45 protein-coding genes (2 of these 45 only partly in view) are annotated in these 57,671 nt (G+C 71.5%); 20 read left to right on the plus strand and 25 right to left on the minus strand.

Annotation, left to right across the window (positions count from 1 at the left end):
• The 8 genes from ACZ7LV_RS02120 to ACZ7LV_RS02155 all read left to right on the plus strand — a co-directional run.
• A protein-coding gene (locus ACZ7LV_RS02120) for an extracellular solute-binding protein (RefSeq protein WP_471934869.1) crosses the window boundary here: on the plus strand, positions 1-1,038 show its 3' portion. Its footprint begins 378 nt before the window's first position; the window shows 1,038 of its 1,416 coding nt (coding positions 379-1,416); its start codon lies beyond the left edge, outside the window; it ends in the stop codon at positions 1,036-1,038.
• Between the two features lie 89 nt (positions 1,039-1,127).
• Positions 1,128-2,087, plus strand: coding sequence for a carbohydrate ABC transporter permease (locus tag ACZ7LV_RS02125; RefSeq protein ID WP_471934870.1), 960 nt, complete (start codon positions 1,128-1,130; stop codon positions 2,085-2,087).
• Positions 2,088-2,114: 27 nt separating this feature from the next.
• Positions 2,115-2,990 (plus strand): carbohydrate ABC transporter permease, encoded by an 876-nt coding sequence (locus ACZ7LV_RS02130; RefSeq protein WP_471934871.1) that lies wholly within the window; start codon positions 2,115-2,117, stop codon positions 2,988-2,990.
• Positions 2,991-3,101: 111 nt separating this feature from the next.
• Complete coding sequence (locus ACZ7LV_RS02135) at positions 3,102-4,706, plus strand: glycoside hydrolase family 13 protein (RefSeq protein WP_471934872.1); 1,605 nt, start codon at positions 3,102-3,104, stop codon at positions 4,704-4,706.
• A gap of 161 nt (positions 4,707-4,867) precedes the next feature.
• Positions 4,868-5,878, plus strand: a complete 1,011-nt coding sequence (locus ACZ7LV_RS02140; RefSeq protein ID WP_385388874.1) for a LacI family DNA-binding transcriptional regulator — start codon at positions 4,868-4,870, stop codon at positions 5,876-5,878.
• Positions 5,879-6,223: 345 nt separating this feature from the next.
• Positions 6,224-9,595 (plus strand): CARDB domain-containing protein, encoded by a 3,372-nt coding sequence (locus tag ACZ7LV_RS02145; RefSeq protein ID WP_471934873.1) that lies wholly within the window; start codon positions 6,224-6,226, stop codon positions 9,593-9,595.
• 113 nt (positions 9,596-9,708) lie between these two features.
• Positions 9,709-14,001 carry a discoidin domain-containing protein gene (locus ACZ7LV_RS02150; protein WP_471934874.1) on the plus strand — a complete coding sequence of 1,431 codons (4,293 nt, stop codon included), beginning with the start codon at positions 9,709-9,711 and terminating at the stop codon, positions 13,999-14,001.
• Positions 14,002-14,146: 145 nt separating this feature from the next.
• Positions 14,147-14,767 (plus strand): TetR/AcrR family transcriptional regulator, encoded by a 621-nt coding sequence (locus tag ACZ7LV_RS02155; protein WP_471934875.1) that lies wholly within the window; start codon positions 14,147-14,149, stop codon positions 14,765-14,767.
• 9 nt (positions 14,768-14,776) lie between these two features.
• Here the strand turns inward: ACZ7LV_RS02155 and ACZ7LV_RS02160 are convergent, their stop codons facing one another.
• Positions 14,777-15,499, minus strand: coding sequence for a hypothetical protein (locus ACZ7LV_RS02160; RefSeq protein ID WP_471934876.1), 723 nt, complete (start codon positions 15,497-15,499; stop codon positions 14,777-14,779).
• Between the two features lie 161 nt (positions 15,500-15,660).
• Here ACZ7LV_RS02160 and ACZ7LV_RS02165 point away from each other — a divergent pair, with 161 nt between their 5' ends.
• Positions 15,661-16,233 carry a TetR/AcrR family transcriptional regulator gene (locus ACZ7LV_RS02165; RefSeq protein ID WP_471934877.1) on the plus strand — a complete coding sequence of 191 codons (573 nt, stop codon included), beginning with the start codon at positions 15,661-15,663 and terminating at the stop codon, positions 16,231-16,233.
• A gap of 50 nt (positions 16,234-16,283) precedes the next feature.
• Here the strand turns inward: ACZ7LV_RS02165 and ACZ7LV_RS02170 are convergent, their stop codons facing one another.
• Positions 16,284-16,913 carry a glyoxalase gene (locus ACZ7LV_RS02170; protein ID WP_471934878.1) on the minus strand — a complete coding sequence of 210 codons (630 nt, stop codon included), beginning with the start codon at positions 16,911-16,913 and terminating at the stop codon, positions 16,284-16,286.
• Positions 16,914-17,120: 207 nt separating this feature from the next.
• On the opposite strand from ACZ7LV_RS02170, the gene ACZ7LV_RS02175 reads away from it, so the two are divergent.
• The 3 genes from ACZ7LV_RS02175 to ACZ7LV_RS02185 all read left to right on the plus strand — a co-directional run bounded on the left by ACZ7LV_RS02175 (position 17,121) and on the right by ACZ7LV_RS02185 (position 20,646).
• Positions 17,121-19,193, plus strand: coding sequence for a DUF1996 domain-containing protein (locus tag ACZ7LV_RS02175; protein WP_471934879.1), 2,073 nt, complete (start codon positions 17,121-17,123; stop codon positions 19,191-19,193).
• A gap of 153 nt (positions 19,194-19,346) precedes the next feature.
• Positions 19,347-19,883: a DUF2269 domain-containing protein gene (locus ACZ7LV_RS02180; protein WP_471934880.1), complete on the plus strand. Its 537-nt coding sequence runs from the start codon at positions 19,347-19,349 to the stop codon at positions 19,881-19,883.
• A 547-nt stretch (positions 19,884-20,430) separates the two neighbouring features.
• Positions 20,431-20,646 (plus strand): hypothetical protein, encoded by a 216-nt coding sequence (locus ACZ7LV_RS02185; protein WP_471934881.1) that lies wholly within the window; start codon positions 20,431-20,433, stop codon positions 20,644-20,646.
• Positions 20,647-20,682: 36 nt separating this feature from the next.
• On the opposite strand, the gene ACZ7LV_RS02190 is transcribed toward ACZ7LV_RS02185, so the two are convergent.
• From ACZ7LV_RS02190 to ACZ7LV_RS02210, 5 genes are all read right to left on the minus strand, one after another.
• Entirely contained in the window at positions 20,683-22,338 is a 1,656-nt protein-coding gene (locus ACZ7LV_RS02190) for an HAD-IA family hydrolase (RefSeq protein ID WP_471934882.1), read from the minus strand.
• Positions 22,339-22,413: 75 nt separating this feature from the next.
• Positions 22,414-23,499: an ABC transporter ATP-binding protein gene (locus ACZ7LV_RS02195; protein ID WP_471934883.1), complete on the minus strand. Its 1,086-nt coding sequence runs from the start codon at positions 23,497-23,499 to the stop codon at positions 22,414-22,416.
• 3 nt (positions 23,500-23,502) lie between these two features.
• Complete coding sequence (locus ACZ7LV_RS02200) at positions 23,503-24,315, minus strand: ABC transporter permease (protein ID WP_471934884.1); 813 nt, start codon at positions 24,313-24,315, stop codon at positions 23,503-23,505.
• On the minus strand, positions 24,303-25,199 hold the full coding sequence (locus tag ACZ7LV_RS02205; protein WP_471934885.1) for an ABC transporter permease: 897 nt from the start codon (positions 25,197-25,199) through the stop codon (positions 24,303-24,305). The genes ACZ7LV_RS02200 and ACZ7LV_RS02205 overlap by 13 nt, the downstream gene beginning before the upstream one ends.
• Positions 25,196-26,353 (minus strand): ABC transporter substrate-binding protein, encoded by a 1,158-nt coding sequence (locus ACZ7LV_RS02210; protein WP_471934886.1) that lies wholly within the window; start codon positions 26,351-26,353, stop codon positions 25,196-25,198. The genes ACZ7LV_RS02205 and ACZ7LV_RS02210 overlap by 4 nt, the downstream gene beginning before the upstream one ends.
• A 247-nt stretch (positions 26,354-26,600) precedes the next feature.
• Between ACZ7LV_RS02210 and ACZ7LV_RS02215 the strand changes: the two genes are divergently transcribed.
• Together ACZ7LV_RS02215 and ACZ7LV_RS02220 are read left to right on the plus strand one after the other, a co-directional pair.
• Positions 26,601-27,341, plus strand: a complete 741-nt coding sequence (locus ACZ7LV_RS02215) for a GntR family transcriptional regulator (RefSeq protein WP_471934887.1) — start codon at positions 26,601-26,603, stop codon at positions 27,339-27,341.
• 128 nt (positions 27,342-27,469) lie between these two features.
• Positions 27,470-28,843 (plus strand): APC family permease, encoded by a 1,374-nt coding sequence (locus tag ACZ7LV_RS02220; protein WP_471934888.1) that lies wholly within the window; start codon positions 27,470-27,472, stop codon positions 28,841-28,843.
• On the opposite strand, the gene ACZ7LV_RS02225 is transcribed toward ACZ7LV_RS02220, so the two are convergent.
• Positions 28,844-30,253 carry an MFS transporter gene (locus tag ACZ7LV_RS02225; protein WP_471934889.1) on the minus strand — a complete coding sequence of 470 codons (1,410 nt, stop codon included), beginning with the start codon at positions 30,251-30,253 and terminating at the stop codon, positions 28,844-28,846.
• Positions 30,254-30,485: 232 nt separating this feature from the next.
• Here ACZ7LV_RS02225 and ACZ7LV_RS02230 point away from each other — a divergent pair, with 232 nt between their 5' ends.
• Positions 30,486-30,830: an ArsR/SmtB family transcription factor gene (locus ACZ7LV_RS02230; protein WP_471934890.1), complete on the plus strand. Its 345-nt coding sequence runs from the start codon at positions 30,486-30,488 to the stop codon at positions 30,828-30,830.
• A 122-nt stretch (positions 30,831-30,952) separates the two neighbouring features.
• Positions 30,953-31,960, plus strand: a complete 1,008-nt coding sequence (locus tag ACZ7LV_RS02235; protein ID WP_471934891.1) for a zinc-dependent alcohol dehydrogenase family protein — start codon at positions 30,953-30,955, stop codon at positions 31,958-31,960.
• 18 nt (positions 31,961-31,978) lie between these two features.
• On the opposite strand, the gene ACZ7LV_RS02240 is transcribed toward ACZ7LV_RS02235, so the two are convergent.
• Positions 31,979-32,473: a PaaI family thioesterase gene (locus ACZ7LV_RS02240; RefSeq protein ID WP_471934892.1), complete on the minus strand. Its 495-nt coding sequence runs from the start codon at positions 32,471-32,473 to the stop codon at positions 31,979-31,981.
• 93 nt (positions 32,474-32,566) lie between these two features.
• On the opposite strand from ACZ7LV_RS02240, the gene ACZ7LV_RS02245 reads away from it, so the two are divergent.
• Positions 32,567-33,034 (plus strand): winged helix-turn-helix transcriptional regulator, encoded by a 468-nt coding sequence (locus ACZ7LV_RS02245; protein WP_471934893.1) that lies wholly within the window; start codon positions 32,567-32,569, stop codon positions 33,032-33,034.
• Between the two features lie 63 nt (positions 33,035-33,097).
• Here ACZ7LV_RS02245 and ACZ7LV_RS02250 read toward each other — a convergent pair whose 3' ends face one another.
• From ACZ7LV_RS02250 to ACZ7LV_RS02260, 3 genes are all read right to left on the minus strand, one after another.
• Positions 33,098-33,640: a snapalysin family zinc-dependent metalloprotease gene (locus ACZ7LV_RS02250; protein WP_471934894.1), complete on the minus strand. Its 543-nt coding sequence runs from the start codon at positions 33,638-33,640 to the stop codon at positions 33,098-33,100.
• Between the two features lie 123 nt (positions 33,641-33,763).
• A complete protein-coding gene (locus ACZ7LV_RS02255) occupies positions 33,764-34,432 on the minus strand; it encodes a class F sortase (RefSeq protein WP_471934895.1) in 669 nt (222 codons plus the stop codon).
• 114 nt (positions 34,433-34,546) lie between these two features.
• Positions 34,547-35,095 carry a hypothetical protein gene (locus ACZ7LV_RS02260; RefSeq protein WP_471934896.1) on the minus strand — a complete coding sequence of 183 codons (549 nt, stop codon included), beginning with the start codon at positions 35,093-35,095 and terminating at the stop codon, positions 34,547-34,549.
• 498 nt (positions 35,096-35,593) lie between these two features.
• Here ACZ7LV_RS02260 and ACZ7LV_RS02265 point away from each other — a divergent pair, with 498 nt between their 5' ends.
• Positions 35,594-36,781 carry a phospholipase D-like domain-containing protein gene (locus ACZ7LV_RS02265; RefSeq protein WP_471934897.1) on the plus strand — a complete coding sequence of 396 codons (1,188 nt, stop codon included), beginning with the start codon at positions 35,594-35,596 and terminating at the stop codon, positions 36,779-36,781.
• 36 nt (positions 36,782-36,817) lie between these two features.
• On the opposite strand, the gene ACZ7LV_RS02270 is transcribed toward ACZ7LV_RS02265, so the two are convergent.
• Both ACZ7LV_RS02270 and ACZ7LV_RS02275 read right to left on the minus strand, forming a co-directional pair.
• Positions 36,818-37,678 carry an RNA polymerase sigma factor SigF gene (locus ACZ7LV_RS02270; RefSeq protein ID WP_401668883.1) on the minus strand — a complete coding sequence of 287 codons (861 nt, stop codon included), beginning with the start codon at positions 37,676-37,678 and terminating at the stop codon, positions 36,818-36,820.
• A 112-nt stretch (positions 37,679-37,790) separates the two neighbouring features.
• A complete protein-coding gene (locus ACZ7LV_RS02275) occupies positions 37,791-39,089 on the minus strand; it encodes an amidohydrolase (RefSeq protein WP_471934898.1) in 1,299 nt (432 codons plus the stop codon).
• Between the two features lie 167 nt (positions 39,090-39,256).
• Between ACZ7LV_RS02275 and ACZ7LV_RS02280 the strand changes: the two genes are divergently transcribed.
• The gene (locus ACZ7LV_RS02280; RefSeq protein WP_053760578.1) at positions 39,257-39,433 is read left to right on the plus strand and encodes a thiazolylpeptide-type bacteriocin; all 177 of its coding nucleotides are present in this window, start codon (positions 39,257-39,259) and stop codon (positions 39,431-39,433) included.
• Between the two features lie 118 nt (positions 39,434-39,551).
• Here ACZ7LV_RS02280 and ACZ7LV_RS02285 read toward each other — a convergent pair whose 3' ends face one another.
• The 11 genes from ACZ7LV_RS02285 to ACZ7LV_RS02335 form a co-directional block, all read right to left on the minus strand.
• Entirely contained in the window at positions 39,552-41,483 is a 1,932-nt protein-coding gene (locus ACZ7LV_RS02285) for a TOMM precursor leader peptide-binding protein (RefSeq protein ID WP_471934899.1), read from the minus strand.
• A complete protein-coding gene (locus ACZ7LV_RS02290; protein ID WP_471934900.1) occupies positions 41,480-42,235 on the minus strand; it encodes an ABC transporter permease in 756 nt (251 codons plus the stop codon). The genes ACZ7LV_RS02285 and ACZ7LV_RS02290 overlap by 4 nt, the downstream gene beginning before the upstream one ends.
• Positions 42,232-43,233 carry an ABC transporter ATP-binding protein gene (locus tag ACZ7LV_RS02295; protein ID WP_471934901.1) on the minus strand — a complete coding sequence of 334 codons (1,002 nt, stop codon included), beginning with the start codon at positions 43,231-43,233 and terminating at the stop codon, positions 42,232-42,234. Before ACZ7LV_RS02295 ends, ACZ7LV_RS02290 begins: the two co-directional genes overlap by 4 nt.
• Before the next feature lie 24 nt (positions 43,234-43,257).
• Entirely contained in the window at positions 43,258-44,379 is a 1,122-nt protein-coding gene (locus ACZ7LV_RS02300) for a peptidase M50 (RefSeq protein WP_471934902.1), read from the minus strand.
• Positions 44,376-45,392: a lantibiotic dehydratase C-terminal domain-containing protein gene (locus ACZ7LV_RS02305; protein ID WP_471936066.1), complete on the minus strand. Its 1,017-nt coding sequence runs from the start codon at positions 45,390-45,392 to the stop codon at positions 44,376-44,378. The genes ACZ7LV_RS02300 and ACZ7LV_RS02305 overlap by 4 nt, the downstream gene beginning before the upstream one ends.
• A gap of 26 nt (positions 45,393-45,418) precedes the next feature.
• A complete protein-coding gene (locus tag ACZ7LV_RS02310; protein ID WP_471934903.1) occupies positions 45,419-48,139 on the minus strand; it encodes a lantibiotic dehydratase in 2,721 nt (906 codons plus the stop codon).
• 12 nt (positions 48,140-48,151) lie between these two features.
• Complete coding sequence (locus ACZ7LV_RS02315; protein WP_471934904.1) at positions 48,152-49,738, minus strand: nitroreductase family protein; 1,587 nt, start codon at positions 49,736-49,738, stop codon at positions 48,152-48,154.
• A 53-nt stretch (positions 49,739-49,791) separates the two neighbouring features.
• A complete protein-coding gene (locus tag ACZ7LV_RS02320) occupies positions 49,792-51,729 on the minus strand; it encodes a TOMM precursor leader peptide-binding protein (protein WP_471934905.1) in 1,938 nt (645 codons plus the stop codon).
• Positions 51,719-53,944, minus strand: a complete 2,226-nt coding sequence (locus ACZ7LV_RS02325; protein WP_471934906.1) for a TOMM precursor leader peptide-binding protein — start codon at positions 53,942-53,944, stop codon at positions 51,719-51,721. The genes ACZ7LV_RS02320 and ACZ7LV_RS02325 overlap by 11 nt, the downstream gene beginning before the upstream one ends.
• Before the next feature lie 78 nt (positions 53,945-54,022).
• A complete protein-coding gene (locus ACZ7LV_RS02330) occupies positions 54,023-55,933 on the minus strand; it encodes an AfsR/SARP family transcriptional regulator (protein WP_471934907.1) in 1,911 nt (636 codons plus the stop codon).
• Between the two features lie 656 nt (positions 55,934-56,589).
• Positions 56,590-57,489, minus strand: coding sequence for a LysR substrate-binding domain-containing protein (locus tag ACZ7LV_RS02335; protein WP_471934908.1), 900 nt, complete (start codon positions 57,487-57,489; stop codon positions 56,590-56,592).
• Positions 57,490-57,633: 144 nt separating this feature from the next.
• Here ACZ7LV_RS02335 and ACZ7LV_RS02340 point away from each other — a divergent pair, with 144 nt between their 5' ends.
• Positions 57,634-57,671, plus strand: partial view of an aldo/keto reductase gene (locus ACZ7LV_RS02340; protein ID WP_471934909.1) — the 5' end (the start) only. The gene runs 967 nt beyond the window's last position; only the first 38 of its 1,005 coding nucleotides appear in the window; its start codon is at positions 57,634-57,636; the stop codon falls past the right edge of the window.

A 57,671-nucleotide genomic window follows, 5' to 3' on the forward strand; every position in this document is an offset into this window, starting at 1 on the left:
ACCGACCTGGCGCAGGTGCTCGACAACGACGGCGCCGCCGACATCACCGCGTACGTCAACGACAAGTCCGTGCCGGCGCTGAAGGACATCGACCCCGACGTCCTCGGCTCGCTCAAGCACGAGAACAAGCTCTACGGCCTGCCCACCAGCAACTACACGATGGGTCTGCTGATCAACCGCAAGCTCTTCGAGCAGGCCGGCCTCGACCCCGACAGCCCGCCGCGCACCTGGGAGGAGGTGCGTGCCGCGGCCAAGAAGATCGCCGGCCTCGGCAACGGCACGGCCGGCTTCGGCGAGTACAGCGCGGGCAACACCGGCGGATGGCACTTCACCGCGCAGATGTACAGCCTCGGCGGTGACATCGTGGACGCGAGCGGCAAGAAGGCCGCCTTCAACAACGAACTGGGCAAGCAGGTCGCCGAGAACCTCCACGCCATGCGGTGGGAGGACGACAGCATGGGCAAGACCCAGCTGCTGAAGTGGGGCGACCTCCAGAAGCAGATCGCGACCGACAAGCTCGGCATGTTCCTCGCCGCCCCCGACGACATCGCGTACATGGTCCAGCAACTCGGCGCGAAGTACGAGAACTTCGGCATGGGCCCGATACCCGGCGGCAAGAACACCCTGGCCGGCGGCAACAACTACATGATCAAGCAGGGCATCTCGGCCGACAAGATCAAGGCCGCCGTCGCCTGGCTCAACTTCAAGAACCTCACCGTCGGCAAGGGCCAGTTCGACTGGGCGCGGGCCAAGGCGGACGGTCTGCCCGTCGGTGTCCCGCAGCCCAACTTCTGGCTGAACGAGTCCAAGGCGAAGGACGACGCCGCGCGCGCCGAGCACGCCACCATGCCGGTCGCCAACTTCAAGACGTTCATGGACAACACCGTCGCCGGCAAGGCCGAGCCGCCCAAGGCGCAGGAGATCTACAAGGTCCTCGACAACGTGATGTCCGGCATCCTCACCAACAAGGACGCCGACGTCGAGGGGCTCCTGTCCACCGCCGAGGCGCAGGTCAACCAGATCCTGGCCAACCAGTGACATGACCGGGCGGGCCGGCCCACCGGGCCGCCCCGCCCGGCGGCAGCCCTCCGGCAGCAGACAGGCACGTTCAGTACCGAGGAGCGACGATGTCGGCCCCCAGCCTGACCCCGAGCAAGGCGAGACCTCCCCGCCACTCCACACCGCGCGCGACGGGCCCCGTACCGCCCGGTGGCCGGTTCGCCAAGAGCCTGCGACGCAATCTCACGGCACACGGCTTCCTCGTCGGAGCCGTCGTCTGCTTCGCGGTGTTCTCCTGGTATCCCATGGTCAGGGAGTTCCTCCTGGCCTTCCAGAAGACCGAGAGCGGGCGGACGACCTGGGTCGGACTGGAGAACCTCACCACCGTCTTCAACGACCCCGCCTTCTGGCAGGCCTGGCGCAACACGCTCCTGTTCACCGTGCTCGCACTGGTCCTCGGCTTCGCGGTCCCGTTCGTCGTGGCGGTCGTCATCAACGAGTTCCAGCACGGACAGGGATACCTCCGGCTGCTGGTCTACCTGCCGGTGATGCTCCCGCCGGTCGCCTCCGTCCTGCTCTTCAAATACCTCTACGACCCCGGATACGGGCTCCTGAACGAACTGCTGAGCTTCCTGCACCTGCCCCAGCAGCAATGGCTCCAGGACCCGGACCTGTCCATGCTCTCCGTCGTCATCGCCTCGACCTGGATGAACATGGGCGGCGCCGCGCTCATCTACCTCGCCGCCCTGCAGGGCATTCCCGGCGAGCTGTACGAGGCGGCCGAGCTCGACGGCGCGGGGCTGTTCCGCAAGATCTGGCACGTCACCATCCCGCAGACGCGTCTGATCCTCTCCCTGATGCTGCTGATGCAGGTCATCGCGACGATGCAGGTCTTCGTCGAGCCGTTCCTGCTCACCGGCGGCGCCGGCCCGGAGGGGTCCACGACCACCGTCGTCTACCTCATCTACCAGTACGCCTTCAACTTCAACGACTACGGCGCCGCGGCCGCGCTCGGTCTGCTCCTGCTCGTACTGCTCGCCGGGTTCTCGGCGGCGTACGTGAAGCTCAGCCGCGCCGAGGACGAGTAGGCCAGGAGAGAGACAGAGAGAGACATCATGTCCACGCGTACGCTCATCTCGCCGGCCCAGCGCGCCAAGCCCCGTGCGAAGGCCGTCTACTGGACCGTCTTCACCCTGGTCATGGGCGGCTTCACCCTGGTCTTCCTCGGACCGCTGTACTGGCTCGTCTCCAGCGGCTTCAAGGACGCCCAGGAAGTCATCCAGACACCCCCGACGCTGGTGCCGGGGAGCTTCACCCCGGAGAACTACAGCCGCGCCTGGGAGGTCATGGACCTGTCCTCCCTGCTCTTCAACACCCTCTACTACGCGTTCGGCGCGCTCGCCTTCCAACTGGTCCTCGACGTGGCGGCAGCGTACTCGCTGTCCAAACTGCGCCCGGTGCTGGGCAAGGCGATCCTCGGCATGATGCTCGCCACCCTGATGATCCCGGCGACCGTGCTCGTCGTCCCGCAGTACCTGACCGTCCTGGACGTGCCGATCGTCGAACGGAACCTGCTGAACACGCCGTGGGCGATCTGGCTGCCGTCCGTCACCAACGCCTTCAACATCTTCCTGCTGAAGAGGTTCTTCGACTCCATCCCGAAGGAGCTCCTCGACGCCGCGGCGATGGACGGGGCGTCCCCGATGCGCACCCTGTGGTCGATCGTGCTGCCGATCTCCCGGCCCATCCTCGGCGTGGTGTCGATCTTCGCGGTCGTCGGCGTCTGGAAGGACTTCCTCTGGCCGATGCTCACCCTGCCCGATCCCGCGAAGCAGACGCTCAACGTCGGCATCTACTCGCTGTCCAACGGCGTCCCGGTGAACGTGCTCATCGCCGCGCTGACCATCGCCTCCCTGCCCACCCTGCTGATCTTCCTGGTCTTCCAGCGGAACATCATGAGCGGTCTGACCGCCGGCGGCCTCAAGGGCTGACGCCCGCACGCCCGGCCCACCGTTCCTCCCCAGCCTTCGCCGCCGGCCTGTCCGACGCCCCGCTGTCCGGGTCGGCGGCGAAGATCCACCCTGCCCGAAAGGACATGCCCCGTGGCAGCCCCTCACTCGCCCCGCACCGACGCCTGGTGGCGTGACGCCGTCATCTACCAGGTGTACCCCCGCAGCTTCGCCGACGGCGACGGCGACGGTACCGGGGACCTCGCGGGCGTCCGGGCGAGACTGCCGTATCTCGCCGAACTCGGCATCGACGCCGTCTGGTTCACGCCCTGGTACGCCTCCCCGATGGTCGACGGCGGTTACGACGTCGCCGACTACCGCGCCATCGACCCGGCCTTCGGCACCCTCGACGAGGCCGAGAAGCTCATCGCCGAGGCCGCCGCCCTCGGTATCCGGGTCATCATCGACATCGTCCCCAACCACGTGTCCGACCAGCACACCTGGTTCCAGGAGGCGCTCGCGGCCGGACCCGGCAGTGCCGAGCGGGAGCGCTTCCACTTCCGGCCCGGACGCGGCGAGAGCGGCGAACTCCCGCCCAACGACTGGCCCTCCCAGTTCTCCGGCACCACCTGGACCCGGGTCCCCGACGGCGACTGGTACCTGCACCTGTTCACCCCCGAGCAGCCCGACCTCAACTGGGCCCACCCGGACGTCCGCAGGGAACACGAGGAGGTGCTCCGCTTCTGGTTCGAGCGCGGTGTCGCGGGAGTACGGATCGACTCCGCCGCCCTGCTCGTGAAGGACCCCGCGCTCGCCGACTTCGTGGAGGGCGTCGACCCCCACCCCTACATCGACCAGGACGACCTGCACGTCGTCTACCGATCCTGGCGGGCGATCGCCGACGAGTACGGAGCCGTCTTCGTCGGCGAGGTCTGGCTGCCCGACGCGGAACGCTTCGCCCGCTACCTGCGCCCCGACGAACTCCACACCGCCTTCAACTTCAACTTCCTCACCTGCCCCTGGGAGGCGGAGCGGCTGCGGGCCACCATCGACGCGACCCTCGCCGAGCACGCCCCCGTCGGTGCCCCGGCGACCTGGGTGCTGTGCAACCACGACGTCACCCGCACCGTCACCCGCTACGGGCGCGAGGACACCGGCTTCGACTTCGCCAAGAAGCGGTTCGGCACCCCCACCGACCTCACCCTCGGCACCCGGCGCGCCCGCGCCGCCGCCCTGCTCACCCTCGCCCTGCCCGGGTCCGTCTACCTCTACCAGGGCGAGGAACTGGGCCTGCCCGAGGTTGACATACCGCCGGCCCGTATCCAGGACCCCATGCACTTCCGCTCCGGCGGGGTCGACCCGGGCCGCGACGGATGCCGTGTACCGCTGCCCTGGGAGGCCGAGGCACCGTCGTACGGTTTCGGCACCTCGGCGCAGCCCTGGCTGCCGCAACCGGGGGACTGGGACCGCTACGCCGTCGACCGGCAGCGCACCGACCCCGGGTCCATGCTCACGCTGTACCGCGAGGCCCTGATGACGCGCGGCTCCGAACCCGGCTTCGGCGACGGCCCCCTGACCTGGCGGCCCGCCGCGGACGGCGTCCTGTCCTTCGCCCGGGCCGGTGGCCTGCTCTGCGTGGTCAACCTCTCGGACCGGCCGGCCGAACTGCCGCCGCACACGCGGCTGCTGCTCGCCAGCGGCCCGCTGCACACCGACGGAACGCTGCCGCGGGACACGGCGGTGTGGCTGCGGGCCTGACCCGGCGACGCAGCGTTCTGTCCGCGCCGCAGGGGGGCGCGGACAGAACGCTCCGCGGGCTGCCGGGGCGCGGTCACCGTGAGCGGACCGGCGAATTCCGCAATGGAAAGAGTGCAATCCACTTGCACATCTTGCATTGGATTTGCGCTACCCTTGCGTGTATGACGCGACGACTTGCTCAGGTGGCGAAGAAAGTGGGTGTCAGCGAGGCGACGGTCAGCCGTGTCCTCAACGGCAAGCCCGGGGTCTCCGAGGCGACCCGTCAGTCGGTGCTCACGGCCCTCGACGTCCTCGGGTACGAGCGGCCGACCCAGCTGCGCGGCGAGCGCGCGCGGCTCGTCGGCCTCGTGCTCCCTGAGCTGCAGAACCCAATCTTTCCCGCGTTCGCCGAGGTCATCGGTGGTGCGCTCGCCCAGCAGGGGCTGACTCCCGTGCTGTGCACACAGACCCGCGGAGGCGTCTCCGAGGCCGACTACGTGGATCTGCTGCTCCAGCAGCAGGTCTCCGGCGTGATCTTCGCCGGAGGCCTCTTCGCGCAGGCGGACGCCCCGCACGAGCACTACCACCAGCTGGCCGAGCGCAAGATCCCCGTCGTCCTCATCAACGCGTCGATAGAGGGGCTCGACTTCCCCTGTGTCGCCTGTGACGACGCCGTCGCCGTCGAACAGGCCTGGCGTCATCTCGCCTCGCTCGGCCACGAGCGGATCGGCCTGGTCCTCGGCCCCGCCGACCACGTGCCCTCGCGCCGCAAGCTGGAGGCCGCCCGGGCCGCGGCGAAGGCCGCCGGCATGCCGTGGGCCGAGGAGTTCGTGGAGCGGTCCATCTTCTCCCTGGAGGGCGGGCAGGCCGCGGCGGCGCGGCTGCTGGAGCGGGGGGTCACCGGCATCGTGTGCGCCAGCGACCCGCTCGCCCTCGGGGCCATCAGGGCCGCCCGCCGGCGAGGGCTCCTGGTCCCCTCCGAGGTGTCGGTCATCGGCTACGACGACTCCGCGTTCATGACCTGCACGGAACCGCCGCTGTCGACGGTGCGTCAGCCCATCGAGGCCATGGGGCGCGCGGCGGTCGATCTGCTCTGCGCCCAGATCCAGGGGACCCAGGCCCACCCCGGCGAGCTGCTCTTCGAGCCCGAGCTCGTCGTCCGCGGATCGACGGCTCCGCCGCCCGTCCGCTGACCTCGCCCTGACGTCGCGTCACCCGACGGCACCGGTATCGCCGCCGCCCCGAGCGGCCCCGATACCGGTGCCGTTCGTCGTTCCGGTGCGCAGGTCGTGCCGTGTGCATGACGGAACCGTTGACAAAGCCATCACGCAGTAGAAACCTGTCACCCTGGCGATGCAAATGAGTCACAGATTTACTCAAGAAATCGTCCTACCGTCGCCGTTCCTTATTGGAGTCATGCTGGGTCCCGCGCGTGACCTCCCCGTTCCTCGTCCAGGACGTCGCGTGCGCGCGGTCGCATCCGAGCCCGGGGGAGGGCGAGAGGTCATGCGCTGCGCCCGGATCGTGGAGAGGCCACCATGAGACGGACACATCCGAGCAGGCGACTGGGGGTCGGTCTGCTGACAGCGGGCCTGATCACCGTCGGGCTGCTGCCCGCCCCCGCGCACGCCGCGGCGGAGACCAATCTCGCCCTCGGCAGAGCGGCGACGGCCCAGGGAGCGCACGGCGCCTACCCGGCGGCCAACGTCACCGACGGAAGCCAGCAGTCGTACTGGGAGGGACCGACCGGCTCCTTCCCGCAGTGGGTGCAGGTCGACTTAGGCGCCCCCCTGCCCCTCGACCGCGTCGCGTTGAAGCTGCCCACCGGCTGGGAGGCGCGCTCCCAGACGCTCGCCGTCCTCGGCAGCACCGACGGAAACTCCTTCAGCACCCTCGCCGCCGGACAGGCGCGTTCCTTCACCCCGTCCGCTGCCAACACCGCGAACATCGACCTCCCCACCGCCACCGCGCGGTACGTCCGGGTGCAGGTGTCGGCCAACTCGGGCTGGAACGCCGCCCAGTTGTCGGAGCTGGAGGTATACGGCGAGGACGACTCCGGCCCGGTCGACCCGCCGGTCGAGGGAACGAACCTGGCACGCAACAAGCCGATCGAGGCCACCTCCACCACGCAGAACTACGTGGCCTCGAACGCCAACGACGACAACACCGGCACCTATTGGGAGTCGGCGGGCTTCCCGGCCGGCCTGACGGTGAAGCTCGGCTCCGACGCGGACGTCGAGGCCGTGGCCGTCAAGCTGAACCCGGACCAGATCTGGGGAGCCAGGACCCAGTCCCTGGAGGTCCTCGGCCGGGCGGACGGCGCCTCCGGCTTCACCACCCTCAAGGCCCGCGCCACCTACGCCTTCAGCCCGTCCTCCGGACAGAACTCCGTCGTCATCCCGGTCACCGGCCGCGTCGCCGACGTCCGGCTCACGTTCTCCTCCAACACCGGAGCCCCCGGCGCCCAGGTCGCCGAGTTCCAGGTCCTCGGCAAGGCCACGCCCCAGCCGGACCTCGTCGTCGGCGACCTGACATGGACCCCGGCCTCGCCGAGCGAGGCCGACGACGTGACGGTCCGCGCCACCGTGCGCAACACCGGCACCGCACCCGCCCCCGCGACGACCGTCAACGTCAGCGTCGAGGGCGCCGTCGCCGGATCCGCCCCGGTCGCCGCGCTCGCCGCCGGCGCCTCCACCACCGTCGGTGTCCCCGTCGGCCGGCGCCCCATGGGCGCGTACACCGTCTCGGCCGCCGTCGACCCGACGGACACCGTCACGGAACTCGACAACACCAACAACAGCCGCACCGCGGCCACGAAGCTGACGGTCTCCCAGAGCCCCGGCCCCGACCTGCGGGTCACCGGCATCACCACCAACCCCGCGGCGCCCGCGGCCGGCGCGCCCGTCTCCTTCACCGTGGCGGTCAACAACCGCGGCACCAGCGCCGTCCCCGCCGGCACCGTCACCCGCCTCACCGTCGGTGGCACCACCCTGCAGGGGACCACCGGAGCGATCGCCGCCGGGCAGACGGCCACCGTCGCGATCGGCGGCACCTGGACGGCCACGAACGGCGCCGCGACCCTGACCGCGACGGCCGACGCCACCGGAACGGTCGCCGAGACCGACGAGAACAACAACGTCTTCGCGCGCTCCATCGTCGTCGGGCGCGGAGCCGCGGTCCCGTACACCGAGTACGAGGCCGAGGACGCCCGCTACAGCGGAACGCTGCTCACCGCCGACAAGAAGCGCACCTTCGGGCACACCAACTTCGCCACCGAGTCCTCCGGCCGCCAGTCGGTCCGCCTCAACAGCACCGGTGACCACGTGGAGTTCACCTCCACGAACGCCGCCAACTCCGTCGTCGTACGCAACTCCATCCCCGACGCCGCGGCCGGCGGCGGCCGCGAGGCGACCCTCAGCCTCTACGCCGACGGCACCTTCGTGCGCAAGCTGACGCTGTCCTCCAAGCACAGCTGGCTCTACGGCTCCACCGACGACCCGGAGGGTCTGACCAACCGGCCCGGCGGCGACGCCCGGCGCCTCTTCGACGAGTCGAACGCCCTGCTGAGCCAGTCGTACCCGGCCGGCACCAAGTTCCGTCTGCAGCGGGACGCGGGCGACACCGCCGACTTCTACGTCATCGACCTGATCGACCTGGAGCAGGTCGCGCCCCCGGCCGCCAAGCCGGCCGCGTGCAGCTCGATCACCGAGTACGGCGCCGTCCCCAACGACGGCATCGACGACACCGACGCGATCCAGCGCGCCGTGACCGCCGACCAGAAGGGCGAGATCGCCTGCGTGTGGATCCCGGCCGGTCAGTGGCGCCAGGAGCAGAAGATCCTCACCGACGACCCGCTCGACCGCGGCACCCACAACCAGGTCGGCATCCGTGACGTGACCCTCCGCGGCGCCGGCATGTGGCACTCCCAGCTGTACACCCTGACCCCGCCCCACCAGGCGGGCGGCATCAACCACCCGCACGAGGGCAACTTCGGCTTCGACATCGACGAGAACACCCAGATCTCCGACATCGCGATCTTCGGCTCCGGGACCATCCGCGGCGGTGACGGCAACGCCGAGGGCGGCGTCGGCCTCAACGGCCGGTTCGGCAAGAACACCAAGATCAGCAACGTCTGGATCGAGCACGCCAACGTCGGCGTCTGGGCAGGACGGGACTACTCCAACATCCCCGAGCTGTGGGGTCCGGGCGACGGCCTGGAGTTCACCGGGATGCGGATCCGCAACACCTACGCCGACGGCATCAACTTCGCCAACGGCACCCGCAACTCGACGGTCCACAACTCCTCGTTCCGCAACACCGGCGACGACGCCCTGGCCGTCTGGGCGAGCAAGTACGTCAAGGACACGTCGGTGGACATCGGCCACGACAACCACTTCCGCAACAACACGATCCAGTTGCCCTGGCGGGCCAACGGCATCGCCGTCTACGGCGGCTACGGCAACACGATCGAGAACAACGTCGTCGCGGACACCATGAACTACCCGGGGATCATGCTGGCGACCGACCACGACCCGCTGCCCTTCTCCGGGCAGACCCTCATAGCCAACAACACGCTGCACCGCACGGGCGGGGCGTTCTGGGGCGAGGCCCAGGAGTTCGGCGCCATCACGCTCTTCGCGCAGGGACCGGACATCCCCGGCGTCACCATCCGTGACACCGAGATCCACGACTCGACCTACGACGGCATCCAGTTCAAGACGGGTGGCGGCGCGATGCCGAACGTGAAGATCAGCAACGTCCGCATCGACAAGTCCGTGAACGGCTGCGGTGTCCTCGCGATGGGCGGGGCCCGGGGCAGCGCGACCCTGACGGACGTGACGATCACCAACTCGGCGGAGAGCGACGTCTGCGTCGAGCCGGGCTCGCAGTTCGTCATCAACCGCAACTGATCCACCGCACCGGTGCGGCGGCCCGCCCCTCGCGGGCCGCCGCGCGTCAGATCCGGACACCATCCCCGAGCCGTGACTCGCACCCGGCGTGCGAGCCCGAAATGCGAGGACTGATGAGTACCCCCACCTGGAGATCACGGTGCCTGAGCGCCCTGGTCGCGACGAGCCTGCTGGCGATCGGCGGTCCCTTGATGACCGCCCGAGCGGCGGGCGGCCCCAACATCGCGCTCGGCGACAGCGCGTCGGCGAGCAGTGCGGGCGGAGCCTACGGCGCCGTGAACATCACCGACGGCAACCAGGGCTCGTACTGGGAGAGCGCGGGCACGACCCTGCCGCAGTGGGTGCAGGCCGACCTCGGCACCGCCGAGCGCGTCGACGAGGTCGTCCTGAAGCTGCCCGCGGGCTGGGAGAGCCGTACCCAGACCCTGTCCGTGCAGGGCAGCGCCGACGGCACCAGCTTCACCACTCTCAAGAGCTCCGCCGCCTACACCTTCAGCCCCGGTTCCGGAAACGCGGTGACCGTCTCCTTCCCGGCCACCCAGACCCGCTACGTGCGCATCGCCATCAGCGCCAACACCGGCTGGCAGGCGGCGCAGCTGTCCGAACTGGAGGTGCACGCGGCCGACGGATCCTCGGCGAACCTCGCGGCCGGCAAGACCCTGAAGGCGAGCAGCCACACCGAGGTGTACGCGGCCCCCAATGCCAACGACGGCAACCGGGCCACCTATTGGGAGAGCGCCAACAACGCCCTTCCGCAGTGGATCGAGGCCGACCTCGGCGCCTCCGTGGCCGTGAACCGCGTCGTGCTGAAACTGCCGGCCGGCTGGGGCGCGCGCAGCCAGACCCTGAAGATCCAGGGCAGCACCAACGGCACGTCCTACACCGACCTGTCGGCCTCCCAGGCGCACACCTTCAACGCGGCGAACGACAACACCGTCACGATCACCCTCGACTCCGCCACCACCCGGCACGTCCGCGTCCTGGTGACCGCCAACTCCGTCCAGCCGGCGGCCCAGCTGTCCGAACTGGAGATCTACGGCCCGGCCGGCGGTGACACCCAGGCGCCGACCGCCCCCGCGAACCTGGCCTTCACCGAGCCCGCGAGTGGACAGATCAGGCTGACCTGGAACGCCGCCACCGACAACGTCGGCGTCACCGGCTACGACATCTACGCCAACGGCTCCCTGCTGACCTCCGTCGCCGGCAACGTCACGACGTTCACCGACAGCCGTCCCGCGAACCAGACGGTCTCCTACCGCGTCCGCGCCAAGGACGCCGCCGGCAACCAGTCGGGCGACAGCAACACCGTGACCCGTCTCGGCGACTCCGGTGACACCCAGGCCCCGACCGCCCCGGCGAACCTGGCGTTCACCGAGCCGGCGAGCGGGCAGATCAGGCTCACCTGGAGCGCCTCCAGCGACAACGTGGGCGTCACCGGTTACGACATCTACGCCAACAACGTCCTGCGCGACAGCGTGGCCGGCAACGTCACCACCTTCACCGACAACCAGCCGCCGACGAGCACCGTCACCTACCACGTCCGTGCCAAGGACGCCGCCGGCAACCAGTCGGGCAACAGCAACGGCGTCACCCGCAACGGCAGCGGAACCGGCTCGAACCTCGCCGTCGGCAAGCCGATCGAGGCCTCCTCCACGGTGCACACCTTCGTCGCCACGAACGCCAACGACAACAACACGGCGACCTACTGGGAGGGCGCGGGCGGCAGCTACCCGAACACCCTCACCGTCAAGCTGGGGGCCAACGCCGACGTCGACCGGCTCGTGCTCAAGCTGAACCCGGACAGCGCGTGGGGCACCCGCTCCCAGACCGTCGAAGTCCTTGGCCGGACGCAGAGCGCCACCGGCTTCACCGGCCTCGTCGCCGCCAGGAGCTACACCTTCGACCCGGCGAACGGCAACACGGTCACCGTCCCGGTCACCGCCCGCGTGGCCGACGTCCAGCTGAAGTTCACCGCCAACTCCGGTGCCCCGGCCGGTCAGGTCGCCGAGTTCCAGGTCATCGGCGTCCCCGCGCCCAACCCGGACCTCGTGGTCACGAACCTCACCACCTCGCCCGCCTCACCTGTCGAGTCGGACGAGATCACCGTGTCGGCCACCGTCCGCAACGACGGTCCGGCGGCGGCCGCCGCGAGCCGGGTCGCGCTGCGCCTCGGCGGCACCCAGGTCGCGACCGCGCAGGTCGGCGCCCTGGCGGCGGGCGCCCAGACCACGGTCAGCGCCTCCGTCGGGGCCCGCGACGCCGGCTCGTACGAGCTGAGCGCCGTCGCCGACGAGGCGAACACGGTCATCGAGCAGAACGAGACCAACAACACCCACACCCGCTCCACCCCCCTCGTGGTCAGGCCCGTGGCCAGCTCGGACCTCGTGGCCTCCTCGGTGACGACCACGCCGTCCAGCCCGGCGGCCGGTGACACCGTCAACTTCAAGGTGACGATGAGGAACCAGGGCAACGAGCCGAGCGCGTCCGGCAGCCACGGCGTGACGCTCACCCTGCTCGACGGTCAGGGCCAGACGGTCAGGACTCTGACCGGCGCCCACACCGGCACCCTCGCCGCGGGCGCCTCGGCCGAGGTGAACCTCGGTCCGTGGACGGCGGCCAACGGCTCGTACACGGTGCGGACGGTCCTGGCCGACGACGCCAACGAGCTGCCGGTCAAGCGTGCCAACAACACCTCCACACAGCCCTTGTTCGTCGGCCGCGGCGCGAACATGCCGTACACCAACCAGGAGGCGGAGGACGGCACGGCCGGCGGCGGCGCCACCGTCGTCGGACCCAACCGCACCGTCGGCGACATGGCCGGCGAGGCCTCCGGGCGCAAGGCGGTGAACCTGGACGCGACGGGCGAGTACGTCGAGTTCACCACCCGGGCCGCCACCAACACCCTGGTCACCCGGTTCTCGATCCCGGACGCCCCCGGGGGAGGCGGCATCGACTCCACCCTCAACGTGTACGTCGACGGCGTCTTCAAGAAGGCACTGCCGCTGACCTCGAAGTACGCCTGGCTGTACGGAGCGGAGGCCTCGCCCGGAAACTCGCCCGGATCGGGAGCGCCCCGGCACATCTACGACGAGGCGCACATGATGTTCGCCGAGACCGTCCCCGCGGGAGCCAAGATCCGGCTGCAGAAGGACGCGGCCAACACCGCCGGTCACTACGCGATCGACTTCGTCAGCCTGGAGCGGGTCGCCCCGGTCGCCAACCCGGACCCGGCCACCTACACGGTGCCCGCCGGCTTCACGCACCAGGACGTGCAGAACGCGCTCGACCGGGTCCGGATGGACACCACCGGCAAGCTCGTCGGTGTCTACCTGCCGCCCGGCGACTACCAGACGTCGAGCAAGTTCCAGGTGTACGGCAAGGCGGTGCAGGTCGTCGGCGCCGGGCCCTGGTACACGCGCTTCCACGCGCCCTCCACCCAGGACAACACCGACGTGGGCTTCCGTGCCGAGGCGGCCGCCAAGGGCTCGCTGTTCAAGGGCTTCGCCTACTTCGGCAACTACACCTCGCGCATCGACGGACCGGGCAAGGTCTTCGACTTCGCGAACGTGTCGGACATCGTCATCGACGACATCTGGAACGAGCACATGGTCTGCCTCTACTGGGGCGCCAACACGGACCGGATCACCATCAAGAACTCCCGGATCCGCAACATGTTCGCCGACGGCATCAACATGACCAACGGGTCGACGGACAACCTCGTCAGCAACAACGACGCGCGCGCGACCGGTGACGACAGCTTCGCGCTGTTCTCCGCCATCGACGCGGGCGGCGCGGACATGAAGAACAACGTCTACGAGAACCTGAGCTCCACCCTGACCTGGCGGGCGGCGGGCGTGGCCGTCTACGGCGGCTACGACAACACCTTCCGCAACATCCACATCGCCGACACCCTCGTCTACTCCGGCATCACGATCTCCTCGCTGGACTTCGGCTACCCGATGAACGGCTTCGGGACCGGGCCGACGACCTTCGAGAACATCTCGATCGTCCGGGCGGGCGGCCACTTCTGGGGCAACCAGACCTTCGGCGGCATGTGGCTCTTCTCCGCCTCCAAGGTCTTCCAGGGCATTCGCGTCAACGACGTCGACATCGTCGATCCCACCTACAGCGGGATCATGTTCCAGACGAAGTACGACGGCGCCGGCCGGCCGGAGAACCCGGTGAAGGACACCGTCTTCAACGACATCTCCATCACCGGCGCCCGCAAGAGCGGGGACGCCTGGGACGCCAAGTCCGGCATGGGCATCTGGGTCAACGAGATGCCCGAGCCCGGACAGGGGCCTGCGGTCGGTGAGGCGACGTTCAACTGCCTGCGGATGAGCAACAACGCGGAGAACATCCGCAACAGCACGACGACCTTCAAACTCACCATCAACCCCTGCTGACCTGCAGCTTCGCGCTCTGAAGATCAGGTTTACTGCCACGACCGGCGCCCGCCGCACCCAGCGGCGGGCGCCGCTCCCGTGAAAGTGGCCTGCCCCATAGTGGACCGGTTGCCTACTTCCGGGCGAACGGTCGTACACTCGCGGCATGGGACGAACGAGCGATGCCCGGGACAAGATCCTCACCGCTGCCCAGTCTCTGATCGAGCTGCGCGGCTACTCGGCCCTCGGTGTGGCGGAGATCTGCAAGGCGGCCGGGGTGCCGAAGGGCAGTTTCTACTACTTCTTCGAGTCCAAGGAAGCCCTGGCCCTGGCCGTGATCGACGAGCACTGGACGGCGCAGCGGCGCGACTGGGACCGCGTGCTCGGCGGTGGCCAGGAGCCCCTGCAGCGGCTCCGGCAGCTCTTCGAGGAGACCACGGCGGCCCAGAACGCCGGCAAGGCGTCGTGCGGCTCCGTGTCCGGGTGCATGTTCGGCAACCTGACGCTGGAGATGAGCAACCAGACCGAGGCGATCCGCGACCGTCTGCAGCAGATCTTCGACGCCCAGGTGGACATGATCGACGAGGTGATCCGCGCGGCCTCGGAGCGCGGGGACGTGCAGGTCACCGACACCCGCGACGCCGCTCGTTCCGTGGTCGCGCAGCTGGAGGGCCAGGTGCTCTTCGCCAAGCTGTACAACAACACCGCAGGGCTCGACGCGCTGTGGAACAACGCCCTGGCCCTCCTGGGAGCGCGTGCCGTCGAGGGGAACGCGGCCGCCGTCTGACGGCGCGGCTCACGCGAACGTGACGTCGTCGATGTCGATGGTGACGAGTTCGATGTCGCGCGAGACCGACCCGTCCTCGTTCAGCGGGTGCACCCGTCGCCGGGTGGGGACCATGATGCCGCCGAAATCCTCGTGGCCGAAGGTGAAGTGCGCCGCCGGACCGGCGTTGATGACCTCCGCGGTGTAGTCGTGCCTGCGGAGCAGGCCGTCCTCACCGAAGTGGAAGAGCTGCTCGCGGCTGTGCGTGGCGATCTCGTCCGGGAAGGTGACCTTGAGCCGGCTCCACCTCTCGCCCTCCTCCGTAGTGAGGGGAGGCAGCTCCTCGGTGCGGAAGCCGGGGGAGACGAAGCTGAACGGCGAGGTCAGGTAGGTCCACATCGCGTAGCCGGCGAAGTAGGCCACGTGCAGGTCGTCCCACGGGGTCGCGAGAGTGTGATCCTCGAACGCCTGCCGGGGTGCCCGTCGCTCGGCCTGCACCTCACCCTGGTCGTTCACCACGGCCACCCGGTCGGCGGTGAAGGAGGTGCGCAGGTCGGGGGCGGTGAAGGGGTGATGACTGGCGTGCTGCCGGTGGAGATCCACGCGGACCGTGGCCTGCGAGAGGATTCCCTCCCGGCCTTTCAGGCCCCACAGCGCGCCGCCGGAGCGGAAGCCGACCGTGACCGACTCGTACCGCCGGAAGCGGTCGAGGCCGCCGTGCGCGTCGATGACATGGGCCGCGAGATCACTCATCACTGGGTCCTTCTGGTCGATAGGCGGGGAACTCCTGTGCACCCATCGATAATGACCGGTCGTCTTAAACGAAGCAAGTCAGACAGGTGCTGCCCAGCAGATAGCGTCTGTTCCTTGCTATGCTTCAAAACGACCGATCGTCTCGAAACAGGGAGGCAGCGATGCCCAGAGCGAGCCTGCGGGAGAACCTCGTCGCCGCGGCGGTGCAGGAGTTCCACGCCCGTGGCTACGCGGCGACGGGCGTGAAGGACATCACCGACGCCGCGGGCGCACCGAAGGGTTCGTTCTACAACCACTTCGACAGCAAGGAAGCCCTGGCCGTCGTGGCCCTGGAACGGTACGGCACGACCCGACGGCTCGAAGATCTCCGTGACACCTCGGTCGCGCCCCTGACCCGGCTGCGGGAACACTTCGAGTTCCTGCGCGACGAGAACGTCCAGGCGGAGTTCCACAGGGGCTGCCTGGTGGGCGACCTCGCCGTCGAGGTCGCCGATCACAGCGACGCGCTGCGCGATACGACCAGCCGGAGCCTGAAGGCGTGGACCGACGCGCTCGCCGTCGCCGTCGCCGACGCCCAGAAGGCGGGCGACGTGGCGAAGACCCTGGACGCGGCGACCCTGGCGCGCTTCGTGCTGAACGCCTGGGAGGGCGCCCTGATCTCCGCCCGGGCCGACCGCTCGGCACGGGCCTTCGAGACCTTCTTCACCGTCGTCTTCGGCGTACTGCTGCGCTGAACGGCGCAGGCATGGCCCGTTTCCGGCCCGCTCCTGCCAGGTGGCGTCCCTCAGGCCGCGGCCTCCCAGGCGAAGCCGTCCGGGTCGGTGAAGGAGCCGGCCGAGCCGCCGAGGACGACGCGGTGCGAGCCGGTGCCCTCGGCCGGGACGCCGAGATCCTTGGCCAGGCCGCGGCGCTTGTACAGCGCCAGCTTCACGGGACCGGACCCGTCGGTGGCGAACTCGGCGTACTTGCCGCCGAAGCTCCTTGCCACGGTCAGGCCCCGGTCGACGTAGAACTGCTTGCCGGCCTTCACGTCCTCGACGCCGAGCAGGAGGACGACCTCGTCGATCTCCCGGGTGGCCGGCCCCGCGTCCTTCTTCGCCGGGGTCGCGGCCTTCCAGATCGTGCCGTCCGGTGCCTGGACGACACCGCCGTACCCCCACAGCGACCTCGCGGCGGGCTTGAGCACCGTGGCGCCGGCCTCGACCGCGGCGCCGAGGAAGCTGTCGACGGTGGCCGGCCGGGACACCGTGAGCGCCAGGGTGAAGCCGCGGAAGCCGGTGGAGTGCGCGTCGGACGCCCGCAGGCGGATGTGCGTGTCCACTCCGAAGGCGGCGTAGAAGCGACGGGCGGCCTCGGGGTCGGCCACCTCGAGGGTGACGGAGGCGAGGGACGTGGTGGATGCGGTGAGTGCCATGCCCTTCACGCTAGGGGCCGCGGCATCGCCGAGGCTTCTCGATTCCTGACCGGTCCTGTCGGGTCCTGCGTGCCGGCTCCGCGAGCACCGCGAGCGCCTTACGAGACTCCTGCGAATTTGTGAGCCGATTGAACACACCGGCCCCGCCTCCCGTATGGCACCCGGGGGAACTCATGCCCGGGTCGACCAACGCGTAGGAGTACAACCGTGGGACGCAACACGCGCAGACGCCCAACCGGCGCGCGACGCGCGACATTCGCAGCCGTCGCGCTGATGCTCGGCGGCGGAGCACTGGTCGGTGTGAACGTGTACGCCTCCGCCACCGACGGCGGCGACAACGTCGGTGACACCAAGAGCGCGTGGGGCGCCGCCACGATCGACTGCCCCGACGTGGGCGAGCGGCTGACCGAGGTGCCGGAGGCGGCACGGGCGGAGGTCGACAAGGAACTCGCCCTGCTCGACCAGCAGATCGCCGAGGCCTATCAGCAACTCCAGCAGCAGCCCGTCGAGTCGGCGCAGGAAGCGGTGGTGAAGCCGCTGACGGACGAGCGCGGCGCCACGATCCAGCGCATCGCGGCCGCCCTGGAGAGCGCGGGCGAGCGACCGGAAGGGCTGGAGGCCCTGGCGGCGTGCACCCTGCTGGAGGCAGAGGGCGCGCAGGAGGGCACCGGCGAGGAAGGGGCCGGTGACGGCTCCGAGGGCGAGGGTGAGGGTCAGACCGGCGAGGGCGGTCAGGCCGAAGGCGGCGATCAGGCCGGCGAAGGACAGGGCGGCATCGGCGGCCAGGGCGGCAACGGACCCGTCGCCGCGGACTACGCGGACATCGCCTCCGTCCAGCCCAACGTGGCCGCTCCGCCCCAGTCGGAGGCCGCTTCGCGCGGCACCTTCACGACCAGCTGCGGTGTCAACGCCGGTGGCCTGTTCAACTCGGACAACGTGATCGTCGCCCCCGGTGTCACCAACGGGGCGCACCACTTCCACGACTACATCGGCAACCAGTCCAACGACGCGTTCGCGAGCGACGAAGACCTCGCGGCGGCCGACACCAGCTGTGCGGACCAGGGTGACAAGTCGTCGTACTACTGGCCCGTGCTGCGGCTGCAGAACGGCACGCAGGAGCAGGACGCCCAGTCGCCCGGCGGCGGGGTGGAGGGCAACGCCGGCGAGATCGTGACGCCGAAGGAGGTCACGCTGACGTTCGAGGGCAGCCCGCTCGGTGAGGTCACCGCGATGCCGCGGCTGCTGCGCATCATCACCGGCGACGCCAAGGCGTTCGTCAACGGCCCCGGCAACGCGAACGCCTCGTGGAGCTGCACCGGCTTCGAGGACCGGCAGCTGAAGGACAAGTACCCGCTCTGCCCGTCGGGCAGCGACGTGGTGCGCACCTTCCGCTTCCAGAGCTGCTGGGACGGCTCCAACATCGACAGCGCCAACCACCGCACGCACGTGGCCTTCGCCGACGCCTCGGGCAACTGCCCCTCCGGCTTCCGCGCGATCCCGCAGCTGGTGCAGCGGATCGTCTACGACGTCGACGCGCCGAGTCTGAACGACGGCGGCAGTACGACGCCCCTGTTCGCGGTGGACTCCTTCCCGGAGCAGCTCCACAAGCCGGTCACCGACCACGGCGACTTCATCAACGTCTTCGACGAGGACCTGATGGGGGAGATGGTCGACTGCATCAACGAGGGACGCGAGTGCGGCGACGGTGCCGGCGACGGCGGCGACGGCGGCGCAGAGGAGCCGGGTGACGGTGGTGGCGAGCAGCCTGGTGACCCCGGTGACGGTGGTGGCGAGCAGCCTGGTGACCCCGGTGACGGTGGTGGCGAGCAGCCTGGTGACCCCGGTGACGGTGGTGGCGAGCAGCCTGGTGACCCCGGTGACGGTGGTGCCGAGCAGCCCGGTGACCCCGGTGACGACGGTGGTGTGGACGAGCCCGGCAAGGGTTCCGGCGGCGCTGCCGAGCCCGGCGACGTCCCCGACGACGAGTCGGCGCCGGCGGACGACGCCCCGGCGACGAACACACAGCGTCCCGTCGAGCCCAAGGCCGCGGGCACCCCGAACGCCCCCCTGCCGGCCGCCACTTCGCGGGCGCCCGTCGCTGACGCCGGGGCGGGCGGCTCCGGCACCGGGACGTCGACCGGGCAGCAGGTCGCCGCTCCGCAGGGGAACCAGGGCGGACTCGCCGAGACGGGCGCGCGCCTGTGGCCCGCGGCGGCCGGCTCCGCTCTCCTGATCGCCGGCGGACTCCTGCTGGTACGCACCCGGCGCCGCCAGGTGTAGCGTCGGCGGACCGCAGTCGACGACGAGAGCCCGGGTTCTTCGCGAACCCGGGCTCTCGTCGTCCCGCACGGCCCCGCGTACGCCGAGGCCAGTACGCCCACCTACTCCCGCCGTCAGATGCCTCGCGCACCCGAGGGGCGGCACGGTGGGTGGGTGAAACTCAGTCGCCCCGCACGCCGGGTCCTTCTCGTCACGCATGTCGTCGCCTCCGCGAGCTGGCTCGGGCTCACGCTCGGGCTGCTCGCGCTCGGCCTCACCGCGGCCGGCTCCGGCTCGGCGGAGACGGTCGAGGCGTCCGTCCGCGCCATGAAGCTCTTCGCCGACCGGCTCCTGCTGCCCCTCGCGTTCCTCACCCTCGCCGGCGGTCTGCTGCTGTCCCTCGGCACGCAATGGGGCCTGGCCAGGCATCGCTGGGTGTACACGAAGTTCTGGTTGACCCTGGCCACGACCACCGCCACAGCCTTCGCCCTGCGCCCCGGGGTGAACGCCGCGGTCGCCTCCGTGACGGCCGGTGAAGGACTGCCGGACGCCGGTGACGTCCTCATGGGGCCCGTGGTGTCCCTGTCCGCCTATGTGTTCATGACGGTCATCTCGATCCTCAAGCCCTGGGGACCGACCCGCCGGGGCCGCAGGCTCCGGACGGCCGGGCGCGGACCGCGGCCCGCCGAACGGATCACCGAGACGGTCTGACCCCGCCTGCCGGCTCGTCAGGCTCATCCCGTGTACAGGGCGCCGATCGCCGGTGTCTCGGAGACGGAGTCGCGTACGACGTCCCGGTCGAGAAGCAGGAGCTGTCGTGGCGATGGTCGGACTGTTCTGGGTCACTCCGGACGCGGTGTATGTGGGCTCGCCGCCGGCCGCCGACGGGAGACGGGGACCGGGCCGGAGGTACTGACCGTGTACGCGGCCGCGGCGCGCGGGTACGGCGCGGGCGAGGTGGCGCTGTCGCAGGAGTTGCTCGCCCGCCTCGTGTCGGGAGCCGCGGACCAAGGCGCCGTCCAGGCGTGGGGCCGTGAACATGGTTCGGAACGGACACCCGGGCGGCGGATGCGGCAAGCGCTGTTGCGGGACTGGGCGGGCCAGTCGCCCCCGTCACCGTGACAGCCGCCGGTCGGCACCCCCGTCGGTGGCAGGGCCATCAGGGTGGTCGCGGGCCGTGTCGGGCGTCGGGCGCGGACCCCGGTGGCCATGCTGGGCCAGGAACGACGGCACCCTCACCGGCGACAAGGAGCACGGCATGCCGGCAGATTCGGTCGGACGATTCCTGGCGGCGCTGGACCCGGAGCACCGCAGGGCCGTCGGCGCCCGGCCCGACGCGGAACAGACACGTCTCGCGGCGGCCTGGGAGCGGGAGCTCGAAGCGGACGACGAGCTCGACACCCTCGACGAGCTGTCCCCGGCGGCGGCCGAGGCGGAGGCCGCCCGCCGGGTCATGGAGCGCGAGTCCGAGTAGCGCGTCGCGCGCGGATCGACCGGCGCCCTTCGCCGCTCACTCCGTGCCGGGCCACCCGAAGGTCGTGACGACCGCCGCGTGGTCCGACGGCCACGCGTTCTGCGCCACGTCGGGCCAGAGCCGTGGCGTGCCGGCCACGTACGTGCGTGAGTCGAGGACACGCAGGCCCCGGTGGAGGACGTAGTCGATCCGGTCCTGCGGTTCGGGCCGGCCGCTGCCGTCCTCGTGCAGGGCGTGGATCGGCGACCAGGTGTGGCCGGGCACGGCGAGCGGATCGGGGTGCGCCTCGCGATAGGAGTCGCGCAGGCCCGCCTCCTCGGCGGCGCGCGTCACCGGCCACGGCACGTCCCGCCGGTCGAGGTGCGAGGGGCAGTTGAAGTCGCCGACCAGCACCACGGGCACGCCGTCGTCGCCCGCCCGCGCGATCCACCGCAGTGCCTCGCGCATCTGGGCCAGCCGGACCTCCTCGTGCGCGATCAGCGCGGCCGCGCCGAGCCCGTCGAAGGCCGCCTCGTACGGCCCGTACGGCGTGTAGTGCAGGTGCGCCGTCCACACGTCCACCTCGCGGCCGGGGCCTGCCTCGATCCGCACACCCGTCGCTCCGTAGAAGCCGACGTCGGGGTCGCCGTGGCGGGCCGTGACGGGGTGGCGGCTGATGATGCCGAGGTTCTCGCCGGCGGTGTGGTGGTGCCAGCCGAGAGCATCGGCGAGTTCGCGGGCGGCGGTTGCGGCGGTCTCCTGGAGCCCGACGACGTCGGCACCGGTGTCGAGGACGGCCTTGATCTGCTTGGCGCGGTGGTCGTCGACCCTGGCGCCGCCGAGCCAGAGATTCCAGCTCATCACCCGCAGTCGCGCTCCGGTGGGCGCCGTGGGCGGCTCGGCCGACGGCGTCGCCGCCGCCTGAAGTGCGACGTCGGCGGGGGCCACGACCGCCGTCGCGGCCGCCGTCCCGCCGGTTGTCCTGCCCCCCGTCCCGCCGGTCGTCCCGCCCGTCCTCTTGTCCGTCCCCGTGTCCGGGAGCGCCGCCACGCCGACGTGCCCCCGTACCACCATCGCCTCCAGTTCCTCGGTGGTCACCCCCACCAGGCTCTCGCGCACGATCCGTCCCGGCGCCGCCGCGATCGGTGCCAGCGACGGGACGGCCAGCACCGCGCAGCCGGCCGCCTCGGCGGAGGTGACACCGGTCTGGGTGTCCTCGACGGCGACGCAGGCGGCGGGTTCCGCGCCGAGGGCGTGACAGGCGGCCAGATAGGGGTCGGGGGCCGGCTTGCTGACGGCGGTGTCGTCCGCGGTGACGGCCACCGCGAACCGCTCGGCACCGAGCGCGTCGAGGACGGTGCCGGCGACGGCCCGTGGGGAGGCGGTGACCAGCGCGGTGGGCACGCCGTCCCGCGCCAGCGCGTCCAGCAGGTCGAGCGCGCCGGGCCGGGGCACGATGCCGGTCCGCACGCGCTCGGCGAACTCCCGGTGCAGGGTGGAGGACAGGTCGGCGACGGGACGGCCGGTGGCGCTGGCGAGCCATGCGGCCGTGTGCTCCACCGTCCGGCCCAGCACCTCGGGCCGGTCGGCTTCGGTCAGCGGTCGCCCGGCGACGTGTTCCACCGCCTCCCACCACAGTCGCTCGGTGTCGACGAGCGTGCCGTCCATGTCGAACAGGACAGCCTGGAGGGGGAGGCGGGGGTGGGGGGTCACGTGTGTGTTCTCTTTCCGTTGGTGTCGATCACCGGTGGTCGGCCACCGGCGGACGTTCGACTGCGGGGGGGGGTGTCAACTGTCCTTGCGATCGGCCACCAGCACGGGGCGTTCCGGCAGTGACACGCCGACGGCGACGCCGGTACCGAGCCCGGCCGCGTCGTGCGCGGCCAGGTCGGCCTTCACCTCGGTGCCGTCGGCGAGCCGCACCGTCATACGGACGACGGCGCCGAGGAACGCCGTGGCGACGACGCGTGCGCTCGCGCCGTCGTCGGCGCTCACCCGGACGGCCTCGGGCCGTACCAGCACGTCCACGTCCGTCGCGTCGCCGGCCGGCAGCGGACCGTCGACCGGCAGCCGCTGCCCGAGCACCTCGACGTCGGTGCCCTTCAGCGTCCCCGGGATCCGGCTCATCGTGCCGACGAACTCGGCCACGAAGGCGGTCGCGGGGCGGCCGTACAACTCGGCCGGTTCGGCGCACTGTTCGAGGCGGCCGGCCCGCATCACGGCGACCCGGTCGGCGACGGACAGCGCCTCCTCCTGGTCGTGCGTGACGAACAGGGTGGTGATGCCGAGTTCCTGCTGGAGCCGGCGGATCTCCTCGCGCAGCGACAGCCGCACCTTGGCGTCGAGCGCGGAGAGCGGCTCGTCCAGGAGCAGCACCCGGGGGCGCAGCGCGAGCGCCCGGGCCAGCGCGATCCGCTGCTGCTGGCCGCCGGACAGCTGGTGCGGGAAGCGTTCGCCCTTGTCGGCGAGTCCGACCAGCTCCAGCAGTTCGGCGGCGCGGGCCCGGCGTTCGGCGGTGCGGACCTTGGCGATCCGCAGTCCGAAGGCCACGTTGTCGAGCGCGTTGAGGTGGGGGAAGAGGCTGTAGGACTGGAAGACCATCCCGGCGTCCCGGCGATGGGCCGGGATCCGGGTGACGTCGCGGCCGTCGACGAGCACCGCGCCGGAGTCCGGATGCTCGAAGCCGGCGAGCATGCGCAGCGCGGTGGTCTTGCCGCAGCCGGACGGGCCGAGCAGGGCCAGGAACTCACCGGGCCGGACGGTCAGATCGAGTCCGTCGAGCGCGACGGTGGGCCCGAACTGCCGCCGTAGGCCGCGGAATTCGACAGTGGCCGCCTGGGTCGCGGCGGCCTTCTCAACAGTGGTGGCGGTCATGGTTCATCCCCGGGATGCGGTACGGGTGCGTCCGCCGGCACCGGCGAGCGCGAGAAGCAGGACCCATGTCACGAGCAGACTGAGCACGGACACGGCGACGGAGAGCTGGGCCTGGGAGCCGCTGACGTTCACGATCCACACCGCGAAGGGCTGGAAGCCCAGCAGTTGCGCCACCGTGAACTCGCCGAGCACCAGGGCGAGGGTGAGGAACGAGGCGTTGAGGAGCGCGCCGCGCAGATTCGGCAGGACGGCCCGGACGAGGGCCTGCGGCCAGCCGGCACCGCAGGAGCGCGCGGCCTCGACGAGGGTGGGTACGTCGACCGCGCGCAGGCCGGCGTCCAGTGCCCGGTGGACGAAGGGCAGGGCCATCACGACGTACGCCAGGACCAGCACGAACGGGAAGTCCGGGTTCTGGATCGCGACGAACGTCTGGAACAGCGGCGTACGCGACAGGTGCTCGGGCCCCCACTTCAGCACGGTCCCGATGCCCGCGACGAACGCGATCGGCGGGACCACCAGCGGCAGCGAGCAGACCACCTCGACGACCGGCCGCAGCCGGGGTGCGGCGAGCCGCAGCGCGACCATGGCGGGCACCATCAGCAGCAGGACGATCGCGATGGTGGCGGCGGCCAGTCCCAGCGAGAGCAGCAGGCTGGAGACGAAGCCCTCCGTGGAGAAGATCTGCGTGTACGCGTCGAAGGTGATGCCCCGGCCGGGCACGTCCACCGTGAAGACGACGGACGCGGCCATCGGCACCAGGAAGTACAGTCCGGCGAGGCCGAGCACGCCCCACCGCCACAGGTTCAGGCGAGCCATCGGGCACTCCGGCGTTGCAGGGGCAGGTACACGGCCATGACGAGGCCTGCGACGAGGACCATGTCGAGGCTGAGGGCGAGAGCCACGTTCTCCTGGCCGACGAGCACGTTGCCGGAGATGGCATCGGCGATCTGCAGGGTGACGAGGGGAACGGAGCTGCCCACCATGGCCGCCGCGGTGGCGTACGCCGCGAAGGCGCTGCCGAACAGCAGCACCAGACCGCCGAGCAGCGACGGCAGCAGCACCGGCAGCGCCACGTACCGCCAGTACTGCACCGTGGTGGCGCCGTTGTTCTGCGCGGCCTCGCGCCACTGTGCGCGCAGCCCGTCGAGGGCAGGCGTGATGGTGAGCACCATCAGCGGGATGAGGAAGTACAGGTAGACGAGGACCAGTCCCCAGAAGCTGTACAGGTCCCAGCCCGTGCCGCCCAGGCCCAGGTGCCGGGTCAGCACACCGGCGTTGCCGAGGGTGGCCACGAAGGCGAAGGCGAGCGGGACGCCGCCGAAGTTGGCGAGCACTCCGGACGCGGTCAGCACGGCCTCGCGCAGTGCGGGGAACCGGGAGGTCACCACTGCCTGGGCGATCGGCAGTCCCAGTACGGCCCCGAGGGCGGCGGTGACCGCCGACAGCTTGACGCTGCCGAGGAGCGCGGTGAGGTAGGCGCCCTGGAGGGAGGTCGACAGGTTCTCGGTCGTGTACGACGTCGCGCCGGTCGCCAGGTCCTTCACGGTGAAGGCGCCGTTCAGCATGGCGACGGCGGGCAGTCCGAACGCGATCGCGGTGAAGACGAGCAGCGGGAGGACGGCGAGCCATCCGGGGGCGTGGCGCCGCCGCTTCGGGGAAGCGACGGGCGCCACGTCCGCGCGCGTGAGCGTGGCGGTCATCCGGAGACGGCCTTCGCCCAGCCCTCGGCCAGCACGGTCTTGGCCTTGTTCTGCTGCTCCTCGGTCGGGAAGGCCGGCGTGCCGGAGACCTCGGGCAGCTTGGCGGCGGCGGTCTTGTCGAGGGTGCCGGCCTTCTCCATGGCGGGCATCAGCGCGGGCCGCGCGTATCCCTGGAGCCACAGGTTCTGGCCCTCGGTGCTGTAGAGGTACTCCTGCCACAGCCGGGCGGCCGCCGGATGCGGGGCGTCCTTGTTGATGGCCTGCGAGTAGTACTGGGAGAACTGGCCGTCGGACGGGACGTTGACCTGCCAGTCGACGCCCTTGGACTGGAACTCCTCGGCGTAACCGGCGTTGAGGTAGTCCCAGTCGATGCTGATCGGCGTCTCGCCCTTCTCGACCGTGGCCGGGGTGGACTCGACGGGGGTGTAGTTGCCGTTCTTCTTCAGCTCGGCGAAGAAGTCCAGGCCGGGCTGGATGTCGTCGAACGAGCCGCCGCCCGCCAGCGCCGCCGCGTAGACGCCGCCGAAGGCCGAACCCGACTTGGTGGGGTTGCCGTTCAGCGCGACCTGGCCCTTGTACTGCGGCTTGAGGAGGTCCTTGAACGTGGTCGGGCACTCCTTGACGCGCTTGGCGTCGCAGCCGATGGAGATGTAGCCGCCGTAGTCGTTGTACCAGCGGGCCTGCGCGTCCTTCTGCGTCTTGGGGATGTCGTCGAAGGCCTCCACCTCGTACGGGGCGAGCAGGCCCTGCTGGGCGGCGCTGATGGCGAAGGAGGAGCCGAGGTCGAGGACGTCCGGCGCGCGGTCCTGGCCCTTGCGGGAGGTGACGGCGTTGATCTCGTCCTGGCTGGAGCCGTCGGGGTTCTCGACCTCGATCTTGATGCCGTACTTCTTCTGGAAGGCGTCGATGAGGGCGCCGTAGTTGGCCCAGTCGCGGGGCAGCGCGATGGCGTGCAGCGTGCCCTCCTTCTTCGCGGCTTCGACCAGCTTTTCCATGCCGCCGAAGTCGGCGGCGGAGGTGGCGGTTGCGGCGGACTTGCCGTCCGCCGAGGTGGACGCGTCGTCGGGAGCGGCGCCACAGGCGCTCAGGGCGAGCACGGCGACGACGGTGAGGGCGCCGCCGAGAACGGCTGATCGCGGCAGGGACACGGACACGGTCTCTCCAGGGGTGCGCACAAGGGTGGGTGCTGCGGGGTGAGGTGCCGCGGATCATTCCGCGGCGAGAACTTGTCTGAACAAGTCGGCCTCAGTACGCCCGCTGAGAATGACCTGAAAGTGAACGAGAACCGAACCATGCCCCCCAGTTGCCTGCACAATCCCGGCCGGCGCCGATCACGTCGAACATCGATTAGGCTGCGTAAGCTGCATAAGCTGTGCACACCAACTACCTCAGAGGGGCGGCATGACGGCGCGACACGAGGAGATCGCCGAGGCGCTGCGACGCGCGATCGACCGCGAGGAGTACGCGGTCGGCGGGCGGCTGCCCTCCGAGACGGAACTCGCCGCGCAGTACGCCGTCTCGCGCGGCACCGTCCGGCAGGCGGTCGCGAGCCTCACCGCCGAGGGGCTGATCGGCTCCCGCCAGGGCGCCCGCCGGGTGGTGCTCGCCAGCCGCCGCAGCCAGAGCTTCGCCGAACTGCGCAGCTTCGCCCAGTGGGCGCGCGCGATGGGCCGCGAGGCGACGGGCCGGGTGGTCGAGCAGCAGCTCCGGCCGGCCACGACCGAGGACGCGGTCCGGCTCCAACTCCCCGAGGGGACCGAGGTGTTGCACGTGCTGCGGGTGCGCGGACTGGACGGCGAACCGGTGCTCCTGGAGCGCACGGTGTACGCCGACTGGATCGCCCCGGCGGTGCGGTCGATCGAGCCGGACTGCGCGTCGGTCACCCAGCGGCTCTTCGAGGACACGGGCCTGGTCTTCGCCTACGGCGAGCACATCATCGACGCCGTCGCCGCCGGGGCGCAGGACGCCGACCTCCTCGGCATCCGCCGCACCGGCCCGCTGCTGCGGGTGCGACGGGTGACGACGACACACGAGGGCCGCCCGGTGGAGTGGTCCGACGACCGCTACCGCTCGGACGCGGTGAGCTTCAGCGTGCACAACTCCATCGGCAACAACGCCCTCGCCCGCAAGAGCGTGGACTGACGTCCGGCGGACGTCACGGAGCCGGCACCGCCCACGGATCACCCTGACGGCGCCTCCTTCGCATGCCTTTCGGGGATGCCGGGCAGAGGAGACGTTGTTCCGTAACCGCACCTTCAGGGGGAGTCCACGTGTCCGCATCGGTAAGTGACCCGGTCGCCTCACCGGAGGGCGGGGACGGTACTCCGCTACGGCGTGCCATCGGGCCCAAACTGCTGCTGCTGTTCGTGATCGGCGACATCCTCGGCACCGGCATCTACGCCACCACCGGACAGGTCGCCGGCAAGGTCGGAGGGGCGCTGTGGCTGCCGTTCGTCATCGGGTTCTTCGTGGCGATCCTGACGGCGGCCTCGTACGTGGAACTCGTCGGGAAGTACCCGAAGGCGGCCGGGGCCGCGCTGTACACCCAGAAGGCCTTCAAGGTGCCGTTCCTGACCTTCATCGTCGCCTTCATGGTCATGTGCTCGGGCCTCTCCTCGGCGAGCGCGGCGGCACGTGCCTTCAGCGGTGACTACTTCGCCGAGTTCACCGACTTCTTCCCGCCCACGCTCATCGCGATCCTCTTCATCCTCGCCCTCGCGGCCCTGGCGCTTCGCGGGGTGTCCGAGTCGGTGAAGACCAACATGGTCCTCACCCTGGTGGAACTGACCGGCCTGCTCATCATCCTGGCGATCGGCGCGTGGGCGGTGCTGAGCGGCGACGGCGAGCCGTCCCGGCTCGGCGAGTTCCAGGCGGAGGGCAGCGGGTACGCGCTGATCACCAGCGTGCTCGGCGCGACCGCCCTCGGCTTCTTCGCCTTCGTCGGCTTCGAGGACTCCGTCAACATGGCCGAGGAGACCAAGGATCCGGTACGTGCCTTTCCGCGGGCCATCTTCATCGGCGTCGCCGTCACCGGGACCATCTACGTGCTGGTCGCCCTGGTCTCCTCGCTGCTCGTCGACCACCGCGTGCTGCAGGGCTCCAGCGGCCCGCTGCTGGAGGTCGTCAAGGCCGGCGGTCTGAACTTCCCGCCGAAACTCTTCGCGCTGATCGCCCTGTTCGCGGTCACCAACTCGGCCCTCATCAACATCATGATGGCCTCCCGGCTGTGCTACGGCATGGCCAACGAGCGCATCCTGCCGCGCGCCCTCGGCCGAGTCCTTCCGCAGCGCCGCACCCCGGTCGTCGGCATCGTCTTCGTGTCGCTGCTCGCCATCGGCCTGGTCTCCACCGGGGAGATCGCGGGCCTCGGCGACACCACGGCCTTCCTGCTGCTGTGCGTCTTCGCCGTCGTCAACATCGCCGTCCTGGTCCTGCGCCGCGACCGCGTCGAGCACCGGCACTTCCGCACACCTACGGCGCTGCCGGTGCTGGGCGCCATCACCTGCCTGATCCTGGCCAGCCCCCTGTCGGACCGCCCCGCGGACGTCTACATCCGGGCGGGTGTGCTGCTGGCCCTCGGTGTCGCCCTGTGGGGGCTGAACAAGTGGGTGATGAGGTCGCGGGGCGAGGAGGAAGCCGCCTGATCAGGGAGCGTCCGACGGCACGGGACGCTCGTCGTGACCGGCGGAGGCGGTCTCCCCCTCGTCCAGGGACATGTCCTTGGTCTCCTTGCCGAGCAGGAGCGCGGTCAGCGTGAGCACGGCCATCGCGGAGAGGTAGACACCGACCAGCCACGGCGAGCCGTCGCCGGTCTCCCACAGGGCCACCGCGATGAACGGCGCGACGGCCGCCCCGAGGATCGAGCTGACGTTGTAGGAGATACCGGACCCGGTGTAGCGCACGCTGGTGGGGAAGAGCTCGGGCAGCAGCGCGCCCATCGGACCGAACGTCATGCCCATCAAGGTGAAGCCGAGCACGAGCCACAGCACCACGCCGAGCGTGCCCAGGTCGATCAGCGGCACCCAGACCAGCCCGAAGACCACGATCGCGGCCGTCACCCAGATCAGGGTCGTGCGCCGTCCGTACCGGTCGGCGAGCGGCCCGGAGATCAGGGTGAACGCGGCGAAGAACAGCACACCGAAGATCATCATCAGCACGAACGTGGTGTAGCTGTAGCCGAGGCCCGGCACGGCCGCGTCCTTCGCGGTGCGTCCGAAGCTCAACGAGAACGTGGTCATCAGGTAGAAGAGCACATACGTCGCCAGCATGATGAACGTGCCGAGGATCAACTGCCTCCAGTGGCCGCGGACCACGGTGGCCAGCGGCAGCTTGCGCACCTTCCCGGTCTCGCGGGTCCTGGTGAAGACCGCGGACTCCACGAGCCGCGACCGCACCCACAGGCCGATCACGACCATCACGGCGGAGAACAGGAACGGGATCCGCCAGCCCCAGCTGACGAAGGCGTCGGAGGGCTGCGTGGGGTCGGCGCCCGCCGCCGACGGCAGCAGCGCACCGATGACCAGGAAGAGTCCGTTGCCGATGATGAAGCCGAGCGGCGCGCCCAGCTGCGGGAAGGTGCCGTACAGGGCACGCCTGCCGCGGGGGGCGTTCTCGGTGGCGACCAGCGCGGCACCGCTCCACTCGCCGCCGAGCGCGAAGCCCTGCGCGAGCCGCATCAGCACCAGCAGCGCGGTGGCGATCCAGCCGGCCTGGGCGTAGGTGGGCAGGGCGCCGATGAGGAACGTGGCGATGCCCATGGTCAGCAGGGAGATGACCAGGGTCCGCTTGCGCCCCAGCCGGTCGCCGAGGTGCCCGAAGAAGACTGCCCCGATCGGGCGCGCGACCATCGCGGCGCCGAAGACCGCGAAGGACGCCAGCAGGGCCGTGGTGGGGTCGCTGCTCGGGAAGAAGAGGGACGGGAAGACCAGCACGGCGGCGGTCGCGTAGATGTAGAAGTCGTAGAACTCGATCGTCGTGCCGATGAGGCTGGCGACGAGGACGCGGGACCTCGGATTGACGGGCGTCTGAGGTGTGCCGGTGGCTGGTGCGGGCATTGCTCGGTCTTTCGTGCGAGGTGCGGAGCGGTCGCGTGCGCCCGAACCTCCGCGACAGGCCCCCCTCGCCGACAGACCGTGCGAAGCGTACGGACACCTCCACGTTCTCAGGGGTCTTACCTGCCGGAAAATCGATACCGCGATGTGAGACACCGGGATCCCGTGGCGCCGGGAAGCTTCGACCGCGGTCGTACGATGTCCCCAACGGATCGAGTCACCCCAAGGAGCCGCCATGGCCCGCCCCCGTGCCGCCGCCCGGACGATCGAGCACCCCGACATCTCCGAGGTCGCGCTGCAGCAGGTGCTGGAGGCGCTGGGGGACCCGGTGCGCCGGATGCTGGTGTCCCAGCTGACCCGGTCGGACGGCGACATGGCCTGCGGCGCCTTCGAGGCGCCCGTCTCCACGTCGACCCTGACCCACCACTTCAACGTCCTGCGTGAATCCGGCGTGATACGGCAGTACTACGTGGGCACCGCGAAGATGAACACGCTGCGCACGGACGAGCTGGAGGAACGCTTCCCCGGCGTGCTCTCGTCGGTCGTGGCCGCGTCCCTCGCGGAGGCGGGAGCCGTCTGATCCATATACTTCGATGGGTCTCAAAGTTTGACGCCAATCGAAGTAAGGGCCAGGATGGTGGCTGCGGACACCGGGCTGAAGCGGTGTCCTCCACCCGACCCTCCTCCTGGAACGGATCCACCATGGCTAGGCGTGTGCAGTTCGACCGACTGGGCGGCCCCGAGGTTCTCACCCTCCGCGACGTGGAGACGGCCGCCCCGGGCGCGGGGGAGGTGCGGATCCGCGTCGACGCGATCGGCCTGAACCGCGCCGAGATCATGTACCGCGAGGGCAGCTACTTCGACAGGCCGCGCTTCCCCTCCGGTCTCGGCTACGAGGCCGCGGGTGTGATCGACGCGGTCGGCGCTGGCGTGGACGCCTTCACCGAAGGCGACCTGGTCGCCGTGGTGCCTGCGTTCCTGCAGAGCGAGTACGGCACCTACGGCGATCACGTCGTCGTCCCGGCCGCCGCCGTCGTTCCCCGCCCCGCGGACGTCGACGCCGTACGGGCCGCGGCCGTGTGGATGGCCTACATCACCGCCTACGGCCCCCTCGTCGAGTCGGGCGAGGTGCGTCCCGGCGACCACGTCCTGATCACCGCCGCCTCCAGCAGCGTCGGGCTCGCCGCCCTCCAAATGGCCCGCCACGTCGGCGCGATCCCCGTCGCGACCACACGGGGCAAGGGCAAGAGGCAGCGCCTGCTGGACGCCGGCGCGGCCCATGTGATCGTCACCGACGAGGAGGACCTCCCCGCCCGCATCGAGGACATCACCGGCGGCGCGGGCGTCCGGCTGGCGTTCGACCCGATCGCGGGACCCGGCGTCGAGACCCTCGCCCAGGGCATCGCCCCCGGCGGCAGCCTCGTGGTGTACGGCGCCCTCGACCCCCGACCCACCCCGCTGCCGAACGCGCGGTCCTATCCGGCGCTGACCACCCGGACGTACACGCTCTTCGAGATCACCACCGACCCGGAGCGGCTGCGCCGCGCGGTGGCGTTCGTCGGCGCGGGCCTGGCCTCGGGCTCGTTCGTCCCGGTCGTCGACCGCACCTTCGACCTCGCCGACATCGCCGAGGCCCACCGCTACATGGAGAGCAACGGCCAGGTCGGCAAGATCGTCGTCACGGTCACCCACCCCACCGCCGTCTCCTGACCCCGGACGCCGCCGTTCCTACCGGGCGGGAACGGGGAGGAGCATGCAACTGCTCGTGGCGTGGGCGAGGAGGCGGTCGCGGGCGTCGAACAGCTCCGCCTGCGCGAGGGCGGTGCGGCGGCCCTGGCTGAGCACGGTGCCCACGGCGCGCACCTTGCCGGTGTCCACGGTGATCGGGCGCAGGAACTTCAGGGTCAGGTCGAGCGAGGTGTAGCCCATGCCCGCGGGCAGGACGGACTGCACGGCGCAGCCGGCGGCGGAGTCGAGCAGCGTCGCGTAGACGCCTCCGTGGACGCTGCCGATGGGGTTGTAGTGCTCCTCGCCCGGTTCCATCACGAAGACCGCGCGACCCGCCTCGACCTCCTCCAGGCCGAAGCCGAGGGTCGCGGCGATGGGCGGGGCGGGCAGCCGACCGGCCAGCACGTCCTGCAGGAACTCCAGGCCGCTCGCCCGCCCGACCGCCGCCGCGGACACCTGGGGGTCCTCCCATTCGAACGTGCGTGACCTGACCATGGGGGACCCCTCCGTGAACAACTGACTATGGAATGCGAAGCTAGCTAGCCGTACCTCTGGATGTCAATGCCGAAGCCAGCCTACGATGGGCGCATGACCTGGCTGGAGACCAGTACCGAGAACTGCACGGTGCAGCGCACCCTCGAACTCGTCGGCGAGAAGTGGTCGCTGCTGGTGCTGCGCGACGCCATGAACGGCGTGCGCCGCTTCGACGACTTCCGCCGCCACATGGGGCTGTCCGAGGCGGTGCTGGCGGACCGTCTGCGCAAGCTGGTGAACGCCCAGATCCTGGAGACCAGACCGTACCGCGAACCCGGCAGCCGGACACGGTACGAGTACCGGCTCACGCCCAAGGGCTGGGACCTGTGGCCCGCGATGCTCGCGCTCAAGCAGTGGGGGGACCGTTACACCGCCGATCCCGAAGGGCCGCCCCTCGAAGTCCGCCACCGTGACTGCGGCGAGGCGGTGGAGGCGGTGATCGTCTGTCCGGGCGGCCATGGCGCGCTCACTCCCTGGGACGCCTGCACCCACCCCGGAGCCTCCGCCCGCGTGCCGCGCTGAACCCACGATCGCGCGGCTGTGACGTGCGCGGGGACGGCGAGCCCGTCCCCGCGCGACGGTGCGTCAGTCCACCACCCAGCCGGCCACCGCACCCGCCGGTCGTGCGAGTGCTGAACCGAAGTTGTCCTCCACCTCCGCCTTCTCCGCCGCGTCGGGATAAGGGTTCGTGCAGGACACGCCCGCGCTGGACCCCGACATGAGGCTCGTGCAGGGGCCGGGCTTTCGGTCCGGAAGGCCCAGGATGTGGCCCAGTTCGTGCGCCGATATCCGGACCGTGTCGTAACCCTGGTTCACGGCCTGCCGTCCGATGTAGACGGTGCCGTTGCCGAGCGAGGTGGTCAGGGCCCGGGGCCAGCCGTTGTCGGCCAGGACGCGGATGTTCGCGCGTTGCCCGGACGCGGCCGGACGCAGCTCGACGCCGTCCACGCTCTCGTTCCAGATGGCCGCGCCCCGGTCGACGGCGGCCCTGAACTCGGCGGACGCGGCGGCGTCGTAGGTGACGACGCGCGCCGCGGGGGCCGGCGCGGCGGCGTACGCCTGACCCGCGGTGGCGAGGGTGGCCGCGAAGGTGGCGGCGAGGATGGGGACGAACGTGCGTGCGTGCAAGGTCGGCCTCCTGTGGGGGAAGGTGGGCGTGTTCATGCCACGTTCTGCTGGGCACCCTGCCCGTCCCCGCCGACCGCCAATCCCTCAATCCGCCCCGCCGGCCCTGCCGTCGGCGTCGCCACGTCACACGAGATGGGCGAAGACCACCAGGTTCTCCGTGTAGTCCTTCACCGAGTGGTCGTAGTCCCCGGCGCAGGTGATGAGCCGGACCTCGGGGCGATCCGTGTCGGCGTACACCCGCTGGTCCGGGAAGTCGTCCTTGGCGAAGGTCTCCGTGTCGTCCACGACGAAGTCCGCCTTGCGCCCGTCGGCCCGGTCCACGGAGAAGCGGTCGCCGGGCCGGAGTGCGTAGAGCTCGGCGAAGACGGCCGCCGAGGTGGCCGTGTCGACGTGCCCGGCGATGATCGAGGCCCCCGCCTCACCAGGTGACACGCCCTTGGCGTACCAGCCGACGAGATTGGTGTCGGCCGCGGGCGGCGGCTCCAGCTGGCCCGTGTCACCGACCGAGAGCGAGGTGAAGGGCGCGTCCACGGAGATGCTCGGGATGAGCAGCCGGACCGGGGTGGAGCGAGGCAGCGGCCGCGCGCTCCGCCCGGCGTCCGTGGACGCGGCGGAGGAGCCCGGGGTACGGGAGGACTGCGGGGTGGAGTCGGGCTGCTGATGGTCTCCGAACACGCTGACGGCGATGATGATGATCGCCACGCCCCACAGGGTCAGTCGTCCGCCACGGCCGGGGTGCTGACCGTCCGTCGCCCGCTCGGAAGGGGGCGCGGAGGGGGGACCAGCTGTCATCGGGCAACACCTCACTCGGGCACGACAGCACGGGCTTCAGGGCTGGGGAGCGGCGCGGGCCGCCGGCACGGTGTGCGCCGGCGGCGGCCGCGTCCCTGGAGGGCGGGGGACCGGTCAGGACCCCTGCTCGATGGCCTTCTTGCGGCGCAGCGCGTACATGCCGGTGGCGCCCACGGCGAGAATGGCCAGCCCACCCGTGGTGACGCCGGGCGAGGCGAGGCCGCCGCCGCCGGTGTGCATGCCGCCACGCGGCTTGTCGTGGTCGCCACCGCCCCAGCTGTCCTTGCCGTGCCCGCCCTCCTTGTCCTTGTAGGAGTCCTCGTCCTTGTCCTTGTAGGACTCCTCGTGGTCGCTGTCGCCGTGGCCGGAGCTCCAGTCGTCACCGCCCTGCACGGCGGAGAGCGCCCCACCGCCGGTGTGCATTCCGCCGCGCGGTCCGTCGTGGTTGCTGTCCTTGTCGTAGTCCTTGCTGTATGACTTGTCGTGATCTCCGGAGCTCTTGTCGTAGTCCTGGCCGGAGCCGCTGTCGTGCTCCTTGCTGTACGAGGAGTCGTCGCGACCGCCGTGGTCCTCGCCCGGTGCGGCGAAGGCGCCGCCGGGCGTGGCGAAGGTGAGCGCGGCGGAGGTGGCCGCCGTGGCGAGAAGAATGCGGGCAGAACGCATATCGGTGTCCTTCCGCCGTGGCCGGGCAGCGGACACGTCATCAACTGGAATGAACCCGGCCTCGACACGAACCACCGTCGGCCAGTCCCCTGCCGCGCACCATCCGGGCCGCCCAGCCGTGTCAGCGTGCCACCCGTCTGTCCCAGCGACACGCCGCCGCGTCCCCCTGTCGGCTCAGTCCGATGTCACCCGGATGCCCGCGGACGTGCCCGTGGGGCGGCCGAACCCCCCTGACCCAGGCCGGATCTCGGCGGTTGGCCGGGAGGGCCGGGTCGCCCATGTCGTGGACGCCGGTGCCGAACTCGACGTGGCCGCCGTGCTGCTGCGGCCGGACGGACATGTGGCCCGGGCCGGCGAGGACCAGGGCGCGGATGGACGTGGAGGGCCCTGACGTTTAGGCTTCCCGCTGGTCCGAGGGGCGGGCCGAAGGAGGAAGGCGATGTCACAGTTGGTCTCGGCACCCGTCGGGGAGTCCGTCCTCGCTGTCCGGACGAGCGCATGACCGTCGCCGAAGAGCGCCCCGACGCCGCCCCGGTGGGCATCTTGCGGCTCCGTCGTCGCCTGGAGCGGCTGATCGGCGTGGCCGCGACGGAAGGGAACGAACTCGTCGCCCTGCGCAACGGCGACCAGATCTTCCCCGCGATGCTGGAGTCGATCCGGACCGCCGAGCACACGATCGACATGATGACGTTCGTGTACTGGCGCGGCCGCATCGCCCGTGACTTCGCCGCCGCGCTCGCGGAACGGTCCCGGGCCGGTGTGCGGGTACGGCTGCTGCTGGACGGCTTCGGCGCCAAGGAGATAGAGCAGGACCTGCTGGACGAGATGGACGCGGCCGGTGTGCAGGTCGCCTGGTTCCGCAAGCCCCTGCGGCTGTCGCCGTTCAAGCAGAACCACCGCTGCCACCGCAAGGCGCTGGTGGTGGACGAGCACACGGCCTTCACCGGTGGCGTCGGCATCGCCCAGGAGTGGTGCGGCGACGCCCGCAACCCCGGCGAATGGCGCGACACCCACGTCAAGGTGCGCGGCCCCGCCGTCGACGGCATCGCCGCCGCCTTCGCCCAGAACTGGGCCGAGTGCCATGACGAGCTCTACGACGACCGGGACCGCTTCACCGAGCACGAGCAGCCCGGCGACTCCGTCGTCCAGGTCGTGCGCGGTTCGGCGAGCTTCGGCTGGCAGGACATGCAGACCCTCATCCGGGTCATGCTCACCTCCGCCGAGTCACGCTTCCGGCTGGCCACCGCCTACTTCGCACCGGACACCTACTTCATCGACCTGCTGTGCGCGACCGCGCGGCGCGGCGTCACGGTCGAGATCCTGCTGCCCGGCCCGCACACCGACCAGCGGGCCTGCCAGCTCGCCGGCCGGTACCACTACGAGCGGCTGCTGGCGTCGGGCGTCTCGATCTGCGAGTACCAGCCGACCATGATGCACGCCAAGATCATCACGGTGGACGGGCTGGCCTCGCTGATCGGCTCCACCAATTTCAACCGGCGTTCCATGGACCACGACGAGGAGGTCATGCTCGCCGTCCTCGACGAGGACTTCACGGCCGGGCTCGACCGGGACTTCGACGCGGACCTCGAACGCAGCGTCGCCATGGACGCGGGGCGCTGGAAGCGCCGCGCCATGCTGGAGCGGGTACGGGAGGCCGCGGTCCTGCCCGTACGCCGGTTCCTGTAGCGGATCCGGCGACGGGAGGCCGCGGCCGTGCGGTGCTCAGTTGGTGGCGAGCATGCCCCGGCGCAGGCGCTTGAGGGTGCGTGAGAGCAGCCGGGAGACGTGCATCTGGGAGCAGCCGAGGCGTTCGCCGATCTGCGCCTGGGTGAGTTCGTCGACGAAGCGCCAGTGCAGGATCTGCCGGGACCGCTCGTCCAGCTCGGCGATCAGCGGGGCCAGGGCGTGGAAGTCCTCCACCAGCTCCATGGCCGCGTCCTCGGTGCCGATGAAGTCGGCCAGCACCGACTCGCCCTCCTCGCTGCCGCCGAGCGTGGCGTCCAGGGAGGCGGAGTTGTAGCCGTTGGAGGCGATCCGGGCCTCGATGACCTCCTCCTCGGAGAGGTTCATCAGCTCGGCCAGCTCCTTGACCGTCGGCATGCGGTCCAGGCGGGAGCGCAGTTCCTCGGTGGCGCGTGCCAGTTCGACACGGGCTTCCTGCAGGCGGCGCGGCACGTGCACGGCCCAGGAGGTGTCACGGAAGAACCGCTTGATCTCCCCGACGATGTAGGGGATGGCGAACGAGGTGAACTCGACCTCACGCGTCAGCTCGAACCGGTCGATCGCCTTGATCAGCCCGATGATGCCGACCTGGACGATGTCCTCCATCTCGTCCGCGCCGCGGCTGCGGAAGCGCCCGGCGGCGTAGCGGACGAGAGAGGTGTTCATCTCGATCAGGGTGTTGCGGGCGTACTGGTACTCGGGCGTGCCCTCCTCCAGTACGGCGAGCCGCTCGAAGAACTGCTTCGACAAGGACCGCGCGTCCTTCGGCGCGACCTTCGCCGGGTCGGCCACCTCGGGCAGTACGCCGACGGCATCCTGCTCGACGCCGGTCCTCGTGCTCGATATCGCGGTCGCGGTCATTGTTCCCAGCCCCTCCCTGTGCAGATTCATCGACCCGTCCGTCGGCGGGTCGATGATACGGCGCCTACCCGGCATCACGCCGGGCATGCACCCGACTCTCGACGGAGGCGGGTCAGTTCTGCGTCGCCGGTGGGCGGCCCAGGAGGGCCAGGGCCGCTGCCGTCATCGCCTTCGTCGCCGACGGCAGGGCGATGGGCAGGTGGGGGGCGAACGCGGGGGAGTGGTTCGGCGGCAGCGACGCGAGCCTCTCCGCGACGTCCGCGCCGCTCGTGGCCGCCCACTGGCGCGGGCCCACGACCCCGACCATCCAGTAGCCCAGCGGAATCCCGGCGCAGCCGTGGATCTCTAGGCCGGCGTCGCCGTACAGGCCGAAGTCCTCCGTGGCCGTCGACGGCGCCCAGGGCACGACCCGTTCGGCCCCCAGTACCTCGCGGTGGGCCTCGCGCGTCACCGCCGTCACCTCCCCGTCGGGCAGCGTGGCGGGCGATCGCGAGACCACCGTGACGTCGGGGTCGCGTGGACAGCCGGACGCGGCCGACTCGGCCCGTACGACTCGCTCGACGGCCGCCACGGCACGGTCCAGGGACGCCTGCGACAGTGCGCGCACGGTGATGCCGAGCGCCGCGCTGTCCGGCACGACGCCGCTGTGCGCGCCGGCATGGATCCGGCCGACGGTGACGGTGGTCTGCTCGGCGGGCGCGCACTCGCGGGACACGATCCCCTGGAGCCGCAGCACCGTCGCGGCGGCCGCGAGCACCGGGTCCACCGTCAGGTGCGGGGCCCCGGCGTGGCCGCCCCGGCCGTGCAGGGTGACGTCCAGCTGGACGCTGCCGGCCAGCACGGGCTGCCCGTAGCCGTGGGCCACCATGCCGCCCAGGAGGGGGGCGGTGTGCTGGGCGAGCACGACGTCGGGACGGCCGAAGCGTGCGTACAGGCCGTCCTCCAGCATGGCGCGCGCACCGGTCAGCGTCTCCTCGGCCGGCTGGCCGACGACGACCACGGTGCCCCGCCAGTGCGGCAGCGCCCGGGCCAGGAGCGTCGCGGCGCCGAGCACGGCGGCGACGTGCAGGTCATGGCCGCAGGCATGCATGAAGGGGCCTTGGGCGGCGTAGGGCAGGCCGGTCCGCTCCCGGATCGGCAGGGCGTCCAGTTCTGCCCGCAGGTAGACGCGTGGTCCCTCGCCTCCTTCCAGGACGCCGACCACACCGTGGCCGCCGACGCCCCGCGTCACCGCGTACCCCTCCGCCGTCAGCGCGTCGGCCAGGCGGGCGGCGGTGCGGGACTCCTCGCCCGAGGGCTCCGGATGCCCGTGCAGGTCCATCGCGAACACGGTGAGGGGGCGCAGCACCGCGTCCAACTGCCGGAGGACCGAACCGTATGTGCCCGGGGGGACGATCGCCGCTGTGCTCACCCGGACATGATCCGGCGCCCGGCCGGCCGGCCGCTGTCACCTCGCTGTCACCCCACGACAGCGCCCTGACAGCGGGCGGCACCTGGATGCGTCAGTGGCGACCGGTCCAATGAAAGGGCCGAACACCCCGGGACCGGCCCGGTGGTGACCTCACCTCAGGAGTGACCATGGCTGACAAGTCGACCCTCGCCGCCCTCGCCGACGAGATCCTGGAGCTCGAGTCGGAGACCTTCGAGATCTCGGACTACTCGGACGCCAGCGAGGTCGTGCTCGCCGGTTCCACGAGCTGCTCCTCCACCTCGACCTGCTCCTCCACCACCAGCACCACCTCCTGCAGCGCCTGATCACAGGCCCGCAGCACGTCGGCGTCCGGCCCCGCCGCCGGACGCCGAAACGGCCGGGTCGCCGCTCCCCACTCCTTCGGGAGGGGGAAGCGGCGACCCGGCCGTCGCCTTGTGGGCCTTAGGGGAACGGGTGCGGGACCCGGCGGATCTCCCACCCCTCCAGGTCCGTGTCACGCAGCCCGCCGCGACGGGCCGCGGTGCGCAGCCGGGGCATCCCGAGCGCACGCTGACGGGACCAGCCGAAGTCGATCGGCAGCAGACCGGGGGCGAGCACACAGACCGTGCGCAGCCCCATCCGCCGCTGCTCCGGCGTGGTCTGGTCCACGACGACCACGTCGTGCCCGGCCCGCACCACCTCGTCGCGGCACAGCGCCACGTCGTCCGCCAGATCGCCGGTGCGTGGCCGGCCGGAGGCCTCCCACGCGGCGTAGACGTCCGCCATCGGACGGACCTCGCGGGGCCGGTGGTACGGCTCCACATGCACCGCCATGCCGGGCAGTCCGTACAACTGGGCGTGGTCCTTCAGGTGCAGCACCTTGGTGAAGTCGGCGGCCATCGCCTCCAGTTCGCCCTGCCGCTCGCGGACCTGGCCGGGCAGGTGCGGAATGTAGGTCAGCACCTCGGACAGGGCGCCCTCCAGTGCGGAGGCCGGGTCGAGCGAGGCGCCGGCGCCGAAGGAGTACAGGCCGGGCCCGCCGTCCCGCCGTACCGCGAGACCGGTCACCACGGGTACGGCGAGGTCGACGCGGTTGTCGAAGGCGTGCACGTCGTAGCCCTGGAGCGCGGCGCGGTCGATCATGGCGCGGACGGTGGGGTCGCCGACCGTCGACAGGTCGATCTCGGTCAGCCGGGTCCCGCCGTACCAGGCGAGCAGGAAGGCGTCCCGCTCGATCAGTTCGAGCAGCCCGCCGAGGACCGCCTCCTCCAGACAGCTGCCGATCGCGCAGCCGTTGGAGCACTCGAAGACGAAGTTGTCCGCCGCCAGCCCCGCGCTGTAATGCACCAGGCGGGCCGGGACCAGCAACGGCCGGTCGTCGCGCAGGGAGTAGCCCCACACCCACGGGATCGGCCGGTCGGCGTCGAACGGGTCGACGAGCGGGTCGTCGCGATAGGTCTCCGGGGCGTAGAAGCCGCAGTCGGCCGGGTGGAGCGCGTCCTCGCCCAGGCTGTTGTACGAGGCGGTGAGGAGCTTTGTGCCGCGCCGCCGGTGGGTGCCGGCGTAGCGCTCCAGGCCCTCCAGGAACGCCAGGTCGCGACTGGCGGCGAAGCCGTTCGCCTGACCGCTCCAGGTCACGTCGGTCAGGCCCGCGTAGCCGCGCATGAACACGCTGCCCGCGACCGGTGCGGTGGTGGGTGAGGTGACGTTGAGCCAGGTCCCGGCGCCCAGCAGGCCGGTGACCGGGTTCGCGAGCGCCGCCGGTGCCAGCGGGTAGGAGGACGCCGGCCGCAACCGATAGCCGTCCACGGCCGGCTTCGGGCGGCTCACCAGGGCGAGTTCGGCGTCCTGCCGGCTGTCCGTGCCGCCGGAGCCGCAGTGCGGGCAGAGCGGATCGGCGTACAGCGGGAAGGTCCGTACCGTCAGGGTCGCCACGTCCAGGCAGGACACCTGCGGCAGTGCGCGGTCGGCCGGTGTCCCGCCCGGCGGCACCGGCGCCGGGGCGCCGGTCACCGCCTCGTACAGGGCGTGCACCGCGTCCGCGACGAACGCGGGCTGCTCGGGCCAGTGCGGGGCGAAGCTCCACGGGGTGCCCGTCTCCAGGGCGTCCCGCTCGGTGCGCGACCGCAGGCGCTGCCAGCGCATCGCGAGGCACGTCCCGCAGGCCCGCGTCTCGGCGTCGCCGCCCCACGGCCCCACCAGCACCTCGCGGGAGGTCAGATGGACCAGGGCGGTGGGCCGTACCGAGGCGAGCGGGTCGTCCCGTACGTCGCGTGCGCCGAGCGGCACCACCTCGGGGGCCCGGCCCGGGGCGCACCGCTCGGCCAGTGCCGACCGCAGCCGTCGCCCCGCCTCCTGGAGCGGGACGCCGTCCCGGACGATGGTCGTCGTCATGTGCGGTTGCTCCAGCGGAAGGTCTTCAGGCCGAGGGCCGCGAAGACGACGGTGAAGCCGACGAGCGCGCCGCAGCCGACGGCCACGTCACCGAGACTGCCGTTGCCGGTCAGGGACGCGGAGACGGCGTCGTTGAAGTAGCGCAGCGGCAGCACCCGGGACAGCGTCTGCAGCCAGGACGGCATCATGTCCAGCGGCAGGAACGAGCCGGACAGGAACGCCATGGGCACCATCAGGAAGTTCGCGATGGCGGCCACCGCCTCGGGGGTGTCGGCGTACGAGCCGATGATCACGCCGAGGGACAGGAACGCGGTGATGCCGAACAGCAGCACGGGCAGCGCCAGCGGCCACCGGGAGTCCAGCTCCAGGCCGAACAGCGGGAGCATCGCCACCGCGACGAACACCACGGCCTGGACGACACCGATGGCGAGGGCCAGCACGTAGCGGGAGGCCAGCACGGTGGGCAGACTCGTCGGCGTCATCCGGATCAGGCGCAGCAGGTCGTCCCGGCGCCACTGCATCAGCGTGAAGGCGATGCCGAACACGGCCGCGTTGCCCACACCCCACGACATCACGCCGGGCGCGATGTACGAGATGTAGGGCCGGCCGGTGTCCTCCACCTCCTGGCCGTTGAAGATCAGCCCGAAGACCACCAGGAAGACCAGCGGGAAGGCGAAGGTGAAGAAGAGGGCCGCCGTGTCGCGGGCCTGTGCCCGGTAGCCGGCCGCCGTCAGGGCCCCGTATGCGCTCATGCCTGGTGCTCCGTGTTCTCGGTGTGCGGGGTGGTCCGGGTCTGCCGGGTGCCGCCGGCGTCGGCGGCGGAGGTGAGCCGGAGGTAGACGTCCTCCAGCGTCGCCGAGCGGGTCTGCACGCCGTCCAGGCCGCCGAGGGCGTCGAGGGCCGACATCACCTTCCCGGACGTCCTGGTCTCCAGGACCAGGCTGCCGCCGCTCAGGACGGCGCGGTCCACGCCCTCGATCGCCTCCGCCTCCGCCGCCGTCATCCGCTCCGGCGGCAGCAGCACCGAGGTCGCCGAGCCCACCGCGCCGACCAGTCCGCGCGGGGAGTCGAGCGCCGCGATCCGGCCCTCCACGAGGATCGCCACCCGGTCGCACAGGGCTTCCGCCTCGTCCAGGTGGTGCGTGGTGTACACGATCGTCCGGCCCGCCTCCTTCAGACCGCGCAGGACCTGCCACAGGTCCCGGCGCGCCTGCGGATCGAGCGCCGCGGTCGGCTCGTCCAGGAAGATCAGCTCGGGGTCGTGGACCAGGGCGGAGGCGATCGCCAGCCGCTGACGCTGACCGCCGGAGAGATCCTCCACGCGGGTGTCCCGCTGCTCCGTCAGCGCCACCGCCTCCAGCGTCCGTTCGACCGCCGCGCGGTCCGCGCGGTAGAGGGCGGCGACGGTCGCCAGGTGCTCGTGCGCCGTCAGACGCACGAAGAAGGCCGAGGACTGGGTCTGCACACCGAGGCGCGGCAGCAGGGCCACATTGCGTGGCCAGGGGGAGGCGCCCAGCACGGCGACAGTGCCGGAGTCGGCCTGGCGCAGGCCCTCCATGATCTCCACCAGGGTGGTCTTGCCCGCCCCGTTGGGCCCGAGCAGACCGAAGAACTCGCCCCGCGCCACGCGCAGCGAGACGCCGTCCAGCGCCTGGCGGGTCCCGTAGCGCTTGCTCACCCCCTCGACGTGGATCGCGGCGTCCGCCGCGTGGTTGCCGGGGTCCGCCGGCACGGTTTCCGTCTCCGTCATGAACAGCTCCTCGAAACAGGCCCGTCAGGGGGCGAGCAGAACCAGCACGGCCGTGACCGACGCGGCCGCGATCAGACAGACCAGAACGGACGAGCCGATCCCGTATGCCGTGTACAGAACCCGCGCCCGGCGCGGATAGCCGGCCGCGGCCTGGCGGTCGCGCAGCCGAAGTCGCAGGTAACGCCCGCTCTCGGGCGCGTAGTGGGACACACCGAGCACGTGGGAGAGGATGGTGTATCCGTCCAGCGGAGGCAGGGGCAGCAGGTTGACCAGTGCCTGAACGCTGCCCAGCAGGAGCAGCCCCGACAGCACCCTGCGCGTGGGATCGCCCGTGTCCAGCACGGCCCACCACAGCGCGAAGGGCAGCAGGAACAGCAGGTTCGCGAAGGCGCCGGCCGCGCCGACCGTCAGCTGGTGCCCCCGGCTGCGCAGGAAGCGGTAGTCGTCGACCCGGCAGTACATGATCGCGGCGGGCAGCCGCCAGCGCAGGCCGATCTCGCTCACGCTGCCGCCGAAGTGCCGGGCCGCGATGCCGTGCGCCAGTTCGTGGCCGGCGGTGCTGAGCCACAGCAGGGTGAACACGGCCAGCAGCGCGACCGGTTGCTGGAACAGCCACCAGGTGTCTCGCGCCAGCGTGCCGAGCCCGGCGGCCAGGGCGGCCTCCATGGCCAGGCAGAGCGCCAGCAGCGGCAGCAGCACCGGCCGGCGCAGCAGCGGACGCAGCGCGCCGTGCAGGCGTGCGGTGGTGGCCCCCGCGTCGGCGACCAGGCGCAGGCTGCCCCGGTACAGGTTGCCGCTGAGCGCCGGTGCCGGGGGTGCGGGGGGTGCGACGACCGCCTGCGGCGCGGGTGCGCCGACGAGGAGACGTTTGGCGCCCAGCAGCCCCAGCAGCTGGCGCCAGTTGGCCTCACCCAGCCGGCGCCCGAAGACGGAGGCGTACGCGTCGCCGATCTCCGCGAGGCTCCGCTCCCCGTCCAGCCGGGAGATGAGGAAGTACTCCTTCGGGCCGACCTCGAAGGAGGAACCGTCGGCCGGGTCCCTGATCAGGTGCACCGTGGCCGCGCCGCGCAGCAGCGGCGCGGTGAGCAGGATGTCCGGCCGCAGGCGGGGACGGTGGGCGAGCACCTCGGCCCGCTCGGTGCTCATGAGGCGGCCTCCGCGGCGCCCTCGGTGCCCGAGCGCAGGACCCGCCCGAGCACGTGCGAGAGGTAGGCCTCGTCGCGGATCGTCACATGCAGCCGGTTGTTGGTCATGTGCATGTACGGCGACAGCAGCAGCGGGAGGGCCACCGCGGGGTCGGTGACCTGCTCGTCACGGGTGCCGTCCCAGGAGCGGAAGACCAGTTCGCCCCCCTCGGCCAGGGCGACCGCCTTCTCCCGCAGCTCCAGACAGTGCGCCGCCCAGCCGCGCAGGAAGGCCGGCAGCCGGTCGAGCCGGCCGGCGGCGACGGCCCGGCGTATCTCCTCGAAGCGACGGCCGAGCCGCGGCGCCATCTCGGCGTAGTTGCGGTCGTACTCCGAGGAGCCGATGAAGCCGGTGCCGGGGAAGGCGCGGTGCCAGAACTCGTAGTACCGCTCCAGGTAGTCGGCGAGTTCGTCCTCGTCGGGCAGGAAGCAGCTCGCCATGACCATCATGAGCTGCGCCGACGTGCCCAGCAGCACGGTCCGCAGATGCAGGTTCATGGAGCCGAGAGCCTCGATGACGAGGTCGCTGGAGTGCGCGAAGTGCCACTCGGCGAGGGCGACGCCCGCCGGACCGCCGTACTTGCCGAACTCGGGCTCGTAGGGCTCGTAGGAGCGGGAGTTGTTCGGACGCAGCCGCATGCGGCCGTCCTCCGCCATGAAGTCGCCGCGATCGCCCTGCGGGAACTCGATCTCGAAGAGCGTGTTGTAGAACTCGTTGAGGAAGCCGGAGTCGACCTCGTAGAGCGCCGGCCGGCTGCGCAGGAAGGCGTCGACGGCCTCCTCGGCGCGGCGCCGCACCTCGGGCGTCGCCTCCTCGGTCGCGGGCTGCAGGCGGAGGCGGACGTGCGGGCCCTCCAGCCAGTAGTTGATGAAGAAGTGGCCGGCGAGCAGCCCGTCGTCCCGCAGTCCCGCGATCAGCGGGCCCACGCAGTTCACCAGCAGGGGCTGGGGGTTGGCGGCGTAGAAGATGTGCATGGCCTGCCACGCGCCGGGAGAGGGGTTCAGCTCGGACACGGGGAGATCTCCTCGGTGCGTCGGGTGGCGGTGAAGGTCTCGACGGAGAGTTCGGCGACATGGCTGCCCCGCTCGGACACGACGTGCAGACCGTTCTCGGCGGGCAGCATCTCGCGCAGCTCCACGCGGTCGTCCGGCGACTTGACCAGGGCCTCGAACGCGGTCAGCGACAGGAAGCTGTCGAAGTCCAGGTACTGCGGCTTGGCGCCCGCGCCGCCCCGGGGGCCGCTGGAGACGGTGGCGAAGACCCGGGCGGGCAGGCCGTGTTCACGGTGCCAGCGCCGCCAGGCCAGGAACACCTCGTCTTCCGGGGTGCCGGCCGGACGGATCGGCAGCGACGCCGCGGTGGTGGACCAGCCGCGCCGGGCCAGCACGAGGTCGCCGTGCCGGACCCGCGGACGCCGGGTCACGCCCTGGTGCGCCGGGCCCTGCGCCACCCCGGCCCAGACGTCGAGCGGTGCCATCGACGTGGGCGACAGCAGCAGCAACGTGCGTGGCGTCTCCGGGAGGGCGAGCGGCACCAGGTAGCCCAGGTACACGGGAATGACCTCGCATCCCAGGCGTGCGGAGCGCAGCACCAGGCGGTCCTCGGCCTCGTCGTGCTCCAGGCACAGGTCGTCCAGGTGGATGCGGCGGTCCTCGGGGACGCTGCTCGCCTCGCCGGGACACACGATCTGGTAGTCCGTGAGGCGTCCGTGCAGGTTGAGATTGCTCGTGACGGGGCCGCCGGTGAGTTCCGCCAGGACGGCTCCGGGCGGGGTGAGCCGCGCGGCCTGTTCCCGCAGCAGGTCCGAGACGGCGGGGCCGGGGCCGTCGTCCCAGACGTGCGTGAAGCGGCTGAACGGGAACGACAGTCCGCCGTAGGAGCGGTTGAGCACGAGCAGCCGCTCGCCGTCCTCCTCGGTCACCTGGAGATGGTGGCTCTGCGGAGTGAACGGGGAGCCGAGGCCCTCCAGTTCGGCGGCGACCTCGGCGAGGTGGCCGTCCTCCAGGACGATGTCGCCCTCGCCGGAGTGCTGCGCCCACAGCGCGCGCATCCGGCCGATGAACGCCTGCCGCCCCCGGTCCAGGGCCTTGATCCCGGCGAGCCCCAGCCAGTTCTCCTCCGGCACGTAGTCGCCCTGGGCGTCGAAGGGGGAGCGCTTGGCGCTGAAGGACAGGTACTGGTCGAAGAAGTCCTCGTGGAAGTCGTGCACGAGACCGAGCAGGTCGTCGCACCGGCCACCCTTGCCGTAGCGGGCGAGGAAGAACCCCTGGAACGTCACCCGCTGCGGCAGGGTCAGGTCGAACGCGGGCAGGATCCGCTCCAGGGAGCGCAGTGCCCCGCCGTCCGCCCCGGTCCAGGCGCCCAGCCCGCACGAGATGTCGTCGCCCGCGTCGGCGTCCTCGTAGAGCAGGGTCTGGGGCAGGGCGGCCTCATGGGCGCCCAACAGCCCCTGCGCGTCCCCGAGACAGACCCGCAGCCGGCGCAGCAGCCGGGCGCGCCCCGCCGTGTTCGCCTGCGGATAGGTGTCGACCAGCGAGGCCGCGGTGTCGAGCCGCGTGGCGAGCTCGGCGGCCCACGGCCGCTCCAGCGCCCGCAGGGCGTCCTGGAAGGCGCGCAACGGGTCGACGGCGTGCACGTCGGTGTCCAGGCACGGCACGCGGATCATGCCGAGCTGCAGGAGCGCCGACACGTACGACTCCCCGAGCTCGTCGTCCGCGCCGTACTCGGCGCACAGCCAGTCCACCACCTCCCCGTAGCGCATGTCGCGTTCGCTCAGGCGCGCGATCAGCCGGTCCAGCGTCCCGCTGCGCCGCAGGAAGAACAACCGGTCCTTGACCGCGTCGAAGGTGACCGCCGCGTCGTCGTCGCCCGTCGTCACCCAGCGCCGCACGTAGCGCACCCGGTGGTCGTCGCTGCCCCAGCCCGAGGCGAGCCGCACGGGGAGGTCGGCGCGCAGCGCCGGGACGGCGAGGATCTGCTCCGCGAACCGGGCCAGCACCACGACGTTCAGCCGCACCCGGCCGCGCCACTCGGCGCGAAGACGCACCGAGGGGTCGTCGCCGTCGTCGAAGGTGCCGAGGGCCACGCCCGTGAACGTGCTGAACGGGCTGGTCTTGCAGGCCGTCCGGTACAGGTACGACAGCACCGAGCGCTCGATCTTGCGCAGCCGCTTGTCGGGGCGCGCCCCCGCGCCGAGGCGGACGTACGGCTCCAGTCGGGCGTCCAGCGTCGGCGAGGCCAGGAGGAGCCCGTCGCGCAGCCGGTCCTCGTCGAGCAGCCCGCGCAACGCGGCCCGTGTCCGGGCGAGTTCACCGTCGAGCAGCGGGGCCCCCCGGTGGCGCAGTTCGTCCAGCGCCCGCCGGCCGTCGAGCCATTCCCGGGTCAGCTCGGCCGCGGCCGGGTCCAGGGCCTCGATCAGGCCGAGCGCGGACGTGCCGCCCTTCGGCACGCGGTTGTTGAAGACGTCCCGGCGCAGCGCGAGCAGGTGACGGCGTCGCCCGCCCTCGTCGTCGGGGAACGCCCGCTCGGCGGCCGGCACGAGCGCGTGCAGGACGTCGCTCAGTTCCCTGCCCCGCTCCAGCAGGCTCTCCTCGGCCGACAGGACGTCGTCGGCCCAGCGGACGCCATCGGGGCAGCGCAGGTCGCGGACGGTCTCGATGGGCAGCCCCGCCACCCGCAGCAGGAAGCGGCGGCCGGGCTGCCAGCTTGTCGTCGGTGTCATGGCGGCTCCCCGTCAGGCGATGTCGGAGCGGAAGTCGGCGGGGTGCGGCCGCTCGTTGCCGAGCAGCATGATGAGCAGCGGCGCCTCCCCGGTGTCCGCCAGGCCCAACTCCTCGATGTACGAGATGTTGTCGAAGCCGAGGGCGACACCCGCGCCGAGGCCGAGCGCGGCCGAGGCGGTGTAGAAGGTCTGCGCGATCGCGCCGACGGTGGCGTTGACCAGCCGGTAGCCCCGGTCGCCGACGGCGTCGAGGACCGCGGTCGTACGCACGGTGGGCACGAGGACCGCGCCGGTCTGTTCGAGGTTGTAGTTGGACAGGAAGTAGTTCTTCTGAAGGAACGAGCCCGGTGCGCCGGGCGCCACCGGCCGCAGCGTGTGCGTGTCGGGTTCGTAGGCGTACGCGCCGGGCTCGACGCCCTCCACATGGTTGACGAAGGCGTACAGCCGCGCCTGCCGCGGCGTGCCCGCGGGCTCCGCGTCGCCGCCGAGCCGGGTCGCGGCGCACGCGGCCAGCGTCGTGGCGAGCTGCGCCGTGGTCACGGGGACGGTGGCGTCGAAGCGGCCGAAGCTGCTGCGGCGCGTGCGCAGCGCCGTGCGCACATCGACCTCGGGGAACGCGGCGGGCGGCAGCGCGACCGGCTCCACGGCGCCGGTCGGGGCGGCCGGCGCCGACCCGTCGAGCGCGCCCGGCGCCGGACGGTCGCTCGCGTGCTCCGCCGTCGCACGGTGGATGCGCCGCAGTGTGTCGAAGTCGAGCACGGTCCGGGACCGTTCACGATCGCGCCGGCGGACCGCCGCGCGGCCCGTCTCCGCCGGGTCCGTGGCGGGCCGGGGGCCGTCCCAGACCAGCGGGACGACGGCGAACAGTCCCTCCTCGTCCTCGCCGAGGCCCAGCAGGCCGGCCAGCCGTGCCTCGTCGAACCAGAGGGCGGGCGCGAGCCGCAGCCCACGGGCGCGCGCCCAGATCTGCCAGGTGCCCAGCAGCGCCCCCACGTCCATGCTCACGGCGTGGAACGAGAAGCTGTTGTACTTGAACGCGTTCTGCCAGTACTTGACGCCGAGCACCAGGTACTGGTCCGTCGCCTCGCCGTGCGCTCCGAGCGCGGCGCGCACCTCGCCGCTGACGTCACCCGCCAGCAGCCGCTGCATGCAGTGGTGCAGCGGGGAGTAGTAGTGCACGCCGGGGGTGAGCGGGCCCGAGGGGCCCGAGACCCAGTAGACGCTCACCGGGTACAGGCCGCCGCCGGAGGCCGTGCCCCGGGACCAGTTGGCCTGCGTGTAGTGCGGCAGGGCCCCGAGGTCGGTGTTGGCCTGGACGGCGAGGCGCCGGCCCACCAGCCCGTAGGAGTCCTGCAGCATGCCGGACAGCAGGGGCAGGGTGAAGGGCTCCGCCGTGTCCCGGTCGGCCTCGGGCAGGCAGCCGGCCGTCACCGTGGCGTGCGCGGGGTAGCGCGCCTCGGGGAGCGGGAACGACTCTGCACCCGGGTAGTACTTCGCCTTGCGCGGCCGGTCCGCCCAGTCGGGCACGAAGTCGGCGGGCTCCATCGGGATGCGGCCCCTGTGCATGATGGCCGTCGCGTAGTCATGGGCGTAGCCCACGGAGGTCTCCTCTTGTGTGGCGTGGGGGCGGTGAGCGGTGCGGGTGGGCGCGGTCACGGGAAGGGGTGCGGAGCCGGGTTGAGGTCGGCCGCCCGCAGGTCCCGCTCGCGCAGCCCCGCCTCGCGCAGGGCGGTGCGCAGCCGGGGCATGCCCAGGGCACGCTGACGGGACCAGCCGAAGTCGATCGGCAGCAGACCGGGGACGAGCACGCTGAACGTGTGCAGCCCCAGGAGCCGCTGTTCGGGCAGCGTCTGGTCGACGACGACCACGTCGAACCCGGCCTCGACCACCGCGGCGACACAGCGCTCCAGGTCGTCCCGCAGATCCGGTGCGGCAGCCGCGCCCGAGGCGTCGGGCCAGCGCAGGTCGGCCACCGCGCGCGGCGGCCCGGCGGCCGGGGGGCGGAGCAGGAAGTCGGCGTGGACGCCCATCTCGGGGATGCCGTAGACCAGCGGGTGGTCGTGCAGCGCGGTGACCCGCGAGAAGTCCTCGGCCATGGCGCGCAGCCTGGCCTCGTCGCGTTCGGACCGCCCCCGCAGATTGACCGCGTCGGTGGCGATCTCGCACAGCGCGGCGTCCAGCGCCGACTCCGGGTCGAGCCCGGCGCCCGCGCCGAAGCACATCCGCCCCAGACCGCCGTCCATCCGCTCCGCGACGCCGGTGACGACGGGGATCGGGAAGGTGATGCGGGTGTCGAAGAACCGGGCCCGGTAGCCGTACATCGCCAGCCGGTCGACCATGTGCCGGGTGGCGGGGCGGGCGCTGGTGGCGGGGTCGATCTCCGGCAGGGACTGCTGCCCGTACCAGGCGAGCAGGAAGGCGTCCCGTTCGACGACCTCCATCAGGCCGAAGTAGACGGCCTCCTCCACGCAGCCGCCCGACGCACAGCCGTTGGAGCTCTCCTGGACGAACCGGTTCTCCAGGCCCGGCGCGTGATAGTACGTCAGGATCTCGGGCACGAGGCGAGGTTCCTGGTCGCGCAGGGAGTACCCCCACACCCACGGGATCTCACGGTCCGGGGAGAAGCGCACGACGTGCGGGTTCTCCTGGTGGAACGCCTCCGAGTAGAGCCCCACGCGTCTCGGGTCGACCGCCTCGGGCCCGAACTCGTCGAGCGTCCCGGTGACCGACGTGCGCTTGCCGCGCGCCCGCATGCCCGCGTACCGCTCCAGACCTTCGAGGACGCCGATGCGGGCCGAGGCGCCGAAGGAACCCGCGTGTCCGCCCCAGAACGTCTCGCGCAGGTACTCGCCGGAGCGCATCGAGAAGCAGCCGATGGTGGCCGACGTCGACGTGGAGGACACGTCGTGCACGACGGACGGGCCGAGGGCACCGCACACCGGGTTGGCGAAGGCCGCCACGTCGATGTCGTACGCCTCGATCCCGCGCAGCCGGAAGGTGCCCGGGGCGTGCTTCGGGGCGGCCTCCAGGGTGACGCCGGCGCCCTCGGGCGAGTCGGCCGCGGGCCGGGAGCAGGCCGGGCACGTGGGGTCGGGGACGAGCGGGTAGCGACGGACCGACAAGGTCTCCAGGTCCAGCACATGGATGTCCGGGAAGGGCTCACGCACCGGGTGCTCGCGCGCCTGCCCCACCAGTGCGGCGAGGGCCTCGGCGGCGAACGGGACGGCGTACGGCCAGGGGCCCGACTCGTGCGTGGCGCCGCCCAGTTCGAGGGCGTCGCGCAGCGCCACCGAGCGCACCGCCTGCCAGCGCCGGGTCAGGCACTGCGGGCACGGCGCCACACCGTCGACCGTGACGGGGCCCACCACGGCCTGCCGTGCGTACAGGTGCACGGGCACGGTTCCCGGCGGGTGCGGGCTGTGGCTCCCGGCGAACGCGTCGCCGAAGCCCAGCGCGCGCACCGACACGGCGATGCCGCCGTGGCCCTGGTCGTCCAGCGCGGTGCGCAGCAGGCCCGTCATGAGCCGCACCGGACTCGGCCCGTCAGCCGCCGGCGCGGTCGCCGGCCGGTCCGTGGTGCTAACGGACACGCCCGGCCTCCGAGGTCAGCAGGACACGGACGACGTGCACACCGGCGCGCTCCAGGTCGACGGAGCCCGTCGGCACCACGAGGGCGTCACGGCGCTGTTCGCCGAGGCGGCGCAGCACGTCCGCCCACGAGGGCGGGCCCGTCTCCTCGACGGTCGCGGCGGCGGAGAGGGCCAGCGCGCGCGGATCGAAGTCGCTGAGCAGCGGATCCCCGTACGAGATGCCCCCGGCACGGCCCTGCTGCTCCAGCTGGACCTCTCCCAGCAGGTCGCGCAGCGCCGCCGAGGCCGCGGCCGGGTACGACAGCTCCGCGGCCACCGCCCAGCGCTCCCCGGCCCGGGCCAGCACCACGGCCACGCCGGAGTGCTCCCGCTCGCCGAGGTCGAGCAGCTCCGCCTCGACACCGAGGTTGGCGGCGGAGCGCAGCAGGAACGTGAGTTCGGGATCGGCGTCCGCGGGAACGGCGACACCCGGCACCCCGTGCGGCACCCCGTGCGCGCGCATCGCACGCTGGAGCGCGTCGTACGCGAGGGCCGACAGCACGCCCCGTGCGGCGGCCTCGGCGGCGCTCGCCCCCGCCCTCATGCCGGCGCTCGTCGCCTCGAAGAGCCGGTCGCGGTTCTCGGTGCCGAAGGGGCGGACCGCCTCGCCCGGCACCAGGAACCGCTCCTTGGTGAGCAGAGAGGTGGCGCCCACCCAGCCGCGCACCGCGGACCCCGCGTCGCCGATGCCGGTCCACGTGCCGAACCCGGTCGGGGCCAGGCGGACCGACGGCTCGGGCGCGCCGGTGCGCCGGTGCGGGACGACGTGCTCGGCGTAGGTCTCGGCGGCACGGTGCAGGGCACGCAGCCGGGCGCCCGCGACGTGGTGGACGTCGGCGGCACCGACACGGCGGGTGTGCCCGTGGCCGAGGCCGAGCTCCACGACGCTGAGCTTGAGCGGCGTCTGCGTGATGTCCTCGTCGTCGTAGCGGGTGAACACCCCGGCGTGCGGTCGCAGCAGCACCGAGCGGCGGTTCAGCTCGTCCACCAGGGCGTCCGCCTCGCGGGCGGTGTCGACGGTCGGGAGCGCGACGCCGCCCCCGGCGTCCGCGCTCGCGAGGTCGATCTCGGGGAGGACCGCCTCCGGCTCCTCCGCGCACCACGGGCAACGAGGGTGGGGCAGCAGCGGCTCCGAGGTGACGTCGAGCGACTCCACGTCCTGGATGATCAGCTGCCCGGCGGTCTCTGCCGGCAGCGCGCCGGTCGCGGTCTTGAACACCTCGTAGCCGAGCAGGTTGCCGAGCATCGCGGCCAGCGGGCGGCCGGGGTGGGCTCCCGTTGCGGGGGTGGCGGCCGTCGGGTCCAGGGCGAGCGAACTCCACACGTCGGCGGCCCGTGCGGCGCCGGCGCCCGCTCCCAGCCGCAGCACGGCGCACGACCAGCACCCCGTGGTCTGCGCCGACATCGACGGACCGACCACCGCGTGGTCGCCGAACGACCAGGCCGGTATGAGGGTGCGCCCCGCGGGCACCCCGGCCCGCAGCAGCGGGAACACGACGCGGGGAGCGTCGGGTCCGCCCGTGACCACCACGACGTCGTAGCCCTCGACGGACTCCCAGGCCACGGGTGCGTCCGAGCCGCCGGACGCGTCGAGTTCGCGCAGGTCGACGGGGCAGCCGTCGGCGTCCGCGGCCGCCGCCTCGTCGGTGATCCCGTCCCGCCCGAGCCCCGGCAGGACGCCGATCGCGGCGCTGCCGTTGCGGATCAGGCTCAGGACGCACCAACGCGCCACGGGATCGGTGCCGAGGACGGCCACCCGGGTGTCGCGGAAGCGCTGGAAGCGACGTGCGGCGTCGTCGGCGTAGTGGTCGGCGTACGCGATCTGGGCCGCGTAGCGACGCGCCACGTCGTCGGACGGCTCGGGCCCGTCGAACGCCTCCGGCGACGGTCTCGGGGGCACGGAACGGGCGAAGCCCCGCTCGTACAGGGTGCCGACGAGTTCGCCGACCATCGCACGCTGGCGCTCACCGAACCCGGCGCAGATCTCGGCGACGGTGTGCTCGCCGTCGAAGTGCGGCACGAGCAGGGTGGCGAAGCGGTACGCCGACTTGGCCGTCAGCCGGAAACCGCCGTCGGCGTTGTGGAAGAGGACACCGTCGGGGGTCTCGGTGAACAGGACGTCGCGCCGGATACGGGGGCGGGACGCTGCGACGGCTTCGTACCGTGCGGTAGGCATGCTGATGTCACCTCTGGATGGGGGCCGGTGGTGGATGGGGTGGCCGGGTGGGCCTGATGTGTTCGGCGGATGCCGTGGTCAGCCGGGGGAGGCCGTGGTGCCGAGGGGAACCGTCGACGGGGTGGTCCCGAGCTGACGCGCGTAGATTTTGAGCAGTTCGTGGATGCGGTAGGGCTTGGGCGGGCCTTCTTCGACGAAGCCGGCGTCCGCCAGCCGTTCGAGGACCTCGTCCGAGACGTCCGCCGGGTCGGAGGCGGCCGGGACAGCGGGGCGCTCCGTGGCCAGCAGCAGGAACGCCTCCCGCAGTTCGGGGCTCAGCCGGAGCAGCGCCGCTTCGAACACGCGGGGTACGGACATGAGGGGCTCGTCCGCCAGGGCGAGCCTGGCCGGCAGGTCCGCGGCCAGCCACGCGGCGCAGTCGCCGATCCCGAGGCCGGGACGCGTCAGCAGGCGGGCCGCGGCGATCCGCAGACTCAGCGGGAAGTGGTCGCAGATCCGGGCCAGTTCGTGGGCGGCGTCGGGCTCCTCGGCGACCCGCTCGGCGCCCAGGGTGGCGACCAGCAGCTGGTGCGACTCCTCCGGGGCGAGCGTGTCGAGGCGGTGCACGACCCCGCCATGGGTGGCGACCAGGCCCGCGAGTCCGCGGCGGCTGGTCACCACCGCGACGCCCTCGCCGGGGGAGGGGAGCAGGGGGCGTACCTGCTCCGCGCTCACCGCGTCGTCGAGGACGAGCAGACGGCGTCCGGTGCCGTGCGCGGGCAGTTGGGCCCGGGCCTCGGCGGCGTCGAGCGGGCCGCCGTCCGGACGGGTCAGGGCGAGGGTGAAGCAGCCGCCGGGAAAGGCTTCCTGAGCGAGATGGGCTGCCTGGAGGGCGAGAGCGGTCTTGCCGATCCCGGGGGCTCCGGAGATCACCACCGGTCCGGCTCCCGGGCCGTCGGCGGTCAACGCGCGTCGCATCGCCGCGAGTTGTGTGGCGCGCCCGGTGAAGCAGGGGACGGGCGCCACCGTGGCGAGGGGGAACGACGCCGACGGCGCGGTGGGCGACGCGGGTGCCGTCGGCACCGCGGCCGGAGTCGCGGCGGGGGGCTGCGAAACGGGAGCGGGGGGCTGGGCCGCCGCCGCGGGGGCGGGTACGGGGCGCGGCGCGTCCGGTGACGGGACGCTCGGCCCTGGCGGCCCGCCCGGGGGGAGCGCCGCCTTCGGCACGGCTCGTGCCGCGATCGCCGGGAGGGTGCGGGCCGGCTCGACGCCGATCTCCTCGCCGCGCAGGATCGCCAGCTCCAGGCGCTGCAAGGGGGCGCCCGGGTCGATGCCGAACTCCTCCTTGAGCCTGTCCTTGACGGCTCGGATCTCCGCGAGGGCCTCGGTCTGGCGGCCGGTTCGGTAGAGGGCCTCGATCAACTGCTCGGAGAAGCGTTCCCTCTCGGGGTGCCGCTTCGCCGCGTCCCAGACCTCCGACAGCACCTCGCGACATCGTCCGCGCGCCAGTTCGATGTCGCAGAGGCGCTCCAAAGCCCGCAGGCGCTCCTCGGTCAGCCGGGGTGCCTCGTCGCGATGGAGCATGTGCGAGGAGACGTTCGCGAGCACCGGGCCGTGCCAGAGGGCGAGCGCCTCCCTGAGCACGTAGGACTCGGTCTCGGCGTCGCCCACCAAGTCCGCCGAGCGGACCAGTTCGCGGAAGCGGACGAGGTCGAGGGTCTCGCGGTCCATACGCATCCGGTATCCCCCGGGGACCGCCTCGATCGCGTCGTTGGCGATCCCGTACTTCGCGAAGATCCGGCGCAGCCGCAGGACACAGCTCTGCAGGGCCGCACGTGCCGTCGCGGGGGGTTCGGTGTCCCACACGGCGCGTACTAGGTACTCGGTCGACACGGCCGCACCGGAGTGGATGAGCAGGGCCGCCAGCAGACTCGTCGGCTTGGACGGCTGCAAGACGGCGGCGTGCTCGCCATCGGCGATGCTGAGCAGCCCTAGCAGCTGGAACCGCATCCTGTTTGTCGCTCCGTTTGTTTGCTGACGGTACGGGAGGGCGGCTGGTCGAGCTCGCTTCCGTGGCCGACAGGAATAGGAATGCAAAGGTCGGGGGTAACGGTCTACTTCTATTCCATGCTGATCGGCAGCGGCCCTCAGGCCCCTTTTTGGGAGTGCCTTACATGCAGGTGCCAGCGGACACCTTAGTGATGACTTGGAGCCACGTCGATCCCCGGGTTAGAGAAAGTTAAGGGGCCGTCGGATTTACTCCGCATTCCCGCGAATGCTGCACTTGGTGCGTTTGTCCAGCGTGTCTCGGTGGTCGCGAAGTGCGCAGCTGGAAGCGGGAATTCCGGGTAGTGCCGACCCTAGGGTAAGAGCGGATCGGTTCCCTAGGATGTGCCGCCGTCGTCCGTTCGGCCCGTGCGGAGAGGCGCTTCTCCGTGGCTGAATTCGATCCTAGGAACGTGAATATGTCTCTGCTTTTATTGCTGACGCGGTCGCGCGACACCATTGCGCCGGGGGAATTTGCTGTGGGTTACTTGGGGTAGCGAAGTACGCCGCCGACGGGGCGAGGTTTCGCCGCCATTGCTCGTCATGGCGAACGGCTCGGGGAGAGGCCGTTAATTCCCGCGGTCGCGCCGGCGTCGAAGAGGTGTGCCGACGCGGTCGCCTCAAGGGGCCTCGCGGGTCCTCAGCACGGTCGCCCGGAAGGACGCCACGACCGGGCGGAGGTCGACCCGGTGCCAGACGGCCCACAGGCGCACGGACCGTTCGAACCAGGGGAGCCGGCGGACGGTGACGCCCGGTGGGCGGTTGCGGAGCATACTCTCCTGCACCAGCGCCATGCCCAGGCCGGAGGCGACCAGACCCAGGGCGGTGAGGGCGTCGGGGGCTTCGAGCCGGATGTCGGGAGTGAAGCCGGCGGCGGCGCAGGACGCGACGAAGTCGTCCCGCCAGGCGGGATCCTGGCTGTTCTCGACCGCGACCCAGGGTTCGGCGCCCAGCGCCGGGGGCGCGATCTCCGCGGTCTCCGTCAAGGGGTGGCTGCTCGGCATCGCCAGCAGCAGGGGGTCCTCTACCAGGAGCGTGCCGCGCAGGTCCGGGTCCGCATCCGACGGGGCCTCGGAGACCAGTGCGATGTCCAGGCTCCGCTGGCGCAGTCCCTCGAACTGCTCCGCCGCCGTCAGGTCGTAGAGCGCGACGTGCATCCCGGGCCGTTCCCGGTGCAACTCGCGCAGCGCGAGCGGCAGTACACCGGTGTGCATGGCATGGCCGACGTAGCCCACGCACAGTCCGCCTTCCTCGCCGCGGCCGAGGCGCCGGCCCAGGTTCTCCAGCCGGCTCGCGTGCCGCAGCAGGGCCTGGGCCTCGGAGAGGAACACACGGCCGTCGGAGGTCAGGCGCAGGCGCTGCTGGCTGCGCTCGAACAGGACCAGGCCGAGGTTCTTCTCCAGCTGCGCGATCTGCCGGCTCAGCGGGGACTGGGAGATGTGCAGGCGTTCCGCCGCGCGTCCGACGTGCTCCTCCTCCGCGACCGCGACGAAATAGCGAAGTTGTCGCAGGTCAAGCATGTGAGACCCTCCAGGACTCAAGTATGTCCAAGTAAGTCTTGGACAGTCTGACGGCTCGATCCTAACCTCGAAAGCGCAAGAGCCGCGGAGGAGGACAAAACATCATGAACTCCGCGCACCGCAGAACAGCGAAGGATCTTCCTCATGGGCATCAAGTCCCTGCTGCCGGGTTCCCTGGGCTT

This window comes from Streptomyces sp. NPDC107562, assembly GCF_055657325.1.

Coding starts and splice junctions, on each gene's coding strand:
- ACZ7LV_RS02125 (WP_471934870.1), top strand. CDS start 1,128: ATGTCGGCCCCCAGCCTGACCCCGAGCAAGGCGAGACCTCCCCGCCAC.
- ACZ7LV_RS02130 (WP_471934871.1), top strand. CDS start 2,115: ATGTCCACGCGTACGCTCATCTCGCCGGCCCAGCGCGCCAAGCCCCGT.
- ACZ7LV_RS02140 (WP_385388874.1), top strand. CDS start 4,868: ATGACGCGACGACTTGCTCAGGTGGCGAAGAAAGTGGGTGTCAGCGAG.
- ACZ7LV_RS02145 (WP_471934873.1), top strand. CDS start 6,224: ATGAGACGGACACATCCGAGCAGGCGACTGGGGGTCGGTCTGCTGACA.
- ACZ7LV_RS02150 (WP_471934874.1), top strand. CDS start 9,709: ATGAGTACCCCCACCTGGAGATCACGGTGCCTGAGCGCCCTGGTCGCG.
- ACZ7LV_RS02155 (WP_471934875.1), top strand. CDS start 14,147: ATGGGACGAACGAGCGATGCCCGGGACAAGATCCTCACCGCTGCCCAG.
- ACZ7LV_RS02160 (WP_471934876.1), bottom strand. CDS start 15,499: ATGAGTGATCTCGCGGCCCATGTCATCGACGCGCACGGCGGCCTCGAC.
- ACZ7LV_RS02165 (WP_471934877.1), top strand. CDS start 15,661: ATGCCCAGAGCGAGCCTGCGGGAGAACCTCGTCGCCGCGGCGGTGCAG.
- ACZ7LV_RS02170 (WP_471934878.1), bottom strand. CDS start 16,913: ATGGCACTCACCGCATCCACCACGTCCCTCGCCTCCGTCACCCTCGAG.
- ACZ7LV_RS02185 (WP_471934881.1), top strand. CDS start 20,431: ATGCCGGCAGATTCGGTCGGACGATTCCTGGCGGCGCTGGACCCGGAG.
- ACZ7LV_RS02195 (WP_471934883.1), bottom strand. CDS start 23,499: ATGACCGCCACCACTGTTGAGAAGGCCGCCGCGACCCAGGCGGCCACT.
- ACZ7LV_RS02200 (WP_471934884.1), bottom strand. CDS start 24,315: ATGGCTCGCCTGAACCTGTGGCGGTGGGGCGTGCTCGGCCTCGCCGGA.
- ACZ7LV_RS02205 (WP_471934885.1), bottom strand. CDS start 25,199: ATGACCGCCACGCTCACGCGCGCGGACGTGGCGCCCGTCGCTTCCCCG.
- ACZ7LV_RS02215 (WP_471934887.1), top strand. CDS start 26,601: ATGACGGCGCGACACGAGGAGATCGCCGAGGCGCTGCGACGCGCGATC.
- ACZ7LV_RS02225 (WP_471934889.1), bottom strand. CDS start 30,253: ATGCCCGCACCAGCCACCGGCACACCTCAGACGCCCGTCAATCCGAGG.
- ACZ7LV_RS02230 (WP_471934890.1), top strand. CDS start 30,486: ATGGCCCGCCCCCGTGCCGCCGCCCGGACGATCGAGCACCCCGACATC.
- ACZ7LV_RS02235 (WP_471934891.1), top strand. CDS start 30,953: ATGGCTAGGCGTGTGCAGTTCGACCGACTGGGCGGCCCCGAGGTTCTC.
- ACZ7LV_RS02240 (WP_471934892.1), bottom strand. CDS start 32,473: ATGGTCAGGTCACGCACGTTCGAATGGGAGGACCCCCAGGTGTCCGCG.
- ACZ7LV_RS02245 (WP_471934893.1), top strand. CDS start 32,567: ATGACCTGGCTGGAGACCAGTACCGAGAACTGCACGGTGCAGCGCACC.
- ACZ7LV_RS02255 (WP_471934895.1), bottom strand. CDS start 34,432: ATGACAGCTGGTCCCCCCTCCGCGCCCCCTTCCGAGCGGGCGACGGAC.
- ACZ7LV_RS02260 (WP_471934896.1), bottom strand. CDS start 35,095: ATGCGTTCTGCCCGCATTCTTCTCGCCACGGCGGCCACCTCCGCCGCG.
- ACZ7LV_RS02265 (WP_471934897.1), top strand. CDS start 35,594: ATGACCGTCGCCGAAGAGCGCCCCGACGCCGCCCCGGTGGGCATCTTG.
- ACZ7LV_RS02270 (WP_401668883.1), bottom strand. CDS start 37,678: ATGACCGCGACCGCGATATCGAGCACGAGGACCGGCGTCGAGCAGGAT.
- ACZ7LV_RS02280 (WP_053760578.1), top strand. CDS start 39,257: ATGGCTGACAAGTCGACCCTCGCCGCCCTCGCCGACGAGATCCTGGAG.
- ACZ7LV_RS02285 (WP_471934899.1), bottom strand. CDS start 41,483: ATGACGACGACCATCGTCCGGGACGGCGTCCCGCTCCAGGAGGCGGGG.
- ACZ7LV_RS02290 (WP_471934900.1), bottom strand. CDS start 42,235: ATGAGCGCATACGGGGCCCTGACGGCGGCCGGCTACCGGGCACAGGCC.
- ACZ7LV_RS02295 (WP_471934901.1), bottom strand. CDS start 43,233: ATGACGGAGACGGAAACCGTGCCGGCGGACCCCGGCAACCACGCGGCG.
- ACZ7LV_RS02300 (WP_471934902.1), bottom strand. CDS start 44,379: ATGAGCACCGAGCGGGCCGAGGTGCTCGCCCACCGTCCCCGCCTGCGG.
- ACZ7LV_RS02305 (WP_471936066.1), bottom strand. CDS start 45,392: ATGCACATCTTCTACGCCGCCAACCCCCAGCCCCTGCTGGTGAACTGC.
- ACZ7LV_RS02310 (WP_471934903.1), bottom strand. CDS start 48,139: ATGACACCGACGACAAGCTGGCAGCCCGGCCGCCGCTTCCTGCTGCGG.
- ACZ7LV_RS02325 (WP_471934906.1), bottom strand. CDS start 53,944: ATGCCTACCGCACGGTACGAAGCCGTCGCAGCGTCCCGCCCCCGTATC.
- ACZ7LV_RS02330 (WP_471934907.1), bottom strand. CDS start 55,933: ATGCGGTTCCAGCTGCTAGGGCTGCTCAGCATCGCCGATGGCGAGCAC.
- ACZ7LV_RS02335 (WP_471934908.1), bottom strand. CDS start 57,489: ATGCTTGACCTGCGACAACTTCGCTATTTCGTCGCGGTCGCGGAGGAG.